Raw genomic sequence first — 57,067 nt, 5'->3', positions numbered from 1 at the left:
AGGCCTTGCCGTCGAGGCGGGCCACCGCGAGCTCCATCTGCCCGTGCTCGGTCTCGGCGTAGAAGCGGCGCACGTAGCCGTCGGGCACCTGGCCGACGCGGCAGATGCGGACGAACGCGCACTCGGTGTTCGCCGAGGCGAGCTCTTCTTCGGACGCGGGATTCACGGACACGGTCTCCTCCGGGGCTGTCATGCGCTCAGGTAGACGGTCTTGTCGACCGTGTAGAAGGCCATCATCGACTCTCCGGCCTGTTCCTTCGACGTCTGGGTGCTGCTGTCCTTGACGCCGCCGAACGGGGCGTTCATGGCCTGGCCGGTGGTGGTCTGGTTGACCTTCACCAGCCCGGAGTTCACCCGCCGGGCGAAGGTCATCGCGCGGCCGATGTCGCTGGTCACGATGCTCGCCGACAACCCGAACCGGGTCGCGTCGGCGACCTGGAGGGCCTCGTCGAACGAGTGCACCCGCAGGACGGCGAGCACCGGGCCGAACACCTCCTGGGTGGCCAGCTCCGAGGCCGGGTCGACGTCGGTGAAGACGGTCGGCCGCACGTACAGGCCGTGCGCCAGGTCGCCGGCGGTGAGGTCCTGGGTGTCGTCGTCCGGGCCGCCGGCGACGAGCGTCGCGCCGTCGTCGAGGGCACGGGCCACGTAGCCCAGCACCGACTGCTGCTGCCGTTCGGTGGCCTGCGGGCCGAGGTCCACGCCGTCGGCGAGGCCGGGACCCACGCGCAGCGCCCGCGCCTTGGCCGCGATGCGGTCGACGAGCGCGTCGTGCACCGCGTCGTGCACGATCACCCGGCTGGTGCCCGTGCAGGCCTGGCCGGAGAGCCCGAAGGCGCCCTTGGTGATGAGCGTGGCCGCCCGGTCGAGGTCGGCGTCCTCCAGGACGACGAGCGGGTTCTTGCCGCCCATCTCCAGCTGGGTGCGCTGGCTGGCCCTCGAGACGCGGTGGATCGCCTCGCCGACGTTGGTGGACCCGGTGAACGTGACGGCGTCGACCCGCTCGTCGGTGACCAGGGCGGAGGCGACCTCCGCGCCGCCGTGCAGGACGGCGATCGCGCCGGAGGGCAGACCGCCCTCGACAAGTGCGTCCACCAGCCGCTGACCGAGCAGCGGGGTGACGTCGCTGGGCTTGAAGACGACGCCGTTGCCGGCGGCCAGCGCCGGGCCGAGCTTGCGCGAGGGGATGTTCAGCGGGAAGTTCCACGGCGTGATCGCCGCGACGACGCCGACCGGCGCGCGCATCGTGAACACCAGGCTGCCGTCGCCGGTGGGGAGCGTGACCCCCGCCGTGCGCAGCGCCTCACCCGCGTAGAACCGCAGGTTCATCGGCGTGCGCGAGACCTCCATGGTGGCCTCGGCGCGGGTCTTGCCCTCCTCGCGGACCAGCTCGTCGATCAGCTGGTCCTTCTGCCGCTCGAGCACACCGGCGGCGTTCTCGAGGACCCGAGCCCGCTGCTCGGGGCCGGTGTCGGCCCACTGCTGCCAGCCGGCCGAGACGGCGGAGACCGCGGCGTCGGCGTCCTTGGCGTCGGACTCGGGGAAGGTGCTGACGACCTCCCGGACGTCGGCCGGGTTGCGCCGCTCCTGGGTACGGCCGGTGACCGACTCGACCCAGGCGCCGTCGACGAGGTTGCGAACCGTGCGAGCGGTCATCAGACCGGCACCTCTTCCTGCTCCAGGAGCTCCTCCAGCTCGACCGACTCGTCGGCCAGCTGCTCTGCGGTCACGGGGATCTCCAGGTCCATCAGCTCGCGCGCGACCGACAGGTCCTCGCCGCGCTCGATCGAGGCACCGGCGACGAGCTGGCCGTCGCGCAGCCAGAACACGGTGCCCTCGAGGTCGGCGAGGCTGCCGCGCGTGACGACGACGTCGGAGGGGCGGACGCCGGTCATGCCGAGGCCCTGCACGTTCACCTCGTACTGGTCGGTCCAGAACCAGTGCGCGTCACCGAAGGCCGTCGGGCGCCCGGCGACGGTGGCCGCGATCGCCGCGGCCTGGCGCTGGGCGACGTCGACGTGCTCGACGCGGACCCGGCCGTACAGCGGGTGGTCGTGCGCGGCGACGTCGCCGGCGGCGAACACGGTGGGCAGCGAGGTACGGCCGTGGGCGTCGACCTCCACGCCGTTGCCGACGACGAGGCCCGAGGCCAGCGCGACGTCGGTGTTCGGCTCGATGCCGATGCAGACGACGAGGTCGTCGACGGTCTCGGTGCCGGCCTCGGTCACCACGTCGACGCCGTCGGCGCCGGGCCGGATCTCGCTGATCGGCCGGCCGAGGCGCAGGTCGACCCCGCGCGAGCGGTGCAGGCCGGTGACGGCCGCGCCGATGTCGGCGCCCATCGCGCGGGCCAGCAGCACCGGGTCGCGGTCGAAGACGACGACCTCGGCGCCGAGGGTCAGCGCCGCGGCAGCCACCTCGGTGCCGAGGAACCCGCCGCCCAGGACGCCGATGCGGCGGCCGGGCCGCAGTCGCTCGCGCAGCCGGTCGCTGTCGGCCAGCGTGCGGATGTGGTGGACCCGCTCCCCCTCGACGCCGGGCAGGCGACGGGGGCGGCCACCGGTGGCCAGCACCACGAGGTCGGCGGGCAACGAGGTGCCGTCGGCGAGGAGCACCGAGCCGGTGTCGGCGGCGATCCGCTCGACCGGGCTGTCGGTGCGCAGGGTGACGTCGTTGGCCTCGCACCACGCCGGGGTGAGCAGCCAGAGGCCGTCGTCCCCGCCGGTGGAGAGGCGCTCCTTGGACAGGTGCGGCCGCTGGTAGGGGCCGACCGGCTCGTCGCCGACGAGGACGACGGGACCGGCGAAGCCGCGGCGGCGCAGGGCGCGGGCGGCGGAGGCGGCGACGTGGCCGGCGCCGACGACGACGAGGGTCTGCTCGGTCACCGGGATCACCGCCCGACCGGGTGCGTCGAGGACTCGTTGGTGGTGGCCTGCCGCGGCGTGACCGGCTCGGGGGCGACGAGGATGGCGCCCTCCTCGGTGACCTGCACCGCGTAGGTGGCCTGGCAGCCGTCCTGGTCCTCGGGCTGCCCGGTGCGCGGGTCGAACTTCCACTGGTGGCCCGGGCAGATCACCTGGCCGTTGAGCAGCGTGCCCTTGCTCAGGGACCGCTCCTGGTGGATGCAGATGTCGTCGATGGCGAAGACCTCGTCGTCGACCAGGAAGAGGGCGATGGGGCAGCCCGCGACGTCGACCTGCTTGCGCTTGCGCCGGGCGAGGTCCTTCATCTCGGCGACGTGCACCCAGGAGGCGTCGGGCTGGTCGACGCCGGGCGCCGAGGTGGTGGCAGTGGGCTCGCTCACGATGGATCTCCGGTCGTGGTCGTGCGGGGTGCCGGCCGGGGGCCGGCGGTGATCAGGAGGAGAAAGCGGCCCGGGGGCCGCCGGGAACAGATCGGGGTGCCGGGCGCATGGCGCCCGGCACCCCGGATCGGTCCGGCGCTCAGGCCTGCGCGGCCTCGAGGTCGGGCGCGACGTAGGTGTCGTAGAGCGAGCGGGTGTAGGAGTAGCGCATCTCCGCACCCCACCGGACGAACTGCAGGCAGCGCTGCTGCAGCTCCACGGTGTTCGCACCCTCGAGCACGATCTGGTAGCCGCGCTCGCCGTGCACCACGTCGGAGGTGATGTGCAGGTCGAAGAACTCGATCTCGTCCTCGGTGAAGCCGTAGGTCTCGCGCAGCGGGACGATCTGCTTCTTGTAGATCTCGGGCACCTGGGACTCCAGGCCGACGACGAGGGCGGCCGTGGCGACGACGTAGTGCTCGCGCAGCGCGGTCGCGTAGCACCAGGCCTGCAGGCCCCGGGTCACCGCGTTGGCGTTGTTCGGGTCCTCGATCCGCTCCTTGGTCGTCCCGCAGGCCTCGCCGAAGCGGATGAGCAGGTCGGTGTGGCGGATGTCGGCCAGCTCCTCCTCGTACATGTTCTGGAGGAGGAAGTCCTTGGCGTCGGTCTGGGTGTCCGGGGTGTTGGCGTAGACGATGCCCAGGTAGTCGGCGAAGGGGCCGACGTACTGGTAGTGGTTCTCGGCCCAGCGAGCGAAGTGGTGCCGCTCGAGCTTGCCCTCGGCCCACGCCTTGCTGAAGGAGGCGTTCTTGGCCTCGCGGCCCTTGATGGCGTCCTGGAGGGCGGCGCGGAAGTCGTCGTGGTTGAGCAGTTCGGTGGTGGGGTTGAGCGTGGCGGTCATGGAATGCCTTCCCTGGTCGGGGCGTCGGCTCGGGTTCGTGGCTCAAAGTTAGGTGCGCCACTCCCTCACCCCGAGGGTCATCCTGCACACGTCTGCGGAAATTCCGTGTGCACAAGGACCAACGCTGCCGGGAACCTCCGACGGGGATCCTGCAACGGTGCCCGGCCCCTCCATGCCCTCAGCCCTGACCCCTGCCACCGCCGTCCCCGCGGCCTCGGCTCCCGCCGCCGATCCCGCCGCGCAGCAGGAGCTGCACCACCGGCGCGCGCTCCGTCTGCGGCAGTCGCTGGTCGTGACCCTCGCTGTCGTCAGCGGCGCGACCGACGCCATCGGTCTGCTCGCCCTCGGCGGCGCGTTCACCAGCGTCATGACCGGGAACCTCGTCATCCTGGGCGTCTCCGCGAGCTCGGCCGACGGCGCGCTGGCGATCGCGGCGGGGGGCGCGATCCTCGCCTTCTGCGCGGGAGCCGCCGTGGGTGCCCGGCTGGCCGGCAGCCCCACCGCCGGCGACCGGATCTGGCCCCGGCCGGTGACCGTGGGGCTGACCGTCGAGCTCGCGCTCATGCTCGCCTACGCGGCCGGCTGGTGGATCACCGGCGCCCAGCCCGGTCCGGTGATGTCCCTGGCCCTGCTGTTCTCCATGGCCGCCGCGCTGGGCATCCAGAGCAGCACCGTCCAGCGGTTCGGCGTCAGCGGGATGTCGACGACCTACCTGACCGGCACCCTCACCACCGTCGTCATGCGGCTGGCCACCGGGCGCGGCGTCCGCGAGGTGTGGCACAGCATCGAGATCCTGGTGGGTCTGGTCGTCGGCGCCGCGCTGGGCGGGGGGCTGCTCCTGATCGCGCCGCTGCTCGCGCCCGCGCTCCAGCTGGTCGCCCTCGGGGGCGTCGTCGTCGTCGGGGCGCTCGCCGGCCGCCGCATGTGACCCACCGCCCGGGGGTCAGTCCCGGCGGAGGAGGAACAGGAACGGGTTGGGCAGCCCGCGCATGTCCATGGCGCCGAGCAGCACGTCGGGGCTCACCCGGCGGAAGACGTCGATGACCGGCAGCGCGTCGTAGACCATCGCCGCGGTCAGCACGCCCCGGTGCTCGATGGTCCGCAGCCGCGCCTTCGGCTGCGTCGTCCAGAGCAGCGGGCGGAGCCCGGCGAACGCGGCACGGAAGACCCAGAAGTGGGCGAAGCCGGCGTAGTCGCGCAGCAGGGGCATCGGGAGCCAGCCGGGATCGACCGGGCGGGGTGCCCCGCTCCGGTCGCGGAACAGCAGCGGGTGGACCGACTCCTCGTCGAGGAACTCCTTGCCGTACCAGCCGTAGGCCTCGAGCAGCCCGTCGAGCGGCGAGCCGGTGGGCAGCCCGCTCCCCCGCCACCGGCCGATCAGCTCCCCGACGGACACGGCGGGCAGCGAATCGAAGAAGGCGAGGGCCTCGGCGGCATCCACCCCGTCGCCGTGCTCCGCCAGCCACTCCCGGGCCGGTACCACCCCGGTCATCCCAGGACCGGCAGCGTGCGCTTGGCGGCCAGCCGGTCCATGCCGGCCTGGATGGCGCGCTGCACCTGGTCGTAGATCTTCTGCACGTACGCCTCGTCCTGGACCCGGTCGGGGTCGTCGTCGACCTCGATCGGGTCGAGCAGCTCGGTGCGGATCTTGGCCGGCAGCGGCAGGTGCGCCGGCAGGATCTCGACGGCCAGCGGGAACGGGAAGCCGGAGATGATCGGCAGGTTCGAGCCGCGCAGCGTCTTCTTGAGGCCGAGCAGCTTGTCCACCGCGTTGGCCAGCCACTTGCCCTCCGACAGGACGAACACGGTGTCGTGCCCGCCGACGGTGGCCACCGGCAGGATCGGCACGCCGGAGCGGATCGCCTGCTTCACGAAGCCGGTGCGGCCGGCCAGGGTGGCGACGTCGCGCTTGCGCCAGCTGCGCATCGCGTCGACCTCGCCGCCGGGCCACACGACGACGTCCTCACCTTTCGCGAGGGCCTTGCCGACGCTGGTCCGGTTGGCGGCGATGACCCCGACCATCCGGAAGTAGTCACCGAGGCCGGGGCTGGCCATCAGGACGTCGTGTGCCGTGCCGTGCAGCACCCGCTCGCCCTCGAAGTGCTTGTGCCAGGCGTTGACCAGCGACCAGGCGTCCATGGTGAGCGCCCCGCCGGAGTGCACGCCGATCACCAGGCAGGTCTCGTCGGGCACCCGCTCCCAGCCGTCGACCTCGACGCGGAAGTAGTACTTGTCGAGCAGGTCGACGAACGGCTGCTGGAGCTTCATCAGCGTCTCGTTCGGCGGCTGCGGGTCCATCGCGGCGCCCACGCGCCAGGCGATCAGGCGCTGGAGGATGTTCTGCTGCTCGGCGTCGTGCTTCCCGGCGTCCTGCGTCGTGACGTTCTGGTCGGGCATCGTGCCTCCTTCGTCGCAGGTCCAACGCGGAACGGGGTGCGGAGGTCACGCCGGGGTGACCCGCCCCTCAGTCGGGTGCGGCGGGCCGCGGACCCTCGGGCCGCTCGACCAGCCACCGGCGGATCTGCTCGTAGACCCGGGGATGGTTGAGCAGGTCGAGGTGGTTCAGGCCGCCGAGGCGGTGCACGTGGTCGGCCGGGAAGGCCAGCCGGTCGTCGTCGCCGGTGTCGCCCGTGGCGCTGCGCGGCGGCACGAGCAGGTCACCGAGCAGGTCGGCGGCGCGCCCCGACGGGTCGCGGGCGAGGGTCGCGAGGACGACGAAGTGCCGGGCGCCGTCGTGCAGCGGGACGTGGGTGTGCCCGGCCGTCCCCGGGGCGTCCAGGTCGCGGTCGGCCCAGTCGGCCTCGACGAGCGTGCCCCGCCGGAGGTCCTTGATGCCCACGCTGCGCAGCGCGAGCAACGTGGCCAGGCCGCGGGTCTCCGGCAGCCGGGTCAGCACACCGGCCAGGCGGTGCACCCCCCGCTCGAGCGGGGCGCCCAGGTGCGGCGAGCCCAGCGTGACGCTGTCGCGGACCAGCGACGTCCAGCCGTGCGCTCCCGGTGTCCCGCCGCCGGCCTGGTGCAGGGCGCTGCGGGCGACCAGGCCGCCCATGCTGTGGCCGATCAGGACGACGTCCTGCACCGGCACCGGCCACGCCTCGACGAGCGCGTCCAGCAGCGCGTCGAGCGCCCGCCCGTTGTCGGAGATGTGCAGGCCGGTGTTGTAGCGCAGCTGCACCGGCGTCAGCCCGAGGTCGGCGCGCAACCGGTCGCCGTACGTGACGCCGGGGCGACCGTGGTGGCGTTCGGAGCGGTAACCCCAGGCACGCTCGGTCTCGGTCAGGCCGTGCAGGAAGACGGCCAGCCGGCCGGTCACCTCCGGGTGGGCGCGCTCGAGGGCCCCGGCCTCGACCGGCACCGGCCGGCCGTCGACGCGCACGGTCATGCCGAGGGCGAGCGCGGGCGCCTCCCGCGCGACGAGGTCGCCGTGGGCCCCGTTCAGGATCGCCAGCGCCGCCCGGCCGGCCGGGTCCTCGTCGACGCTCACCCCGTCGGCGCCCAGGGCCGCCGCCTCGCCGACGACCCGCGCCCCGGCGCCGAGGGCGAGCCGCACGCTGCCGTAGGCGAGGCCGGCGATCGTGTCGTGGACGACGCGGACGGGAGCGCCGGCCGGGCCGACGGCGTCGAACGCGCGGTCGGCGATGCCCTGGTGGAACTCGTGGACGCGGGTCGTGCTGCCGCGCAGGGTCAGCCGCGCGAGCCGTCCCACCGCCCGGACCTCGTCCGCCCGCATCGCCGTCCCCCTGGTCACCGTGCCGAGAGCCGAAGCCTGCCGCCCGCGGACCGGCCGGGCAACCGCTCGGCGCCGGTCAGCTGCCGGGCACCGCGCAGGAGAGCTGCCCGGTCAGCCGCTTGTGCAGCGCCCAGACCAGGAGTCCGATCGCGGCGACCGACAGCACCGGCTGCACCGGTTCGAAGTAGGTCATGGCGCCGCTGGTCCCCAGGGCGAGCAGGACCAGCTTGTTGCACACCGGGCACCCGACGGCGAAGAACGTGAGCAGCCCGCCCGCCCCGCCCAGCCGGCCCGAGCGCCGGTCCTCCTGCTCTGGCGCGTCCCCGTCCCGGACGTAGGTGGCGAACAGCAGACCCGACAGCACCGCGCTGACCAGCAGCGCGGGCCACGACCACCACGTCGGCGGCACCTCGCGGCCGAACACCGGGGTGTCGATCAGGTCGGTCGGGACGGCGATGACGACGACCGTCAGCGCGGTGGCGGCCAGCGCGGCCCACCAGCGGCGGGAGCCCCACGTCCGCAGCGCCGTCACGGCCGCGCTCACGACGAGCTCCGGACGCGGACGGCCCGGCGGACCCGGCCGGCGACGACGACGAGCAGCACCACGACCGCACCGCCGAGCAGCCACAGGTCCCAGTGCGCACCGACCGCCCGAGCCAGCCAGCTCTGCGCCTGGAACTCCGCCTCGGTGGTGTCGCCGAGGCCGAGGGCACCGGTCAGCCCCGCCGTGCCGTCGTAGACCAGGAACAGGACCCCGACCCCGACGAACAGGGCGCCGGCCACCATCTGGGTGCTGTGCAGCCGGAGGCGGCCGAGCGTCACGGGCCGGCCACGCAACCAGGACCTGCGCCCCAGCTGCAGCCTGTCCCAGACCAGTGCCAGCACGAACATCGGCGCGGCCATGCCCAGTGCGTACACCGCGAGCAGGATGCCGCCGCGCACCACGTTCCCGTCGGCCGCGGCAACGGTCAGCACCGAGCCGAGGATGGGGCCCGAGCAGAACCCGGCCAGGCCGTAGACCGCGCCCAGGCCCAGCGTCCCGAGCCATCCCTCCCTCAGCGGTCGGGGGCGGGAGCCCGCGAACCTGCTGCGCAGCCGCTCCGCGCCCGGGAACGCGAAGCCGCCGCCGAAGAACTGCAGGACGCCCATCGCGATGATCAGCCAGCCGGCGACCAGGATCAGCGTCTCGCGCCGGCCGTAGTACAGGCTCGACACCAGCGCCGAGCCCATGCCGAGCGGCACGAGGGTCAGGCTCAGTCCGATCCAGAACACGGTGGTGCGCACGGCCAGCTCACGCGGATGGGCGAACGCGTAGGCGAAGAACGAGGGCAGCAGCAGCGCGCTGCACGGGCTGATCAGCGTCAGGGCACCGCCGAGGAAGGCCGCGACCAGCCCGAGCTCAGCCACCTTGGCCCGCCCCCGCCGCGTCCAGCGCCGCCTCGATGGTCCCCTCGAAGACCTCCGTCGGCTGGGCGCCCATGATCGGCACGCCGTTGACGAGGAACGCCGGGGTGCCGCTGATGCCCAGCCCCTGGCCCTCGGCGAAGTCGCGGGCGACGGCCTCGACGGTCGCGGCCGAGGCCATGTCGCGCGCGAACGCGTCGGTGTCCAGGCCGAGGTCGCGGGCGATCTGCGTGAGCCGCTCGGCGGTCAGCTCACCGCTGTGCGGCGGGAGTTCCAGCCCGTAGACCGCGCTCTGGAACTCCCAGAAGCGGTCCTGCGCCGCCGCGGCCCGGCCGGCCTGGGCGGCGAGCTGCGACTGCTCCCCGAGGTAGGGGAAGTCGCGCCACTCCATCCGCAGGGTGCCGTTGTCGACGTAGCGCTCGACGAGTTCCGGCTCGGTCTCCCGCGCGAAGCGCCCGCAGAACGGGCACGGGAAGTCCGACCACATGATCAGGACGACGGGCGCGTCGGCGTCGCCCAGCGCCATGGGGTCGCCGGGGACCCGGTGGGCCAGGTGGTCCAGGGCGCCGGTGCTGGGGCCGGCGGCCTCCGGCCGCTCGACGACGGCCGGCGCCCCGTCGCCGGACCCACCGGCATCGGGCTCGTCGTCGCCTGCGGCGTAGCCGGCCGCGGCGATCCCGAGCGCCAAAACGGCGACCAGCGCGAGCAGCGGACCCCGCAGCCTGGAGACGAGGCCGGGCTCCGCCTCTCGTCGGTCGGTTCCCGTCCTCGTCGTGTCGACCTTCCCCACCAGCTCCCCCTCGCGTCCGATCACTCCGGAAATGACCGTACATTAGAGCGGTGCAGAGTCCGGGAACCTCCCTGGGCCGGGGAGAGGAGGCTGCGATGGCCGCGACGCCGCGCCTGGTCCGCGCCAACGGCCTGCTGTGGCAGCAGGTCCTGGCCGACCTGCGGGAGCGACTGGCCCGCGGCGATTTCTCCGGCGACTTCCCGGGCGAGCTCGACCTGGTGGATCAGTACGGGGTCAGCCGGCACACCGTCCGCCAGGCACTGCGCGAGCTCCGGGCGGAGGGGGTCGTCACCGCGGCGCGGGGCCGCCGCCCGCAGGTGGGCCCACAGGCGCGACTCATCGCCCAGCCGGCCTGCATCCTGCACTCCCTGTTCGCCTCGGCACGCGCCCGTGGCCTGACCCCGTCGGCCCAGGTCAGGCACCTGGAGGTCCGGGCCGACGACGACGCGGCGAGCCGGCTGGGGCTGGCGGCGGCCACGCCACTGGTGCACCTGGAACTCCTGCGCTCGATCGACGGCGAGCCGGTGGCACGGGACCGGATCTGGCTGCCCGCCGCGCTGGCCGAGCCGCTGCTGACCGCAGACCTGGGGCGCGCGCGATTCCACACCGAGTTGCACGAGCACACCGGCGTCCTCGTGACCGGCGGTGAGGAGACCGTGCAGGCCGTCCTCCCCTCCCCCGACGAGCACGAGATCCTCGGCATGGCGACCCCGACGCCTGCACTGTCCGTCCACCGACTGGGCACCAGCCATGGCCGGCCGGTCGAATGGCGGCACATGCTGATCCGCGCCGACCGGATCACGCTGTCGAGCACGCTGGGGCCGCCGTGCGGGCCGAGCACCGATGGCGCCCAGCCGCTGAGGATGACGCCGAGCCTGTCCTGACCCGGGCCGGGCGGGAAACCGGGTCGCAACTGCCTCGCTCGGCGTCGCGACGTCGCTACCCTGCGCCCGTGTCGACCACCGTCGGCCCCACCGGACCGCGCCGTCGTCGCTGGCTGCGCAGCGCCGTCCCGGCGCTCCTGCTCGCACCGCTCCTGCTCCTCGGTCTCGACCCGGCCCCGGCGTCCGCCGCGCCGGGGGCGCTCGCGGTGGAGGCCGCCCCGGCCGAGGTCGCTCCCGGGGACCCCGCGGTGCTCGTGCGCGTGTCCAACACCGGCACCGGTCCCGTCACCTCGCTCACCCTCACCGCGCACGGGCGTGCCGGGGTGCAGGGCCGGCTGGAACCCGAGTCGGTGCCCCGCCTGGAGCCCGGGACCTCGGCGCTCGCGACCCTCACGCTCGACGGCGTGCCTGCCACGCGGCCGGCGTCGGTGGTGGTCGTCGTCTCCGGCACGACCGAGGGGGGCGAGACGGTCGCCATGACCGCCGTCGGCCTGGTCGCGGCCGAGTCCACCACGGCCCTCGCGCTCGTCGGCAACACCCGCCTGACCGACGCCTCCCCGGCCGACCTGGTCGCGGTGGTCACCAACTCCGGCGAGACCGCGGCCACGGTCACGGTGCGCGCGGATGCCGGCGGCCACGTCGTCCGGCTGGCCGCCGGGGACGACGACGTGAGCGCAGCCCGCGCCGGGGAACCGATCGAGCTCACCGTCGGCCCGCGCGCCACGGCCTTGGTGCAGGTGCGCGTGGAGGCGCAGCGACCGCTGCGGCGCGGCGCGGCCGGCCTGGTCGTCACGGCGACCTCGGAGACCGACGACGGCGCGGGGCCGGTCGACGCCGTCGCCACGCGGGAGATCGACGTGGCGCTCGCCGCCGACGAACTGCCGGGGGTGCTCGGGGTCGGCTCGATCGTGGTCGTCCCGGGGTTGGTGGCGGTCTGGGCGTTGCTGACCGTGCTCACCCGCGACCGGCGGCGGATCGGGCTGGCACCGCCCGCCGTCGGCAAGCGGATCTGGGACGACAAGCTCTGGATGCTGGCGGCCGTGACCGTGTCGCTCGCCGCCGCATGGCTGTACGCGCTGGTCGGGGCGGCGGACCTGCTCGACACCTACACCGTGAGCGACATCGTCGTCGTCAGCGTGACGTGCGGGCTCCTGGCCGCCGGCGGGGCGGCGCTGCGGGTGTGGTGGCACCGCCGGGCCGTACCGGCGGTGACGCCGACCAGCAGCCCGCTCGCCGTGCTCGGGGCCGCCGCGAAAGCCGATCCGGCGCTCGACCGGCCCGTCTACCGGGACACCGGTGGGGCGTGTGGGCTGCTGGTCCACACCGACGGGGAGGCCATGGTGCTCACGCCCCCCGTGGAGTACATGGAGATGGACGTGCGCGATCAGGAGCGCAGCGGGCGGCTGGCCGACGTCGCCGCGGTGATGGCGACCCAGCCCGACGCCGAGCACCGGATGCGGTTCCAGCAGAAGGAGGGCTGGCTGCCCGGCCCGACGCCGGTGCCGGGCGCGACGCCGGCGGGCAACGAGCGGCTGCCGCTCACGCGTCCGGTCGACGTGTTCGACTGACACCCAGCAGGCGAGAACCCCGTGACACCAGCGCCGCCCCTTAGGCGGCGCCGGCCCCCAGAGGCTTCCGACGCAAAGCGTCCGATGCCGAACGGAGCACCGTCGGGGATACGGCTACTGCGGTATCTGGTTCCCGACCACGGTGGCCCCTAGAGTCTAGCCGGGGGGCGCCCATGTCCGGCATCGCCGAGGTCACGCTGCTGCGCGTCTCGCACGTGAGCGCGCGCATCCACGACGGGCTGCTCGACATCGGGCAGCCCGTGGCGTTCGCCCAGCGGCTCACGAGCCCGTCACCGGTCCGCGGGCTCGCCGTGGGGCTGCCGTTCGGCGACGACGTGCCGATCGACACCGAGTTCTGGTCGCGGATCGCGGAGAAGCCGCTGCGCGCCACGGTCGACGAGTCGCTCGCCCCCAAGCTGCGGCGGGCGGGGGTCCCGCTGCGCGTGCGCGGCACGCTGACCGCACCGGCCGGGACGCCCCGTCTCGAGCTGCACCTGCACCCGTTCGGCGTGGTCGCACTGACGACGGTGGACCTCCGGTGGACCGACCCGGTGCCGCTCGACGTCGTCTCCGACCGGGTCCAGCAGCTCGAGGAGGCGCCGGCCACCGTCGGGGTCGGGCCGGTGTCGCTGGAGGCCACGCTCGGCCAGGCGGCCCGGTCGGCGGCGCAGGCGGTCGTCACCCACCTGACCGACGCGGGCACGGGCGAGAGCTGGGACCCTCCGCCGCACCGGCTGGCGACGGTGATCAGCGGCCGCATCGACCACCCGGTCGACGCGATGCCGCCGGCCAACAGCCCCCTGCACCTGGCCCTGCACCACCTGTCCGCGGGCGGGAGCGTGGTGGCCGACCCCGCCACCGCCTTCGTGGCCCAGTGGAGCGGCGCGGGCTACACCTGGCCGCCGGCGAACCTGGTCTACATGCTCGACCGGGGCACCGCCGTCCTCGCCGCGGAACTCACCGCGGCCGAGCACGCCCGGGAGTTCGGCAGCACCGCCGACCGGCACCGGCGCGTGCTGCTGCTCGTGGCCTACCTGACCGCCGCCACCGGGCTCGTGCGGGCCGCCCCCGCCAGCGCGTCGCCGCTGTTCACGGCCTGGGCGGACACCTTCGCCAAGCGCCTCGGCCTGCTCTTCGGACCCGGCAAGGGCTACCTGGACTGGGGGCTGCTCCCCCGCGCCCTGCTGCAGCGCATGGGGGCCAGTGACGACGTCGTGGCCGTACTGGGTGCCCCCTTGGCGCCCAACGCCCAGTACCCGGTGTCCGCCTACCCCTGACCCGCCACAGATCGGCAACGACGTCATCAGCGATACGCCCTGCGCGCCGGCCTGCACTCTTGCGCGGTTTCCCACGCGCTTGCGCTGGTGCACTGCCGCAAGGACGTCGGCAACCGCGCAAGAGCAGTGCCCCATGAACGGGTCGGAGGTCCCCCGGTCAGACCTCGCCGGCGCGGGCCTGTGCCCAGAGGTCGATGCCGGTGTCGACGGCGTGCTCGTCGATGGCGGCCAGCTCGTCGGTGGTGAACTCCGGGGTGTCCAGCGCCCCCACGTTCTGCTCGAGCTGCGCGACGCTGCTGGCGCCGATGAGGACGGTGGTCACGCGCGGGTCCCGCAGCGCCCAGGCCAGCGCCATCTGCGCCAGGCTCTGCCCCCGCCCGCGGGCGATCTCGTGCAGCGCACGGACGTGGTCCAGCGCCTCGTCGGTGAGCAGCTCGCCCGAGAGCGACTTGTCCTGGCTGGCCCGCGAGCCCTCGGGGATGCCGTCCAGGTACTTGTCGGTGAGCATCCCCTGGGCCAGCGGGGAGAAGGCGATGCAGCCGGCACCGACGTCCTCGAGCGTGTCGAGCAGCCCCTCGGTCTCGATCCAGCGGTTGAGCATCGAGTACGACGGCTGGTGGATCAGCAGCGGCGTGCCCAGGTCGGCGAGGATCTCCGCGGCCTTCGCGGTGTCCTCCGGCGAGTACGACGAGATGCCGGCGTAGAGGGCCCGGCCGGAGCGGACGGCGGTGTCGAGCGCGCCCATCGTCTCCTCGAGCGGCGTCGTCGGGTCGGGGCGGTGCGAGTAGAAGATGTCGACGTAGTCCAGCCCCATCCGGCGCAGCGACTGGTCGAGGCTGGCGAGCACGTACTTGCGGCCGCCACCGCCCTGCCCGTACGGGCCCGGCCACATGTCCCAGCCGGCCTTGGTGGAGATGACCAGCTCGTCGCGGTAGGGCGCGAAGTCGTCGGCGAGGTGCCGGCCGAAGTTGGTCTCCGCCGACCCGTAGGGCGGGCCGTAGTTGTTGGCCAGGTCGAAGTGCGTGATGCCGAGGTCGAAGGCGCGGCGCAGGATCGCCCGCTGGCGCTCGAACGGGACGTCGTCGCCGAAGTTGTGCCAGAGCCCGAGACTGACGGCGGGCAGATCGAGACCGCTGCGGCCGGTCCGGCGGTAGGTCATCGAGTCGTAGCGGTCATCGGCTGCGCGGTAGGCCATGGGCCCATCGTTCCCGGTCGCGCCCGCCGCCGCGCCCGCGGCGTCCCTACCGGCCGGTAACCGGAACCGGCCGGCGTCGTTGGTCCCGGGGACCGACCGCCGATCCCAGGAGCCCCGCATGCGCCGCTCTCGCGCCCTCCCCGTCGTCGCGCTGGCGCTGGCCGCCGTGGTGGTCGGCTCCTCCGGTGCCGTCGCCGCCCCCGGCGACCCGGCGCCGGGGACGCCGGAGTACCTGGCCCGGGACGCGCAGAACATCGCCGACGCCTACGGGCGGCAGACCGCGCCGGACGGCCAGCTCTCCCCCCAGTACGGGCTGGCCAGCGCCCAGTACATCAACCCGGTGTTCGCCGCCGACCTGCTCGCGCAGGCCGCGCGGCCGAACCGCCCGGCGCTCACGCCGGCGATGGCGGTGCCCGGCTGGAACAGCGGCAACCCCTACCGCGCCGACTGGAACGGAACCCGCGGGCAGATCACCCCGGTGTCGTTCACCAACCGGTACGGCGCGCTGATCCAGGGCGACCTCTTCGCGCCGCTGCCGGGCGCCACCGACCCCTACACGGGCGAGCCGCTGGAGGGGCCGTTCCCCGGCGTCGTCCTCACGACCGGCTCGGTCCAGGGCAGCGAGCGGATGTACTGGTGGCTGGCCCAGGACCTGGCCGAGCGGGGTTACGTCGTCCTGACCTACGACGTGCAGGGGCAGGGCAGGAGCGAGACGTTCCCCCACCTCGGCGACGTCGAGGACCTGCCCTACTGCTCGTTCGCGGCCGCCCCGGCCGCCGGCGAGGAGTCCCCCTGCCCCGGCGTGCCCTCCCAGCAGACGGCGAACTTCGTCTACGGCACGCAGGACGCGATCGACTTCTTCCTGTCCACGCCCGACGCGCCGTACGCCAACCCGGCCGCCGGCTCGGCGGACGTCGACGGGCACAACCCCCTGTGGGAGCAGTTCGACCGGTCCCCCGACCCCGACACGGTCACCCCGGGCCGGACCACCCGGCTGGCCGTCGTCGGCCACTCGCTCGGCGCGATCGCGGTGTCCTACCTGCAGGCGGTGGACGAGCGGATCCAGACCGTCGTCGCGCTGGACAAGCTCTCCACCCGCGCGTCGATCCGGGACGGCGAGGAGTTCGACGCGCTGGGCCCGCTGGAGCCGGTCGTGCCCGCGCTGGGTCTGCAGTCGGAGTACGGGTTCACGGTCGCGCCGTACTTCGCCAACTCGGGGCTGTTCGACCCGTCGGAGGTCGGATCGCCGGCGGAGGCACCGGACCCGCGCCGCGAACTCGCCACCGGCTACGACGGCTGGACCGCCGCCGGCGTCGACTCGATGGTGATCGTGCCGCGGGCCTCCACCCACCTCGAGTACACCGACATCGCCTACGTGCTGCCCGCGTCGCGGTACGGGCAGGCGGTGTCCAGCGTCTACACCCAGGCCTGGCTGGGGAAGTACCTGCAGCACGACCCGGCGGCCGACTCCGTGCTGCTGGGCACGACGCTGCAGTACCTGGAGCCGGACTCGACCGGCACCTGGCAGCCGGTGACGCTGGACCGCGCCGAGCACCTGTCGTTCTACTTCTGCTCCGGGTACGACATCGCGACGGCGTCCGGGCGGGCGGTCGACGACGACATCGCCGACGTGGGCTGCGCGTAGGTCAGCCCAGGGCGACGCAGATCGCGTCGGGGGCGTCGGGGCACGCGGCGCCCACCGTCAGCTCCCCCAGCCGCAGCGAGCGCACGTCCTCCGGATCGGCGAACAGGCGCAGGTCGGAGATGCGCAGCCGCAGGGTCGGGAAGACGTCCGCCCGCCCCTCCGGCGTGGCCGGGGTGACCGCCCGGTCCAGGACGACGTACCCGGTGACGTCCTCCGCGTGCATCTGGTTCCAGAACCGGTCGGAGGTCGGGAGGGGCGGGTAGTCGAAGCAGTACCGCTCCGTGCCGTCGCCGGACTCGACGACGATCCCGACGTCGCCGATGTCCGCCGGGGTCTCCGGGCCGGTGCCGACGTCGAGCCGGGCCGCCAGACCGGGCATCGCCGACTGCTGGTCCCAGCGCATGGTGAATCCGACGCTCACCGGCAGGTACTGCAGCGCCGCCGGATCCACCGGGCAGGAGTCGGAGAAGTTCGGCACCGGCGGCACGACGCCGGTCTGCACCGGCCCGGCGGTGACCGTGAGCCGGCCGGCCCGACCGCCTTCTGCCGTCAGCAGAGCGCCTTCGGCGATCACCAGCGGGCCGGCGGCCGGCGCCGCGGGCGGTCGGACCGTCTCGTCGGCCACCGGGATGCTCGGTGGCGGGTCCGGCTCGGCGAGGTCCTGGAGAAACCCGCACCCTGCCGTCGACGCCAGCGCGAGGCCGGCGAGGACGGCGCGCCGCCACCCCGTGTCCGTCCGCACCGCCACCCCCGGTCGAGTTCCGAGCCCGGAGAGTCTCATGAACCACGCGGCCGCACACCGATCCCCGGCGTGGGTCACCCGTCGGGGGCCTACAGTCGGTGCAGGCTTCCCCCCGGCCGACGAACGGAGATCGCCATGTGGCGCGTGATCGGGATCCTGCTGGTGATCTGGCTCGTCGTGACGGTGATCGGCGCGGTCGTGAAGGGTCTGTTCTGGCTGGCCGTCGTCGGGCTGCTGTTCTTCGCCGCCACCGCGGCCCTGGGGTGGAACAAGCGCCAGAACGAATTGCCCCGCGGCCGGCACTGAGGCCGCCCGACGCGGGCGGGCGGGGTCAGTCGCAGCCACCGCCGTCGCAGCCGGAGTCCCCGGCGAGGATCACGCCGCTGGACCAGTCACCGCCGTAGAAGCGCCGCTCCGGCTGCTCGACGACCTGCTCGGCCACCGGCACCCGGGCGCTGTCGACGAGCTCGTCGAGCGGGATCGAGTACGGGCTCTGCGTCATGGCTGAAGGGTCGCGCCCCCGCGTCGCGGTGTCCAGTACCGCTCAGCCCGGTCCGCCGGTGCGGTCGGTGGCGAGCGCGAAGTAGTTCTCCTCCTCCTGCACGAAGTGCAGCCGGAGCACGGCGTACAGGCCGTAGAGGGTGGCCAGCACGTCCTCGACCTGGTCGGGGTCGAGTTCCCCGGCGGCGTCGGCCAGCTCCAGGTGCGTGCCCAGGCGGGCGGCCAGGCGCTGGATCTCCGCGTGCGTCCGGCTCATCGGGGCGGTGGCCTCCGTGCTGCCGAGCGGCTCGGCCAACGCGGGGTAGAGCTGGGTCTCCTCCGCGAGCTCGTGGGGCAGCAGGCGGTCGACCAGGAACACGTGCGCCCGCCGGACCGCGTCCAGCGCCTCGGGGCCGGGCTTCTCGGCGAGCAGTCCCGCAGCGCGCCGCAGCAGCGGGAACGTGTCGGCGAGCTCGTCGTGCTCGGTGGCGAACCGGCGCACCAGCGTGTCGGTGTCCGCCGTGAGCGTCACGTCCCCGCCCGGGTCCCGGAGCGCGCGCAGCGCGTTGAGGATGACGGCCACGTCGATGCCTTCCTGCAGCAGCGCCCCGGCCGCGGGGGGCAACCAGCCGAGGGCCGCCACCCCCATCGCGACCAGGGAGAGCGCCATCCCGACCGTCGCGCTCTGGACGGCGATGCGGCGGGCCCGGCGGGCGATCTCCATGGCGTCGGCGAGCCGGTCGATGCGGTCGACGGTGAGCACGATGTCCGCGGCCTCCGAGGACGCCGTCGCGCCCCGGGCCCCCATCGCCACCCCGACGGTCGCGGCGGCCAGCGCGGGGGCGTCGTTGATCCCGTCGCCGACCATGACCGTGACCTCGCGCGCGTCCTCACCGCGCACGGCCGCCACCTTGTCGGCCGGGGTCTGCTCGGCGTAGACGTCGTCGAGCCCGAGCACCGTCGCGACCTCGCGGGCCGGCTCGACCCGGTCGCCGGTGAGCATGACCAGCCGCTGCAGGCCGGCCGAGCGCAGGCGCCGGATGGTGCGCGGTGCGTCCCGGCGCAGCGGGTCGCGCAGCAGCACCGCGCCGACGAGCTCGCCGTCGACGGTCACCCAGGAGACGGCGGCGCCGTCGAGCCGGGCCCGGTCGAGCACCACCCGCGCCCAGTCGTGGTCGCGGGGCGCCGTCCGCTTGCCGACCTCGATGCGCCGCCCTTCGACCGTCGCCGACACCCCGCGGCCGGGCTCCTCGACGACATCGGTCGGCAGGGTCAGCGGCAGCCGTCGGGCCCGGGCCTCGGTCACGATGGCCTCGGCGAGCACGTGCGGAGACAGCTGCTCGGTGGACGCGGCCAGCCGCAGCACCTCGCCCGCGTCGCCGGCCGGGGCGGTGGCGACCTCGACGACGGTCGGCCGTCCGACGGTGAGCGTGCCGGTCTTGTCCATGACGAGCGTGCGGGCGCGGCCGAGGTTCTCCAGCGCGCCCCCGCTGCGGATGACCACCCCGATCCGGGAGGCCCGGGACAGCCCCGACACGATGGCCACCGGCGCCGCCAGCAGCAGCGGGCAGGGCGTCGCGACGACCAGGACGGCCACGGCCCGCACCGCCGACCCGCTGACCGCCCACGCCGCCCCGGCGACGGCGAGGGAGAGCGGCAGGAACCACGCCGCGTACCGGTCGGCCAGCCGGACCACCGGGGCGTTCTCCGCGCCGGCCTCCTGGGCGAGCTTCACGAGGCCGGCGTAGGTGCTCTCCTCGGCGGTGGCGGTGGCCCGCAGCTCGAACGCCGGACCGCCATTGACCACGCCGCTGCGCACCGGGTCGCCGTCGGACCGCTCGACCAGGAGCGGCTCACCGGTCAGCACCGACTCGTCCAGCGCCGCGCTGCCGCCTTCCACGCGACCGTCGACGGCGACCACCTCGCCGGGGCCGACGACCAGCAGGTCCCCGGCCGCCACCGCCTCGAGCGGCACCGTCTCGACCACGTCGCCGAGACGGCGGCGCGCGCTGCGCGGGGCGTGCTCCAGCAGGGCCCGGAGGTCGCGGGAGGCCCGCCGCTCCGCGGCGGCGTCCAGCGCCCGACCGGTCGCCACCATGACCGCGACCAGGGAGCCGGCCAGGTACTCCCCCACCGCCAGCGTGCCGACGAGGGCGACGACGGCGAGCAGGTCCACACCGGCCCGACCCCGGCGCAGGGCGGCGACCACCCAGGCCAGCGCGGGCAGCACCGCGAGCACCGTGCCGGCGATCCAGCCCCCGTCGGCAACCGCCTCGGCGCCGAGGGCCCGGGCGAGCAGGCCGGTCAGGAAGGCCCCGAGCGTCAGCACCAGCAGGCCCGGCTCCAGCCACGGGCGCCACCCCTGGCCGCGCAGCCGCCAGACGGGCCGGGCACCGGCAGGCGCGCCTCGGTCGTCGGCCATGTCGTCGGTGCCCCCTCGAGCGGTCGGCGCCCCCTGCGTCGAGGGGATCATCCCCCGACGACCGGCCCGCGCGGGGCCCACGCGGGTGCCGGCGGCGTCACCTCCGGGCCGCACGCTCGTTTCCTGAGCAACCGACGCGCCCCCCGCCCAGACCGGAGACGCACATGTTGCTTCGTTCCATCCGCAGACGGATCGCCCTGTGCGGCGTGACCACGGCCGTGCTCGTGGGCCTCACCACGGCCGGGGTGGCCGCGCCGGCCGCGGCCGCGCCCGACGCGTTCCGACCCCAGCTGGTCACCGTCGACACCCCCACCCGCGCCGACAAGCAGCTGCTGCAGACCCTCGGCCTCGACCTCACCGAGCACGCCGGCCACGACTACGTCGAGGTCGTGCTGCACACCGCCGAGGACGCCGCCGCGCTGGTCGCGGCCGGGCTGGGCTACGACGTCCGCATCCCCGACCTGCTCGCGCGGGAGGCGGAGAACAACCAGCTCAACGCCGCCTACGCGGCGGCCACGGAGCGCTCGCCGCTGCCGTCGGGCCGCGATGCCTACCGCACGCTCGACGACTACAACGCCGACATGGCGGCGCTGGCCGAGGAGCACCCCGACCTGGTGAAGCTCTTCACGCTGCCGCACGCCTCGCTGGACGGCCGGCCGATCTACGGCGTCGAGATCGGTCGCGGCGTGCAGGGGCCGGAGCGCGGGCTGCCGGTGTTCCTCATGCTCGGGGTGCACCACGCCCGCGAGTGGCCCTCCGGTGAGCACGCGATGGAGTTCGCGGTCGACCTGGTCAGCAACTACGGCACCGACCGCCGGATCACCGACCTGGTGAACCGTTCCCGCGTCGTCGTCGTCCCGGTGGTCAACGTCGACGGGTTCCACATGTCCCGCACCGACGGGGAACTGGTCGACCTGCGGACGGTCGACGAGGGCGGCACGGCGAGCATCCTCGGCACGCCCGGCAACGCCTACAAGCGGAAGAACTGCCGCCTCGTCGACGGTCAGGACACCCCCGACGGCACGTGCGCGATCGCCGCCACCAGCCCCGGCGGCTACGGCGCCGGCGTGGACCTCAACCGCAACTACGGCGGCTACTGGGGCGGCCCCGGCGCCTCGGACCTGTTCGCCGACCCCACCTACCGTGGCGCGGCGCCCTTCTCCGAGCCGGAGACGCAGAACATCCGCGAGCTGATCAGCGGCCGGCAGGTGACCACCCTGATCACCAACCACACGTTCTCGAACCTGGTGCTCCGGCCGAACGGCGCCGCCCCCGACCTGGTGCCCGGGAGCGAGGGCATCCCGCTCGGCGACCCGTACGACGAGGACGCGCTGCGCGAGCTCGGCGACGAGATGGCAGCGCAGAACGGCTACACGAGCCAGCACGCGTGGGAGCTCTACGACACCACCGGCTCGACGGAGGACTGGTCGTACAACACCACCGGTGGCTTCGGCTACACCTTCGAGATCGGCCCGGACGAGTTCCACCCGCCGTTCCCGGAGGTGGTCGACGAGTACCTCGGCGCCGGGGAGTACGCCGGCCGGGGCAACCGGGAGGCGTACCTGATCGCGCTGGAGAACGCCGTCGACCCGGAGATGCACTCGGTGCTCACCGGCCGGGCGCCGGCCGGCGCGATCCTGCGGCTGAAGAAGACCGTCGCCACGTCGACCTGGGACGCCTCGATCCAGGACACCCTGGACACGACGATGACCGTGGGGCCGGACGGCCGCTACACCTGGCACGTCAACCCCTCCACCCGCCCGGTGGTCATGGACCGGCAGGTCGAGACGGTGTCCGGGGACCCGGTCGCCGAGGAGTCCTGGACCGGGACGACGGCTCCGCTGCAGTCCACCGACCAGGAGTTCGCCGTCACCCAGGACGTCGACCTGCTCGAGATCACCCTCGACTGGCCGACCCCGGACGACCTGGACCTGGAGGTCTACCGGAAGAACGCCGACGGCTCGCTGACCCAGGTCGGCAGCTCGGGCAACTTCGTCGGGGACAAGGAGCGGGTGCTGCTGCAGGACCCGGCGCAGGGCACCTACGTGCTGCGGGTCATCAACTTCGCCTCGGCGACGCCGAGCTGGACGTTGACCGCCGCGCTGTTCGAGGCGGAGACCTCGACGGTGCCGGGCCTGGTGGAGAACTGGACGCTGACCTGTGAGCGCGACGGCCGGGTGGTCCAGCGGGTGCCGGTCGTGATCGACCGCGGCCAGCAGCTGCGGGTGAACCTCACCGCCTGCGGACGGCGCTGAACGCCGCCGCCCCGGCCCCGCACGGGGCCGGGGCGGCGGCGGCTCGGTCAGGGACGGCGAATGCCGCGATCCCTGCCGAGCGCGGCGAGCAAACCCTCGACCACGTCGTCCGGCGCTCCGGCACCGGAGACCGCCGCCCCCGGCTCGTCGTCCTGCAACGGCTCCAGGGTGGCGAGCTGGCTGTCGAGCAGCGAGGCGGGCATGTAGTGACCGCTCCGGTGCGCCAGGCGCTCCCGGAGCAGCGCCGCGTCGGCGGTGACATGCGCGAACCAGACCGAGGGGTGCCCGTCGCGGAGCAGGTCGCGGTAGCTGCGCTTGAGCGCCGAGCAGGTGATGACGGCGGAGCGACCGGCCTGCTCGCGCTCCCCGATCCAGCCGGCGAGCCGGCGCAGCCAGGGCCACCGGTCCTCGTCGTCCAGCGGGGAACCGGACCGCATCTTCGCCACGTTCGCCGGCGGGTGGAGGTCGTCGCCCTCCACGAACTCCCACCCGAGCCGGTCCACCAGGCCGTCGGCGACCGTCGACTTCCCCGTACCGGACACGCCCATCACGACGATCGTCGTACTGCCCGAGGGGACGTCCTGCCCGGTCATCTGCGCGCACCCATCCGGAACCTCGGAGATCCTGCCGACGACGCGGACGCTACGCGGCCCGCGAGCGGCCCTGGACCGACGGGTCCACCGACTCGCCCTGCGCACCGTTCGACGTGTTGGATCAGCCTCCCGAGCAGAAGTAGGCGGTCATGATCGGATTTCCGGGGGACAACGACGTCCCCCTCGTCGTGCTGGTCGATGCGACGAGCGCGACCGAGCGCGCGCTGATCAAGGACGCGCTCGACGAGCAGGGCCGCCCCTCGGCGACCGTCCTGCCGCTGCACGGTGCCGGCCTGGCCGACGCCCTCGCCGCCGCGGACCCGGACACGGTGGTCACCGCCGTGCGGGTGGCCTGGACCCCGGCCCGGGCGACCGACCTCGAACCGGGACGGCGCCGGGGCCTGCGCTGGTCGTCGGCCGCGCCGTCCTTCCCCTGGCGCCCGCCCGGCCCGCTGCAGGCGGCGATGCTGCGTCGCGACCCCGAGCGTGCCCGCGTGGTCGTCGCCGAGCCGGCCACCGTGGCCGAGCTGTCGGGGCGCTGGGACGGTTCGGGCTCCCTCGCCGACTTCGTGGCGCGCCAGGCCGGGCTGGCACTGGACCGGGCCGAGCGCCGCGTCGTCGGCGACCGGGTGAAGGTGCCCCGGCAGGTGGCCGAGGCGATCGAGGCCGACCCGGGGTTCCGCCGCGAGATCTCGGCGCTGGCCGAACGGCTCGACTGCCCCGAGGACGAGGTCCACGACCGCGTCATGGCCGACCTGCACGGCCTGGTCGCCGCGATGGACCCGGTCGCGGTCGAGCTGTTCACCGGCGCCTTCCGGCCCCTGCACGCCCGCGCCTGGGAGGTCCAGACCGACACCGAGGGCCTGGCCCGGCTGCGCGAGCTCAACCGTCGCCACCCGCTGGTCTTCCTGCCCAGCCATCGCTCCTACGTCGACCCGCTCGTGCTCGCCGACGTGCTCGCCCGGCACGACTTCCCCCGCAACCATGTGCTGGGCGGCGACAACCTGCGGATCTGGCCGATCGCGCCGCTGGCCAAGCGCGCCGGCCTGGTGTTCATCCGGCGCAGCTTCGGCGACGACGCGGTCTACAAGCTCGCCGTCCGGGAGTACTTCGCGTTCCTGCTGGCCAAGCGCTTCAACCTCGAGTGGTACATGGAGGGCGGCCGGTCGCGGACGGGCAAGCTGCGGCCGCCCCGGCACGGACTGCTGCGGTACGTGGCCGACGCCGTGGAGCGCGGGCGGGTCGACGACGTGTTCATCGTCCCGGTGTCGATCACCTACGACCAGCTGCGCGAGGTGTCGGGGATGGCCGCGGAGCAGCGCGGCGCCGCGAAGCGGGGAGAGGGCCTGTCGTGGCTGGCCTCCTACGCCCGCGGCCAGCTGCGGACGCCGCTGGGCCGGGTGCACGTCGGCTTCGCCGAGCCGCTGTCCCTCGCCTCGGCGCTGCGCGCCGGCGCGGACCCGGAGGCGCCCGACGCGCGCCGGCTCACCCTCCAGAAGGTCGCCTTCCAGGTCGCCGTCGGGATCAACTCGGTGACGCCGGTGACGGCGACGGCGCTGGTCACCCTGGCCCTCCTCGGCGTCCGCGACCGCGCGCTGACGCTGGGCCAGGTGCGGCACGTCCTGGAGCCGCTGCTCGGCTACCTGACCCAGCGCGACCTGCCGCACTCGGGCGCCGCGTTGCGCACCGTGCGCGGCGTGCGGCGGGTGCTCGCGGCGCTGGCCGAGCAGGGCGTGGTCACCGTGTACGACGGCGGCGAGGAGCCGGTCTACGCGATCGAGCGCGGCAAGCACCTGGTCGCGGCCTTCTACCGCAACAGCGCCATCCACCACGTCGTGGACCGGGCGATCGCCGAACTGGTGCTGCTGTGCGACCCGGCGGACCGCTGGGACGAGGCGATGCGCCTGCGCGACCTGCTGAAGTTCGAGTTCTTCTTCCCCGAGCGCGACGCCTACCGGGAGCGGATCGGCGCGGAGCTCGGGCAGCTGGACCCCGACTGGGAGACCGCCGACGGCCGGGACGTCCTCTGCCGGGCGCCGTTGCTCGTCGCGCACCGGGTGCTGCGCTCGTTCGTCGACGCGCAGATGGTGGTCGCCGAGCGGCTGGCCGCCCGCGACCCGCGCACGCCGGTCGTCGACGAGGAGTTCATGGACGAGTGCGGCGGCGTCGGGCAGCAGATGCTGCTGCAGGGGCGGCTGCACGGCCCGGAGTCGTTGTCCCGCGAGCTGTTCGCCAGCGCGCTGCGCCTGGCGGCGAACCTCGACCTGGTCGACCCGGGGCGCGAGGAGCTGGCCGGCCGCCGGCAGGAGTGGGCGGCGCAGGTGCGCGACGTCGTCACCCGTGTGGCCGTCATCGACGAACTGGACGCCGCGGCGCGGCGCGAGACCGTGGGGGTGGAACCGTGAGCGGCGACGAGCCGGTGCAGGAGTCGCTGGTGACCAGCGGACCGATCGTGCCGCCCGGGGCGCGGGCCGGCGTCTGGACCGAGGACCAGTTGCTCGCCGACGTCGACGCCGGTCCTCGTGGGCCCCGCATCGGGGCCTTCTTCGACTTCGACGGCACGGTCATCGACGGGTACTCCCTCGCCGCCTTCGCCCGCCACCACCTGCGCTCGCTGCACGTGACCCCGACGGCCCTGGGCGAGCTGCTGCTCACCGGGCTGCGCGGCGTGACCACCGAGCACGACTTCGAGAAGTTCACGACGGCCGGGATGCGGGCCTGGGCGGGCCGCAGCGAGGACGAGCTCGTGGAGCTCGGGGAGCGGCTGTTCGTCCAGGGCATCGCCGGGTCGCTCTACCCGGAGGCATGGCGGCTGATCGCCGCGCACGTGCGGGCCGGGCACACTGTCGTCCTCGCCTCGTCGGCGACGCGCTTCCAGGTGGAGCCGGCCGCCCGCGCGCTCGGCGTGGAGCACGTCCTGGTCTCGCCGGTGGAGATCGTCGACGGCGTCTGCACCGGCCGCCCCGGCGGGGGCCTGCTCTGGCGGGCCGGCAAGGCGGCGGCCGTGCGGTCCTTCGCCGAGGAGCACGACATCGACCTGGCGCAGAGCTTCGCCTACTCCAACGGCGACGAGGACGTGCCGTTCCTGCGCACCGTCGGCCGGGCGCGGGCCCTCAACCCGGGCCGCGGTCTGGTCGCCGCCGCCCGGCACTACTCGTGGCCGATCGCCCGCTTCCGGCCGCGCGGCCGCGGTGGCCCGGTGGAGCTGGCCCGCACGGCGGCCGGGGTCGGCGGGCTGCTCGGCGGCTTCGCGGCCGGGGTGGCCCTCGGCGCGCTCAACGGCTCCCGGCGCGAGGCGATCGACCTCGGCATCACGCTGGGCGGGGAGCTGGGCAGCGTGCTGTCCGGCGTGCGGGTCGACGTCGAGGGCGCCGAGCACCTCTCCGCCCGCCCGGCGGTCTTCCTGTTCAACCACCAGAGCCAGCTCGACGTGCTGGTGATCGCGAAGGTGCTGCGCGGGGGCTTCACCGGCGTGGCCAAGAAGGAGCTCGCGAACGCCCCCGGCTTCGGGCTGGCGTTCCGCCTCGCCGACGTCGCGTTCGTCGACCGCGGTGACCCGGCCAAGGCGCGTGCAGCGCTGGAACCGGCGGTGCAGCGCCTGCGCGAGGGACTCTCCCTCGTCATCGCCCCGGAGGGGACCCGCTCGGCGACGCCGACCCTGGGCCCGTTCAAGAAGGGCGCCTTCCACGTCGCGATGCAGGCCGGGGTGCCCCTGGTCCCGATCGTGATCCGCAACGCCGGCGAGCTGATGTGGCGCGGGGCGGCCACGATCCAGTCGGGCACCGTGCAGGTGCGGGTGCTGCCGCCGGTCCCGACCGACGGCTGGACGGTCGACGAGCTCGACGCGCGCGTGGCCGAGGTCCACGAGCAGTACGTGGACACGCTGGCCAACTGGTCCGGGCGCAGCCAGGTCACCGTGACGGCGTCGGAGCCGACCGCCGACGACGGCGGGCACGCGGCCCCGCCCGCCGCGCCGCTGGACTGGGGCGTCTCGGCGGAGATGAACCCGCTCGAGACGGCGATGTGGCGGGCGGAGACCGTCGACCCCCGGCTGCGGGCCAACGTCACGCTCCTGGAGCTGCTGGAGCCCGCCCCCGACTGGGAGCGACTGCTGGCCGCGCACGAGTGGGCGTCGCGCATGGTGCCGCGCATGCGGCAGCGCGTCGTCGACCCGGCGCTGGGCGTCGGCACCCCCCGGTGGGTCACGGTCGACGACCTCGACCTCTCCCGGCACGTCCACCGCGTGCGCCTCGACCCGCCCGGGACGATGCGCAAGCTGCTGGACGTGGTCGGCGAGTTCGCGGCCGCACCGCTGGACCGCGATCGTCCCCTCTGGGAGGTGCTGCTCGTCGAGGGCCTCGAGGACGGGCGGGCCGGCTACGTGGTCAAGACACACCACAGCACGACCGACGGGCTGGGCGCGGTGCAGCTGATGAGCCTGCTGCACCGCCGCTCCCCCGACCCCGACCCGGCCCGCCCCGAGCCGCCGGTGCCCCTCGGCGACGACGACGTCTCGCCCGTGGACGTGCTCACCGAGCAGCTCTCCGGTGCGCTCCGGTCGGCGCCGCTCGAGCTGCTGCGCCGAGGCGTCGAGGCGCTGGCGCACCCGATGGACGCCGCGGCGCAGGCCGTCGGGGTCGCCCGGTCGGCGGCGCACACGCTGGCTCCCCCACGGGGTGGTGGCTCGGCACTGCTCGCCACCCGGGGCGGCGGGTGGCACGTCGAGGTGCTCGAGGTGCCGCTGGCCGACCTCAAGGCCGGGGCCAAGGCGGCCGGGGGGTCGGTCAACGACGGGCTGCTGGCCGCGGTGCTCGGCGGGTTCCGGCGGTACCACGAGCGGATGGGCGCACCGCTCGGGACGCTCACGCTGGGCATCCCGATCAGCCTGCGCGCGAAGGACGACCCGCAGGGCGGGAACCGGTTCACCGGTGCGCGCTTCACGGCCCCGCTGGCCGAGAGCGACCCCGCCGCGCGGATCGCCGCGGTGCGCGAGTTCGTCCTGTCGGCGCGGACCGAGGGCGGTGGGGATTCCGTCGGGGAGCTGCTCACGCCCGCGCTGGCGTGGCTCCCGGCGCCGGTGATCGGGGCGCTGTCCGGGTCGCTGACCAGCGCGAACGACGTCCAGGTGTCCAACATGCCGGGAGTGGCCGAGCCGGTCTACATCGCCGGGTCGCGCATCGTGCGGATGTACCCGTTCGGCCCGCTGCCCGGCTGCGCGGCGATGATCACGCTCATCTCGCACGAGGACCAGTGCTGCATCGGCATCAACGTCGACTCCGCCGCCGTCACCGACCCGTCAGGGCTGGTGGCCGACCTGCAGGCCGGTCTCGACGAAGTCGTCGCCCTCGCGGGGTAGCGGCGGCCGCTGGAGCTCCGGCGGCGGGTCGTACGCCCGCAGGACGGTCAGGTCGCCGGAGCTCCCGTAGAGCTTGCCCTCGTAGGCCTTGACCGCGGCGACCAGCACGATGCTGACCACCACGAGCAGCGACCACGACCCGAGCTTGGCCGCGTGGACGACCGTCCAGACGGACTCCTGCGACGGGTACTGCCAGGCCTGCAGGAACGTCGCGCCGTTCTCGGCGGCCCAGAGGAAGAACCCGATGAGGACGAAGGACAGCGCGAGCGGCATCGCGTAGCGGCGCCAGGCGACGGTGAAGTGCACCCAGGTGCGCCGGGTGACGAACAGCAGCGCCAGCGCCAGCACCACTCGGGCGTCCCACGTCACGTGGGAGGTGAAGAAGTTGAGGTAGACCAGCGCGGCGACGGCTGCCGTGGCCCAGGGCCGGTATCCGGTGATGCGCAGGTCGAGCCGGCGCCATGCCTGGCAGACGTAGCTGCCGACGGCGGCGTACATGAACCCGCTGTAGAGCGGGACGCCGCCGATCGTCGCCAGCCCGGTGTCGGGATAGGACCACGACCCCTGGGCGACCTTGTACAGCTCCAGGGCCAGGCCGACGAGGTGGAAGCCGAAGATCACGGCGACCTCGCGGCCGGTCTCCCAGCGGAGCAGCCACAGCACGAGGGTGACCCCGAGGCACCAGAGCAGCAGCGCGTCGGCGGGGTCGATCGGCAGCGGCACGACGCGGACGAGGGCCAGCCCGAGGAAGAACAGGACGGCGAACAGGCAGCACTGCGCCTCGACCCAGGCGAAGCGCAGCAGCTGTTTCATCCGGGGAAGGCTAGGTGACCCGGCGCCGGTCCCCGTGGCGCCGCCGGCCACGCGTGTCGTCGCGGCTATGCCGCGGCGGGCAACGCGCCTCCGCCGTCCAGCCGGGCGTACGCCTCGTCGATGGACACCTGACTGGGGACGAACTCGAGGACCCGTTCGCCGCGCACCAGGTACATGCGGGTTGCGCCGTCGGTCGCGTCGGGCGCGAAGACCGTCGCGTCGCGGAACCGGAAGGCATTCCACAGCGGGACCACGCCGTCCAGGTCGGGGACGACGTCCCGACCCAACCACCGGCTCAGGACAGTGACCTCGTCGTCGAATTCGCCCACGTCGTACTCCTCTCCCGCAACTCCCCGTCTGCTGCAGGAATGCTCCCGCCCCCGACGGCTCGCCGGAAGGACGCCATGGCCGAGGTCATGAACCCGTCATGCACCCGTCACGCAGCCGAATGGCGTCGGTGCGCCACGCGGCCTCACGACGCTCATCGAGGAGCCTGGGACCGCCATCGCCCTGCTCGTCATCCAGCCCTCGGCGACGACCGCGTTCTCCTGGCCGGCGCTGGGAGGCGTGTCGCCGCCACACGCCTCCCGGGCTCTCGGACGACGTCTCGATGGTCACCAGCGACTGCCACTCGACCCACCTCCCGGGTGGTGAGGCGGCAGCCGTCGTGCATCCGTCGTCGGCCGGCCGTCGATCGACCGGTGCGGGCGATCTGCAGGGACCCTGACCGCCCGCGGCGGCCGGCCACCTGGGCCTGCCCCAACGGCAAGGTCAACCGCCGGACGGTCGCCCCGACGCGCCGGCGCCCCGGCCCCGCGTGATGCGGGACCGGGGCGCCGGTCGGTCTGGCTCGCCGAGGATCAGCTGCAGCCGCTGGTGGAGCCGCAGCCCTCGCAGACGTAGCAGCTACCGGCCGGGCGCATCTTCGTGCCGCAGGTCATGCACAGCGGCGCGTCGGTGGCCGTCCCGGTGACCAGCTCGAGCAGCTCGGCCGAGGAGTGGGCCTCCTTGACCGACTTCGGGCCCTCGGGGGTGACCTTCTCCTTGACGGCGGCGGTCTCGATCGGCGCGGAGCCGCGCAGCTGCTCCAGGTCGACGTCGTCCTCCTCGGCGACCGCGGGGGTCGAGGCCGACGTGCCGTAGGACCCGGCGACCTGGGCGGCCCGCTCCTCGGCGGTGAAGATGCCGAGGTTGGCCCGCTTCTCGACCGGCAGGTGGTCCAGCGCCAGCCGACGGAAGATGTAGTCCATCACCGACTGGGCGATCCGGATGTCCGGGTCGTCGGTCATGCCGGCCGGCTCGAAGCGCATGTTGGTGAACTTCTGGATGTAGGTCTCCAGCGGCACACCGTGCTGCAGCGCCAGGGAGATGCCGATCGAGAAGGCGTCCATGACACCGGCCAGGGTCGAGCCCTGCTTGCCGAGCTTCAGGAACACCTCACCGAGGCTGCCGTCCTCGTACATGCCGGCGGTCATGTAGCCCTCGGCGCCGGCGACGCTGAACGACGTGGTGACGCTCGTCCGCTTCTTCGGCAGCCGCTTGCGGACCGGGTGCGACAGCGCGGACGGAGTCTCGACGACCTTGGCCTCGGCCTTGGTGCCGTCGTTCTTGCCCTTGCCACCGGACAGCGGCTGGCCGACCTTGCAGTTGTCGCGGTAGATGGCCAGCGCCTTGAGGCCGAGCTTCCAGCCCTGGAAGTAGATGTTCTCGACGTCCTCGATGGTCGCCGTCTCGGGCATGTTGACCGTCTTGCTGATCGCGCCGGAGATGAACGGCTGCACCGCGGCCATCATGCGCACGTGGCCCATCGGGGAGATGGCCCGCTCGCCCATCGCGCAGTCGAACACCTCGTAGTGCTCTGGGCGCAGGGTCGGGGCGTTGACGACGTGCCCGTGCTCGGCGATGAACTCGACGATCGCCTCGATCTGCTCCTCCTGGTAACCGAGGCTCTTGAGCGCCCGCGGCACCGTCTGGTTGACGATCTGCATGGAGCCGCCGCCGACCAGCTTCTTGAACTTGACCAGCGAGAAGTCCGGCTCGATGCCGGTCGTGTCGCAGTCCATCATGAAGCCGATGGTGCCGGTGGGCGCCAGCACCGAGGCCTGCGCGTTGCGCCAGCCGTTGTCGGCACCGACCTCGAGGCACTCCTGCCACTGCTGCGTGGCGGCCTTGAGCACGTCGGCGTCGTCGGCACCGACCGGGCGGATCGCGTCGTTGGCCGCGGCGTGCTTGCGCATGACGCGGGCGTGCGCGTCGGCGTTGCGGGCGAAGCCGTCGTAGGCGCCGACGATGCCGGCCAGCTCGGCCGAGCGGCGGTAGGCGGTGCCGGTCATCAGCGAGGTGATCGCCGCGGCCAGGGTCTGGCCGCCGCGGGAGTCGTACGCGTGGCCGGTGGCCATGAGCAGCGCGCCGAGGTTGGCGTAGCCGATGCCCAGCTGGCGGTAGGCGCGGGTGGTCTCACCGATCGGCTCGGTCGGGAAGTCGGCGAAGCAGATGGAGATGTCCATCGCGGTGATGACCAGCTCGACGGCCTTCACGAAGTTCTTCGAGTCGAACGTGCCGTCGCTCTTGAGGAACTTCATGAGGTTCAGCGACGCGAGGTTGCACGAGCTGTTGTCGAGGCTCATGTACTCCGAGCACGGGTTGGACGCGTTGATGCGCCCGGTCTCGGGGTTGGTGTGCCAGTCGTTGATCGTGTCGTCGTACTGGATGCCCGGGTCGGCGCACTCCCAGGCGGCCTGGGTGACCTTGCGGAACAGGGTCTTGGCGTCGACGGTCTCGATGACCGACCCGTCCTGCCGGGCGCGCAGCCCGAACTCGGCGCTGTCCTCGACGGCGCGCATGAACTCGTCGGAGACGCGGACGGAGTTGTTGGCGTTCTGGTACTGGACGCTGGTGATGTCCTTGCCGCCGAGGTCCATGTCGTAGCCGGCGTCGCGCAGCGCGCGGATCTTGTCCTCCTCGCGCGCCTTGGTCTCGATGAACTCCTCGATGTCGGGGTGGTCGATGTCGAGGACGACCATCTTGGCCGCGCGGCGGGTGGCGCCACCGGACTTGATGGTGCCGGCCGACGCGTCGGCGCCGCGCATGAAGCTGACCGGGCCCGACGCGGTGCCACCGGAGGACAGCAGCTCCTTGGAGGAGCGGATGCGGGAGAGGTTCAGGCCGGCACCGGAGCCGCCCTTGAAGATCAGGCCCTCCTCGCGGTACCAGTTCAGGATCGAGTCCATCGTGTCGTCGACGGCGAGGATGAAGCACGCGCTGACCTGCTGCGGGGCGCTCGTGCCGACGTTGAACCAGACGGGCGAGTTGAAGCTGAAGTACTGGTGCATGAGCATCCAGGTCAGCTCGTGCTCGAAGATCTCGGCGTCGCCCTCGGTGGCGAAGTAGCCGTGCTCGCGGCCGGCCGCGCCGTAGGTGAGGACGACGCGGTCGATGAGCTGGCGGAGGCTGTTCTCCCGCTGCGGGCTGCCGACGGCGCCACGGAAGTACTTCGTGGTGACGATGTTGGTGGCGTTGATGCTCCACTCGGCCGGGAACTCGACCCCGCGCTGCTCGAAGTTGATCGAGCCGTCGCGCCAGTTGGTCATCACGACGTCGCGGCGCTCCCACGCGACCTCGTCGTAGGGGTGCACACCGGCGGTGGTGAAGACGCGCTTGATCTTCAGGCCCTTGCCCCGGCTCGGCGCCTTGGCGGTGCGGCGGGTGCGGGGGCCGGCCAAGCGGTCGTCGGTCTCGGTCATGGTGTGGAGCTCTCCCTGGTCGTCATTCGCGTGGTGGTGCGCTCGCTCGGATACGCGGTGAGTGGATCGGACGGCGGCTGGGGAAGAGCCGCGATCTGTACTTGTCTGGTGTCTATCGGGTGGTACTGACAGTTCTCAGCTGCCGGCAGCCTCAGGAATCGGGGCTGCCGGGCGGGGTGGTCGCGGACTGGAGGGCGGCGCTCTGCCGGTCCCGCAGCTCGGAGATCTCCTTCTCGAAGTCCGCCAGCGACGAGAAGGACCGGTAGACGCTCGCGAAGCGCAGGTAGGCGACCTCGTCGAGCTCGCGCAGCGGCTTGAGGATGGCCAGGCCGACCTCGTGACTGGGGACCTCGGCCGCCCCGCTGGCGCGGATGGCGTCCTCGACCTGCTGGGCCAGCAGAGCGAGCTGGTCCTCGTCGACCGGACGGCCCTGGCAGGCACGCCGCACGCCGGCGACCACCTTGGTCCGGTTGAAGGGCTCGCTCACCCCGCTGCGCTTGACGACGGCGAGCACCGCCTCCTCGACGGTGGTGAACCGGCGGCCGCACTTCGGGCAGGACCGGCGGCGGCGCGTGGTGGCGCCCTCGTCGGCCTCCCGCGAGTCGATGACCCGGCTGTCGGCGTTGTGGCAGAACGGGCAACGCACCTGGGGTCACCTCCTCTCGATCCGGCGTCGCCCGGTGGTGACCGGGGCGCCTGCTGCAGGCCCTCGACGAGCCGCCCTGTGGACCCTCCTGGGGACATCCGGTGGACGCCCGGGGGAGAACCTGAGGAACAGCCTGTGGACAGGCTTACAACTCTGCAACTACTAGATGTAGGGGAACCCTAGGCCGACGAACACAAGATGTGCAAGCGATTCGAAGCCCGGCGTGTTCCGTTGCGGCACTGCCGTCACCAGCAGGAACAGCGCTTCCCACGAGTCACACGACACGCCGACACGACGCGCCGAAGGGTCCCCCGACCGCCCGCGGAACCGTCGGGTCGCGGCCCTCGGCGAGCACCGCTCCTCCGGCCGTCACGACGGCCCCCGGACGCGCCACGAGGGCGCCGGCCCCCACGCCGAGCGCGCGGACCCGAGCGGGGGGCACGGGAAGGGCCGCCAGGCGACCGGACCCGTCAGACGCCGGCGAGCGAACCGTCGAGCCGGGGCCGACGCGCGTGCGGGACGTGGTCGCTCAGGCGCATAGGACGGGTCAGGAGCTCCGGCTCGGCCTCGCCGACCGCCGCCCACGCACTGCGCGAGCGACCGGCGATCGTGTCGTCCTGGGGAGCGCGAGCGGCCGGGCCCGCATCGGTCACGACCGGGAGCAGCCCGGTGTCCGCGGCACGATGACGCCCGGCGGCGGGCGGGAGCGACGCCCGCACGGCGGCCATCTCGCCGGTCTCGGGGGCTCGCCGACGACCGCCGGGCCTCACCGCAGGCGTCTCGGCCGTCTCGGGCGCCCGACGACGGCCACCGGGACGGGTGACCGCCACGGACCCCACCGCCGGGACCTCGCCCGTCTCGGGCGCGCGGCGCCGGCCTCCCGGCCGCGCAGGCGCACCGCCCTGGACGACGGAGAGGTCGCGCACCATCGGCAGGCTCGCCGTCGCGTCGGACACGCTCGGGCGCTGGGACCGGGACGCGGTGGCCCGGGGCAGCTTCTGGGTGACCGGGTCGGCCGCGACGGAGGGCTCCGGGGCCACGGCGAGGTGCCGCTCGGGCAGCCGCAGACCGGCGAGGTCGGTCCAGGCGGTCTCCTCGACCCCACCCAGGACCACACGGACCCACACCTGGCAGGACCCGTCGGGGGCGTGCCGCCAGCCGAGCAGCTCACCGGCCCACCACGCCCCGGCCTGATAGACCTCGACCGCCTGGGGCTGACTGGTGAACACCGCTGCACGACTTTCCATGGCGCCTGACACGTGACGACCGTAAGCGTCCGAGCCACCACAGAGGGTGAAGACGCCCACACAGAGGGTTGACGAAGTCGGCCGCTCAGGTTGTAGAGGTGTTGCCGTGGCGACACCGCCCGGGACTGCCGATGCCGAGCCGGGCAGCCCGTCGCGCCGCGCCTCACCCCCGCTCACGGGAGCTGGAGAACCTGGCCGGGCACGAGGTCGGCGCCCTCGAGCCCGTTCATCCGCTGGATCTCGTCGATCACCGCGCGCACGTCGCCCTCGCCGTCGAGGGACGTGGCGATCGACCACAGCGTGTCGCCCTCCTGGACCACGACGCTGGACACCCCGGCCAGCCGGAGGCCGCCCTCGTCGCCCGAGAGGAGCGGGCCGAGCCACGACCCGAGGGCCACCGCCCCCGCCAGCGCCAGCACCACCGCGAGCCGGCGGGCCCGGCGGGTGAGCCGCACGCGCCGGGCGATCGACGGACCCGCCGGTGCCCGACGCGCGGCGCGGGGACGGCCCGGCCCGTCGCGATCAGGTCGTGCGGCCAGGTCGGGCGCGCCCCGCCGGACGGGGCCGCGGCGGACCGGAGCGGTCGGCCGCGCGGGCGCCGCCGGCGGCCGGCACACGCCCACCCGGGACGGGCTGCGGCGCGACGGGTGGGGGCGGACCGTGCGCAGGGTCGGAGCCGCCGGCTCGACGGGATCGGACACCAACCGGGGACGCCACGGCGCCTGCACCGCTTCGTCGAACTCCAGCACGGCTTCCTGCACGCATCCCATGACCGTCTCCTCCCGACCCGCCGAACACCCGTCGTCGCCGCCACCCTCGAACGCGTGTTCGATTCGAACGACTGTTCGATGTCTACCGCACGGGTCCGACGAAAGCGACAGGACACGGCACGACTTCGAACATGTGTTTGATCCGAGCGGGTCGCCGCGCTACGGTTCCTGCGAGAGATCACCGGCGCTGCGCGAGCAGCCGACGAGGAGGCGACGTGGCGGAGAAGAACGGGACGTCGGGCGGCCGGAAGCCGCCCGGGGACGCCACGGCGGCATCCGGGACGGCGACCGTCCGTTCGTTCCCCGACCGGGGCGCCGACGGCGACGGCCTGACCCAGCGGCAGCGCCGGGTCCTGGAGGTCATCCGCGACTCGATCGAGCGGCGCGGCTATCCCCCGTCGGTCCGGGAGATCGGCGAGGCGGTCGGTCTCTCCTCGGCGTCGTCGGTCGCCCACCAGCTCTCCGTCCTGCAGAAGAAGGGCTGGCTGCGGCGCGACCCCAACCGCCCGCGCGCGCTCGACGTCCGGCTCCCCGACGACTCGCCGCACGCCAGCGCCACGGTCACCGAGCTGCCGGGCGTCCCCGAGGGCGTCGACGTCTCCGCGCCGACCTACGTTCCGCTCGTCGGCCGGATCGCGGCCGGCGGTCCGGTGCTCGCCGAGCAGGCGGTCGAGGACGTCTTCCCGCTCCCCCGCGAGCTGGTCGGCGAGGGCACGCTGTTCATGCTGAAGGTCACCGGCGACTCGATGATCGAGGCGGCGATCTGCGACGGCGACTGGGTGGTCGTGCGCCAGCAGCCGACGGCGGAGAACGGCGAGATCGTCGCCGCGATGATCGACGGCGAGGCCACCGTCAAGACGTACAAGCGCCGCGACGGGCACGTCTGGCTGCTCCCGCACAACCCGGCGTACGAGCCCATCCCGGGCGACGACGCGACCGTGCTGGGGCGCGTGGTCAGCGTCCTCCGCCGGGTCTGACACCCGGCCGCCGGCCCGGTGCTGTCCGGCCCGGCGCTGTCCGGCCCGGCGCCGTCCGGCTCGCTGCCGTCAGACTCAGGGCCGGCGGCGCCGGAACAGTCCGCCCAGCCACACCAGCACGGTGGCCGTCAGCGCGGCGATCACCGCCGAGGTGATCGGTGAGAGCCCCGAGCTCGTGAAGTCGGTCAGGCTCGGCGTGGGCCCGGTGGCCGTGGTGCCGGGGGCGGGCAGGCCGCTCACGACCGGGACGACGGTCAGGTCGCTCGGGGTGCCCTCACTGGCCACCACCAGCGCGGAACCGTCCTCGGTGAAGCTGATCGCCTCCCCCTGCGGGGAGTCCGGCAACGGGACGCGGACCGGTTCGGCCGCCAGCGCCGCGACCACGTCGGATCCGGTCAGCGGCCAGACGTAGGCGTCGGTGTAGGTCCGCAGGGCCAGGTGATGCCCGTTGCCCGCGACCGCTCCCCCCGTGACCAGCAGCTGCCCGGCGCGGCCGACCGGACCACCGGGCGTGCCGGTCAGGGTCATGGCCACCGAGGCGACCCTGGCGAGTGGCATCGTCCCGCCGTCGACCAGCGGCGCCGCCGGCCGGTACACCGAGCTGGCCCCCAGCACCTCCTTGGTGACGACGTACGGCGTCCCGTCCGGGGCGAGCAGCAGGGCCTCGGCGTCGTGCGGGCCGTCCGGGTAGGTCAGCCGGTAGAGGTTCGTGGTCCCGTCGGGCCGCAGGGCGACGAGCGCGATCGTCGGCCGGCTCGCGCCGTTGTCCCCGGTGTCGGCCACCCAGACGGTCCCGTCGGCGCCGATCGCGAGGTCCTCCGGGTCGAACGGGTCCACGGCGGTCGTGTGGACGTCGATCACGGCGCAACTGGCGTCGAGCACGTACAGATCGATCTGGTCGCCGCCGTCGTTGATGGCCAGGAGCCGGCCGGGGACGGCGACCAGCCCGGAGAGCTCGGCGAGCCGCGGGTCGGTGATCTGGCAGCGGACCTGCGCGCCGGCGGCCGCCTGAGCGGTGGCGTCCTCGGCGGCCGCGGGCATGCCGGAGGCGAGGACGAGTGCGGCGCCGAGGAGACCTCCGGTCGCCAGCAGTCGCCCCCGGACGCCGCTACGCGGTCTGCCGGCCTGCTCGGGCACGAACCCAGCGTGACAGAACGGTTGCGTCCAGTGCGTGAACCACGCCCAACAGCACGATGCCCACGCACGCGCCGACGACTGCGTCGGTGACCCAGTGGAAGTCCAGGGAGACCATCGCGACGCCGGTCGCCACCGGACCGACGAGGCTGAGCCACCAGAACACCCGCTGCACGCGCATCGGCAGGCCGTACTCCACGGCCTGCCACCGCGCCACACCCCACATGAGGACGGCGTTGGCGACGTGGCCGGACGGGAACGAAGCGCCGTCCTCGTGGAAGAAGAAGGAACCCGGGAAGCCGGGCGCGGTGCGGCCGGTCCCCCACTTCACCGCGTAGACGACCGCGGTGAGCAGCGCGAGGGCGACGAGCACGCGGACCAGCGGCAGCAGGGTCCGCCGCCGCCAGGCCAGGTACCCGACCAGCACGGCCAGCACGACGAGGATCGTGGCGCGGCCACCCAGCTGGGTGACCACCCAGACCAGCGGGTAGGCCATCGACTCCTGCAGTCCCCAGTCGCTGACGACCTCGGAGACCTCGAGGTCCATCCGCTCCAGCCAGCCGCGGGTGAACAGATCGGCCGTGACGAGCCCGCCGACGACCAGCGCGGCGACGATGAGCCACCACGCAGGTCGGCCGGCGGTGATCCCGCGGGTGCGCGCGGGCACGTCGGCGTCGCTGACCACCCCGCTCGTCACGAGGTCACCGTACCGGCCTGTGATCTGCCTGTGACCTGGACGAGCCGGAGCCTGACCCGGACCTCACCCGACCGGGACGGCGAACTCCTCGAGCGCCGCGGCGAGCGCGCCGTCCACCCGGGCGGTCATCCGGGTGCCGGTGCCCTCGTGGGTCTCGGTGAGCACCTCGCCGTCGCGGTGCACGCGGGCCACGAGGTCGCCGCGGTCGTAGGGCACCAGCACGTCGACGTCCACCTCCGGGTGGGGCAGCCGCGTGGCGATGAGCTCGCGCAGCGCGTCCATCCCCGCCCCCGTGCGCGCCGACACCCAGGCCGCGCCGGGCAGGGCGCGGCGCAGCGTGAGGATGTCGTCCTCGCTCATCGCGTCGACCTTGTTGACGACGATGACCTCGGGCACGGCCGCGGCGTCGATCTCGCCGAGCACGACGCGGACGGCGTCGATCTGGCCGAGCGGGTCGGGGTCGGACCCGTCGACGACGTGCAGCAGCAGGTCGGCGGCGGCGACCTCCTCCAGCGTGGACCGGAAGGCGTCCACCAGCTGGTGGGGCAGGTGCCGGACGAAGCCGACGGTGTCGGTGAGGGTGTACTCGCGGCCGTCGGGCGACTGCGCCCGCCGGACGGTCGGGTCGAGGGTCGCGAACAGCGCGTTCTCGACGAGCACGCCGGCCCCGGTCAGCGCGTTGAGCAGGCTGGACTTGCCGGCGTTGGTGTAGCCGGCGATCGCCACGCTGGGCGTGGCATTGCGGTCGCGGCTCGAACGCTGGGTGGCGCGGGCGGTCGCCATGCCGGCGATCTCCCGGCGCAGCTTGCTCACCCGCGACCGGATCCGCCGCCGGTCGGTCTCGATCTTGGTCTCACCCGGACCGCGCGTACCGATGCCGCCACCGCCGGCGACGCGACCACCCGCCTGGCGGGACATCGACTCACCCCACCCGCGCAGGCGCGGGAGCATGTACTGCATCTGGGCGAGCTCGACCTGGGCCTTGCCCTCCCGGCTGGTGGCGTGCTGGGCGAAGATGTCGAGGATCAGCGCGGTGCGGTCGACGACCTTGACCTTGAGCACCTTCTCCAGCTGGTTGAGCTGGCCGGGGGTGAGCTCGCCGTCGCAGATGACGGTGTCGGCCCCGGTCGCGGCGACGATGTCGCGGATCTCGGCTGCCTTGCCCGAACCGACATAGGTGGCGGCGTCGGGCTTGTCGCGGCGCTGGCTGACCGCCTCGAGCACCTGCGAGCCGGCGGTCTCGGCGAGGGCCGCGAGCTCGGCCAGGGAACGGTCGGCGTCGGCCTGCGTGCCCTCTGTCCAGACACCGACCAGCACGACGCGCTCGAGGCGCAGCTGCCGGTACTCGACCTCGGTGACGTCGGCGAGCTCGGTGGACAGGCCGGCGACCCGGCGCAGGGCCCCGCGCGCCTCGAGGGCGTAGGAGCCGGTGGTGTCGTCGGACTCCTCCCACCGGTCGGTGGAGGGTGTCGGGTCGGGGCTCCGGTCGAACGGGAGGCTCTCGGGGGCGGTCGTCATCGGCTCCAGCGTGGCACGTGCCCCGGAAAGAGGCATCTGAGTTGTCATCACCGGCTACAACACATCCGAGGCCCGAGTGCATCCCGCCGTCGACCGGGTAGGGCAGGAACGACCGATTCCTCGACGCAGGAGGACGCCATGAGCGAGAGCGGAGCGAGCAGGCCGGGCGAGAACGAGGAGCTCGACGACCCGGGCCGCGACCCCAAGGGCCTCAACCCGCCGCGCAACCTGTTCGGCGGCGGACCCGACCAGGACAGCGGGCGCGGGGAGCCGAAGGGCAGCCCCGGGACGGAGGGCGAATCGATGATGCCCGAGGCGCCCACCGACGACGACGACCGGGCCTGATCCTCAGGCGTCCAGCCACTCCGCGCACAGCTCGCCGGCCGCGACGACGACGGCCGGGCCGGTGAGCACCGTCGTCCCGGGGGTCACCTGCACCGACAGCCGGCCCCCGGGCACGTCGACGACGACGGTCCCCTCGGACCGGTCCTCGGCGGCCAGGGCCGCGTAGGCCGCCGCGCAGGCACCCGTGCCGCAGGACCGCGTCTCCCCCACGCCTCGCTCGAACACCCGCAGCCGGATGTGCGCGCCCGGCTCGACCACGTTGATCAGCTCCACGTTCACGCCGTCGGGGAACAGGTCGGTGTCGAACGACGGCGCACGGGTGAGGTCGAGCGTGTCGACGTCGACGTCGGTGAGCGCGGCCAGGTGCGGGTTGCCCATCGACACCGCACGGCCGCGGAAGTCGCGCCCGCCCACCCGGGCCTCGCCGGCGCCGAACTCGCGCGCCGGGCCCATGTCGACCCAGTAGCCCCCGCCCGAGGCGACGCCCACCCGGCGCGGGCCGCCGCGCGTACCGACCAGGACGCCGGCCTCGCAGGTCGAGCGGTCGAGCAGTCCCTCGGTGACGAGCACGTGCAGGAAGAGCCGGATGCCGTTGCCGCACATCTCGGCGTGCGACCCGTCGGCGTTGCGGTGGTCCATGAACCACTCGCAGGCGTCGAGGTCGCCGCCGAGCACGTCGGCCGCATCGGGCACGTGCACGCTCCGGACGACACGCAGGACGCCGTCGGCGCCGAGGCCGGCGCGGCGGTCGCAGAGCCGGCGGACCATCGCCTCGTCCAGCCGCCGCTCGGGCCACGTGGTGCCGTCGGGGTCGGGCAGGACGACGAAGTCGTTCTCCGTGCCGTGCCCGATCAGCACCCGGGGAGTCGTCACCGGTCGATCGTACGGTCGGTGATCTGCCTGGTGACGGCGTCGAGCAGGTCGGGCCGGGCGGCGTCGAACCAGGTGAGCGCCGCGTCCCGGCGGAACCAGGAGCGTTGCCGGCGCACGAACCGGCGGGTGGTGCTCACCGTGCGCTCGCGCGCCTCCTCGGCGGTCATTCTCCCGTCGAACTGCGCCAGCACCTGCGCGTAGCCCAGGGCGCGCGAGGCCGTCGGCCCCTCGCGCAGGCCGTCCTCGGCCAGCGCCGCCACCTCCTCGACGAAGCCGGCCGCCCACATGCGGTCCACGCGCAGGGCCACCCGCTCGTCGAGCGCGGCGGGGTCCCGGTCCAGGCCGACGGCGACCACCGGGTAGTGCGGCCGGGGCTCGGGCAGCGAGGCGGCGAAGGGCCCGCCGGTCAGCTCGATCACCTCGAGCGCGCGCACGATGCGCCGTCCGTTGCTGGGCAGCACCGCGGCCGCGGCCGCCGGGTCCAGCCCGGCCAGCCGGGCGTGCAGCGCGGTCGGGCCGACGGCGGCGAGCTCCGCCTCCCAGCGCGCCCGGACGGAGGGATCGGTGCCGGGGAAGTCCAGCTCGTCGACGACGGCGCGCACGTACAGCCCCGAGCCCCCGACCAGCAGCGGCACCGTGCCGGCCGCCCGCAGCCGGTCGATCTCGGCGCGGGCGCGCTGCCGGTACTCGGCCACGGACGCCGCCTCGCGGACGTGCCACAGGTCGAGCAGGTGGTGCGGGATGCCGCCCCGCTCGTCGGGCGAGGGCTTCGCGGTGCCGATGTCCATGCCGCGGTAGAGCTGCATCGAGTCGGCGTTGACCACCTCCCCGCCCAGGCGCTGGGCGAGGGCGACCGCCAGCGCCGTCTTGCCGGTGGCGGTCGGGCCGACCACCGCGACCACCGGCGGGAGCACGCTCATCTGCTCCACCAGTCGGCGACGAGGTAGCCCACGCCGAAGGGCGCCTCGTCCAGGCGCAGCCGGGCGCTGACCGCGCGGTCGGCCAGGGCGGCGCCCACGGCGCGCCACGTCGGGACGCCGGACGCGAGCAGCCGCTCCCCCTCGGCCGGGTCGAGGGCGGCGAGCGCCGCGGCGTCGCCGGCCGCCAGCGCGGCGGCGACGGCGGCGTCGAACGGGCCGGCCGCCGGATCGAGGTAGCCGGGCGCCTTGACGGTCCGCCGGGCCGATCCGTCGCCCATGGCGAGGACACCCACGGGGCCCGGGAGGGACGCCAGGAGTGCGCCGAGGTCGGCCGGGCCGACGCCGGTGCGGGTCGCGGTGCACCCGGCCTCGTCGAGCAGCCAGGCCGCGAGCAGGTGTGGGAGCGGCGGCCGACGACCGTCGGACCGCGGGCGCCCGTCGAAGGGCACCTCGACGTCGACGCCGAAACCGCGCAGATCCCCGGCGTCGCCGGGTCCGAATCGCTCGCCGGCGGCCGCTCCGCCGCCGACCACCACCACCACGTCCGGCCGGACCGAGAGGACGGCGGCCACCGCGTCGTGGCAGGCACCCCGGAGCCGCGTCGTCTCCGCGGCCGCCCGCCCCTCCACCGCCGGGTGCAGCAGCGGTGGCGCCGGGCAGAAGGCCACCGCCACGGAAGAGGCCGGGCGCGTGGCCGGGGTGGCGGCGTCGGTGGTCACGACACGAGTGTCCCGGACCGTCCGTGGGAGACTGCCCAGCGTGTCGAGCACGGACGTCCCCGGCAACGGGGTGCAGCAGGCCGCTCCGCCGAATGCGGAGACCACCGAACCTGTCGTGGCGGAGGCGGTGAACACCGAACCAGCGGCCCCCGACGCGGGGGCCGAGGCCCCCGCACCCGAGGCTGTCGCCCCCGACGCCGTGAACCCAGAGCCGGCCCCAGCGCCGACCCCCGAGCCGGCGCCCGACGCGGTCGCACCCGAGGCCGGCACGCCGGCCGCGCCCGCCCCCAGGGACGCGGCACTGGCCGACCCCACGGCGGACGGCGGCACCGAGGTGGCCGCCCCCGCGGCCCCGGCCCCCGTTCCCACGCCCGTTCCCACCCCGGGACCCGCTCCCACCCCCGGACCGGTTCCCACCCCGGGCCCGGGTCCGGCGCCGAGCCCGGCTGCCACCCCGCCGCACCCGCCCGCCGCCGACGCGCCGGCCGCGCCGGCGAGCGATCCCGCCGAATGGGGCCGGGTCGACGAGGACGGGACCGTCTACGTGCGGACCGCCGACGGCGAGCGCGCCGTCGGCTCCTGGCAGGCCGGTGAGCCGGCGGCCGGGCTGGCCCACTACGGCCGCCGCTACGACGACCTCGCCACCGAGGTGTCGCTGCTCGAGGCGCGGCTGAAGGCCCACACCGGGAACCCGGCCGAGATCAAGAACAAGGCACAGGCGCTGGCCGAGTCCATCCCGACCGCCACGGCCGTCGGTGACCTCGAGGGGCTCGCGGCACGGGCCCGCGCCATGGTCGGCACCGCCGACTCGGCCGCCGCCGAGTCGCGCGCCGAGAAGGCCGCGGCCCGCGCCGCGCAGGTGGCGCGCAAGGAGGCGCTGGCCGCCGAGGCCGAGCAGATCGCGGCCGAGTCCACCGCGTGGAAGGCCGCTGGCGATCGGCTGAAGGCGATCGTCGAGGAGTGGAAGACCATCCGCGGGATCGACCGCAAGACCGACGAGGCGTTGTGGTCGCGGTTCGCGGCCGCCCGGGACGCCTTCGGTCGCCGGCGCGGCGCCCACTTCGCCGGCCTCGACGCCCAGCGCGGCGAGGCGCGGGCGGCCAAGCAGGAGCTGATCAAGGAGGCCGAGAAGCTCGCGACCTCGACCGACTGGGGCCCGACCAGCGCGGCGATGCGGTCGCTGATGGACCGCTGGAAGGCGGTCCCCCGCACCGGCCGCGACGGCGACGACGACCTCTGGAAGCAGTTCCGCGCCGCCCAGGACGTCTTCTTCACCGCCCGCGCCGAGTCCGACAAGGTCCGCAACAGCGAGCAGCTGGCCAACCAGCAGCTGAAGGAGGAACTGCTCGCCGAGGCGGAGCGGCTGGACCCGTCCACCGACCTGCGGGGCGCGCAGAACGCCCTGCGCAAGATCCAGGACCGCTACGACGCGATCGGCCACGTGCCCCGCGGCGCCATGCGCTCCCTGGAGGACCGCATGCAGGCCGTGGAGCAGAAGGTGCGCGGCGCGGCCGACTCGAGCCGCGCCCGGACCTTGCCCGAGAACCCCATGGTGACCTCGATGCGGTCCGCCGTCACCAAGGCCGAGGAGCAGCTCGCCAAGGCCGAGGCGGCCGGCGACCAGGGCCGGATCGCGGAGGCCAGGGCCAACCTGGCGACCCGCCAGGAATGGCTGGCCGAGGCCGAGAAGTCCGCCGGACGACGCTGAGCGGGCGGGGCGGGACCTCGGCATGGCCACGTTCGTGCTGGTCCACGGCGCGTGGGGTGGAGCGCACGGGTTCCGCCACGTCCGGGCGGGGCTGCGCACTGCGGGCCACGAGGTGTTCACGCCGAGCCTGACCGGCATCGGTGAGCGCGTGCACCTGGTCAGCCCGCAGGTCGGCCTGACCACGCACGTCACCGACGTCGTGAACCACGTCCTCTACGAGGACCTGCACGACGTCGTGCTGCTCGGGTTCTCCTACGGCGGGATGGTCGTGTCCGGGGCGCTGGAGCACATCGGCGACCGGGTCGCCTCCCTGGTGTTCCTCGACGCGTTCGTCCCCGACGACGGCGACAGCGCGTTCAGCCTGCTGGGGCACCCCGGCGCCGAGTCCCCGGCCCCCGGACGGCCGTGGCTGCTCGACGGCCCGCAGCGGGCCTACGACGACCCGGCTGAGGAGGCGTTCGCCGTGCCGCGCCGCACTCCCCAGCCGATCCGGACGTTCACCGAACCGGTGCGGCTGGCTCGGCCGCTGGAGGACTATCCGTTCCCGCGCACCTACGTCCGGGCGACCGTCCCCGACCCGGGGACGCCGGTCAACCCGGCGTTCGAGGCGGCGGCCGCCCGGGCCCGGGCCTCGGCGGCGTGGGACTACCGGGAGATCGCCACGACCCACCTGGTGGCGCAGAACCGCCCGGGTGAGCTCGTCGAGCTGCTGCTGTCCCTGGTCTGAGCCCGGGTCAGGCCGGTGCGCCGATCCGCGGCATGCCGAGCAGGACGCCCGGCGTCGTCGGCCGGGTGCCGGCCTCGGCGGCGTCGCCGGCCCTCGTGCGGCGGTGCGAGAGCAGCTGGCCGTCGGCCACGAGGTGGTGCGGTGCGGCCTGGGTCACGACCGTCTCGACGACGTCGCCGGGCCGGACACCCGGGGCAGCCGTGAAGTGCACCAGCCGGCCGTCGCGCGCGCGACCCGAGAGCCGCCCGGTGCGGGCGTCCTTGCTGCCCTCCCCCGCGGCGACGAGCAGCTCGACCGTCGTGCCGACCAGCTCCCGGTTCGCCGCCCAGCTGATCTCGTCCTGCAGCGCGGTGAGCCGCTCGTAGCGCTCCTGGACGACGGCCTTCGAGATCTGCCCGTCCATCTCGGCCGCAGGGGTGCCGGGGCGCTTGGAGTACTGGAAGGTGAAGGCGCTGGAGAACCGGGCCGCGCGGACGACGTCGAGGGTCTGCTCGAAGTCGGCGTCGGTCTCCCCCGGGAAGCCGACGATGATGTCGGTCGTGATGGCCGCGTCGGGCATCGCCGCCCGCACCCGGTCGATGATCCCGAGGTAGCGCTCCTGGCGGTAGGCGCGACGCATCCGGCGCAGGACGTCGTCGGAGCCCGACTGCAGCGGCATGTGCAACTGGTGGCAGACCGCCGGGGTCTCGGCCATCGCGGCGATGACGTCGTCGGTGAAGCTCGCGGGGTGCGGGCTGGTGAACCGGACCCGCTCCAGGCCCTCGATGCGCCCGGTCGCCCGCAGCAGGTCGGCGAAGGCACCGCGGTCGCCGAACTCGCTGCCGTAGCTGTTCACGTTCTGGCCGAGCAGCGTCACCTCGAGCACGCCCTGGTCGACCAGCGCCTGGACCTCGGCGAGGATCTCGCCCGGCCTCCGGTCCTTCTCCGTGCCCCGCAGCGACGGGACGATGCAGAACGTGCAGGTGTTGTTGCAGCCGACGCTGATCGACACCCACCCGGAGTAGGCGGAGTCCCGCTTGGCCGGGAGCGTCGAGGGGAACACCTCGAGGGATTCCACGATCTCGACCTGCGCCTCGGCGTTGTGCCGGGCGCGCTCCAGCAGCGCGGGCAGGGAGCCGACGTTGTGGGTGCCGAAGACCACGTCCACCCAGGGGGCGCGGCGCACGATCTCACCGCGGTCCTTCTGCGCCAGGCAGCCGCCGACGGCGATCTGCATGCCGGGGTTGGCGTCCTTGGTCGGCCGGAGGTGGCCGAGGTTGCCGTAGAGCCGGTTGTCGGCGTTCTCCCGGACGGCGCAGGTGTTGAGGACGACGACGTCGGCGTCGCCACCCTCGGGGGCGGCGGTGTACCCGGCGGCCTCCAGCAGGCCGGACAGGCGCTCGGAGTCGTGCACGTTCATCTGGCACCCGTACGTGCGCACGCGATAGGTGCGCGCCGGTGCCGGCATCTCGGATCCCATGACGGATCGAGCGTACGGCGGCCGCCGCGCCCCGCCGGTCCCGGCGTCGGCCACGACCCTCGACGACGAAGAACCCCGCGGTCGGGGCGGAGGACCCTGCGGTCGGGGCGGAGGACTCTGCCCCACGCAGCCGTCGATCGATGAGCATGCGATCAGTCACGGAGGAGGACCACATGCCCGCTCGCTTCCCCCGGCGGTTCGCTCGCTGGTCGACCGCCCTGCTCGCCACCGTCGCCCTGCTGGCGCCGCTGGACGTCGTCGTCGCCCCTCCCGCCTCCGCCGCGGTGGCCGATTCCGCCGTCGTCATCCGGGGCGCGCAGTGGTTCGTCCGCGGCGGCCCCGGCTTCGTCTTCGGCCGGAGCACCGACGTGCAGGTCATGGGCGACTGGGACGGGGACGGGGACCGGACGCCTGGGGTGTTCCGGGACGGGATCTGGCACCTGAAGAACAGCCTCACCGGCGGGGTCGCCGACGTCTCCGTGGCCTACGGGCGGGCCGGGGACACCCCCGTCGTCGGCAACTGGGACGGCATCGGCGGCACGGGCCTCGGGGTCGTGCGCGGCTCGGTGTGGCACCTGCGGAACTCGCCCACGACCGGGGTCGGGGAGATCTCCGTCGCCTACGGGCGGGCGGGGGACATGAAGATCACCGGCGACTGGGACGGGGACGGCCGGACCGGCATCGGCGTCGTCCGTGACCGCGTGTGGCACCTCCAGAACACCCCGGCCGGCGGCGTCGCCGCCATCTCCTTCGCCTACGGCGTGCCCAGCGACATCCCGGTCACCGGCGACTGGGACGGCAACGGCAGCACGGACATCGGCGTCGTCCGGGGGCGCACGTGGCACCTGCGCACGTCGCCGAGCGGCGGGCCCGCGACGACGTCGTTCGCCTACGGCGTGTGCGGCGACGCCTTCATCAGCACGGCCTCCGCCCGCGTCGTGGCCGGCGTCCCGACGTCCCTGCGCGGGACGGAGTGGACGCGCCTGCCCACCACGCAGCCGGTGGTCGCGCTCACCTTCGACGCCGGCGGGGACGCCGCCGGGGTCGCGTCGATCCTCGGCACCCTGCAGCGGACCGGCACGCCCGCCACCTTCTTCCTGACCGGCGCGTGGACCGAGGACAACCCGGACGCGGCCCGGCAGATCGCCGCGTCGTACCCGGTGGGCAACCACACCGCCACCCATCCGGACCTGACGACGCTGACCTCGGCCGCGATCGACGCGCAGGTCACCGGCGCGGACCAGACGGTGCGCGCGATCACCGGCGAGGACACCCGCCCGTGGTTCCGGTTCCCGTTCGGCGCACGGGACGCCCGCACCATCGACGTCGTGAACTGCCTGGGCTACGGGGGCGTGCGCTGGACCGTCGACACCCTGGGATGGCAGGGCACCTCCGGTGGGCGCTCGGTCGCCAGCGTCGTGGACCGGGTCCTCGCCGGCCTGACCCCCGGGGAGATCGTGCTCATGCACGTCGGGTCCAACCCGGACGACGGCAGCACCCTCGACGCCGCGGCCCTGCCCCGGATCATCGACGAGCTCAGGAACCGCGGCTACGGGTTCGTCACCCTCGATCAGTTCCGCTGAGGCGGGCGGCGCGGTCCGGCCGGTCGTCCCGGCCGGCGGGCCCCGTCCCCGCTTCGTTACGCCTTCGTGATCGCATCGACTACTGCGCGTGGCTGCCGGACCATAGGTTCGACAAGGTGACCACGAGCAGCCGAACGACCGGGGAGCCTCTCCTCCAGCTCTCCGGCGTCAACAAGTGGTTCGGCGACCTGCACGTCCTCCAGGACATCGACCTGGAGATCGGCCGCGGCGAGGTCGTCGTCGTCATCGGCCCGTCCGGGTCGGGCAAGTCCACCCTGTGCCGGGCGATCAACCGGCTCGAGTCGATCCAGCAGGGCGAGATCCGCATCGACGGCGAAGCACTGCCGGCCGAGGGCAAGGCCCTGGCGAAGCTGCGCGCCGACGTCGGCATGGTGTTCCAGAGCTTCAACCTCTTCGCCCACAAGACCGTCCTGGAGAACGTGACGCTGGGCCCGGTCAAGGTCCGCAGGAAATCGGCGGCCGACGCCGAGAAGCGGGCGCGGGAACTCCTCGACCGGGTCGGCGTCGGCAACCAGGCGGACAAGTACCCGGCACAGCTCTCCGGCGGCCAGCAGCAGCGGGTGGCCATCGCCCGGGCGCTGGCCATGGACCCCAAGGTCATGCTCTTCGACGAGCCGACGTCCGCCCTGGACCCGGAGATGATCAACGAGGTCCTCGACGTGATGGTCGGGCTCGCCCGCGACGGCATGACCATGGTCGTCGTCACCCACGAGATGGGTTTCGCCCGCAAGGCGGCCAACCGCGTCGTGTTCATGGACGGCGGCCGGATCGTCGAGTCCGCCGACCCGGAGACGTTCTTCACCCGCCCGACCTCCGATCGGGCCAAGGACTTCCTGTCCAAGATCCTCAGCCACTGACCCCCAGCCAGACGACCGGAAACCGACGAGAGGACCCACCCATGAGTCTCCGACGCCACACCCTGGCCGCCATGATGACCGCCTCCGCCCTCGCCCTCGCCGCCTGCGGCGACAGCGGGAGCGACACCCCCGAACCCGACGTCGCCGAGGCCCCCGAGTTCGAGGCGGGCACCACCATGGCCGAACTCTCCGAGGCGGGGACGATGCGGGTCGGCACGAAGTACGACCAGCCCGGGTTCGGCCTGGAGAACCTCGAGGGCGAGCTCGAGGGCTTCGACGTCGAGATCGCCAAGATCATCGCCGGTGCCCTGGGCATCGCGCCCGAGGACATCGAGTGGGTCGAGACGCCGTCGGCGGTCCGCGAGGAGGTGCTCGAGGGCGACGAGGTGGACATGGTCGTGGCGACGTACACGATCAACGACGAGCGCAAGGAGCGGATCTCCTTCGCCGGGCCGTACTACCAGGCCGGGCAGCAGATCATGGTCGCGGCGGACGACGACACGATCACCGGGCCGGAGTCGTTCACCGAGAACCCCGACGCCACGGTCTGCTCCGTGACCGGCTCGACCCCGTCGGAGAACATCCGCGAGTACCTCGTCAGCGAGCAGGACCAGCTGGTGCTCTTCGACGAGTACTCGCAGTGCGCCGACGCGCTCGGCAACGGCCAGGTCGACGCCGTCACCACCGACAACGTGATCCTCCTCGGCTTCGTGGCCGAGTCCGACGGCGAGTTCAAGCTCGTCGGCGAGCAGTTCACCGAGGAGCCCTACGGCATCGGCATCCCGAAGGGCGACGTCGAGTTCTGCCAGTTCATCCTCGACACGCTCCAGGAGAACGAGGACGCCTACATCGAGGCGTGGGAAGCCACGGCCGGTCAGGTCGAGGGCACCGAGACCCCGGAGCTGCCGGAGTTCGACGAGTGCGAGTGATCTGACGACGACCCCGCGACCGGCCGGCTCCCGGCCGGTCGCGGGGTGAAGGCCCGGCAGTACCGGCACTGGCGAGGAGGGAGGGGCGGGTGTCCGCGGTCACCGACAATCTCGGACTGTTCTTCGGCGGCTACCTCCGCTCCCTGAGCATCTGCCTGTGGGCCCTGGTGGGGTCCCTGGTGCTCGGCGTGCTCGTCGCCGCCTGCCGGGTCAGCCCCGTCCCGCCCCTGCGCGCCTTCGGCGCCTTCTGGGTGACCACGTTCCGCAACACCCCCCTGTCGGTGGTGCTGTTCTTCTGCGCCTTCGGGCTGCCCGAGCTCGGCATCAACCGGAGCTTCTTCTTCTTCGGGGTCCTCGGGCTGGTCCTGTACACGTCGGCCTTCGTCTGCGAGGCGGTGCGCTCGGGCATCAACTCGGTGTCGGCCGGCCAGGCCGAGGCCGCGCGCTCGATCGGGCTGAACTTCAGCCAGGGGCTGCGCTACGTCGTCCTCCCCCAGGCGCTGCGCACCGTCGTCCCGCCCCTGGGCAGCGTGATCATCGCGATGTTCAAGAACTCCGCCGTCGTGGGCGCCTTCGGCGTCGGCGGCGACCTGTGGAGCACCGGTCAGACGCTGACCAGCGCCCGCGGCCTGGAGACGCTGCCGGTGTTCGTCGGCATCGCCTTCTTCTACCTCATGATCACCCTGCCGGCCGGAGCGATCCTGCAGATCGTCGAGCGGAAGGTGGCGATCGCGCGATGAGCCAGGAGACGGTGCTCTACGACGCGCAGGGGCCGAAGGCGCGACGACGGACGCGGATCGGCACGGCGATCGCGGTGGTCGCCCTGCTGGGCCTGGGCTATCTCGTCGTCCAGCGGCTGATCGAGCGGGACCAGTTCTCGATGGAGAAGTGGGGCCCGCTCATCGACCCCTCGAACGAGGCGTTCGACTCGGTCTGGCGGGTCTTCGGCGAGGGCATCGTCAACACCATCCGCGCCGCCGCCATCGCCATGGTCCTGTCGATCGGGCTGGGCACGCTCATCGCGGTCGCCCGGCTGTCGCTCGGGAGGACCGGGCGCATCCCGCTGATCGGCCTCATCGAGCTCCTCCGCGGCCTGCCGGTCGTCGTGCTCATCTACTTCGGCGTGCGCGTGCTGCCCGACGTCGGCGTCGATCTGCGTGATCTTCCCGGCGGTCAGGCGCTGTGGGGCCTGGTCATCGGCCTCACCGCCTACAACATGGTCATCTTCGCCGAGGTGGTCCGGGCCGGCGTCGAATCGCTGCCCCGCGGTCAGCGCGAGGCCGCGCTCGCGACGGGGCTGACCAACGGCCAGACGATGCGCATCGTGCTGCTGCCCCAGGCCTTCCGCGTCATGCTGCCGGCGATCATCAGCCAGCTCGTCGTCGTCCTGAAGGACACCTCGCTGGTCACCTTCATCGCCAACTACGACGAGCTGCTCAGCCAGGGCGAGAGCATCCGGCGCAACCTCGACAACCCCATCCAGACCTTCATCGTGGTCGCGCTGCTCTACATCGCGATCAACTACTCGCTCGGCCGGCTCGCGCAGTACATCCAGCGCCGTCAGGCCAGGGCGTCGCGCGCGGTGGTGGCGACCACGGACACGGGCGCGACCGTGCCCGTCGGCGGCGGCGCCTGAGGCCCGCGCACCACCTGACACACCCGTCCCCGTCCTCGGCGCGTCGCCGTCGCTTCCGTCCTGAACGGACCGGTCCGCCCAGGACACTGGCGGCCATCATGGAGACGATGCACGCCGCCGGACGGCGCCGCCTGCCCCCGGTCCCCCGGCCCGCCGGGGATCGACCGTCCACCGGGCAGCTCACGGTGGAGCGGCCGACGCCGGAGACCGCCGAGCCTGCTGTCGCCGAGCCGACGACCGGGAACGTGGCCGTGGCGACCGCCCCGCCGGAGGCGGACTCCGACCAGACCGACACCGAACTGATCGACACCCGCCAGATCGCCGCGGAGCTGATCGAGGCCGAACTCGCCGCCGCCGGCGGTGCCTCGCGCGCCGGAGTGGAAGTCGACGCGGACGACGACCAGCCGGAGGCGCCCGCCGAGGACGCGGCGTCCGACGCCGACACCGCCCAGCTCGACCTGCCCGCTCCCGCCGCCGGGGACACCACCGGCGAAGACCCCGCCGAGGAGCCCGCCGAAGAGCCCGCCGGCGAAGCTCCCGTTCTCGACAGCGCAGCGCTCGACAGCGCCGTCCTCGAGAACCTGCTGCTGCCCGGCCCCGCGGACGAGCAGGACCCCGCTCAGCAGTTCGTGGCCCGCCTGCGGTCGTCGGCGGCCGACTTCGCGGGGGCGGCCGGCGCGGACAGCGCGGTCGTCCGCGAGGCCGTGCCGCCCGCCCGGCACCGCCGCGCTCGCTGCCGGCTGGTGCTGCGCTACGCCGACGGCACCGAGATCGACGTGACGCTCCTGGGCCCGGCCGGACGACCGGGTCGCCCCTCGCGGCACGGCTTCGACCGGCAGATCCTGCGCTGGCTGGGCGCCGGCCTGGTGCGCGACGAGTCCTGGCTGACCGACGACCCCGACGCACCCGACGGCGTCGCGGTGGACCTCACCGCCTGGGTCACGGCCGGCTGAGCCGACCCCTGCGAGTCCGACCCCGGCGGCCCGCAGGTCCGGGTTTCCCTCGGCGCCCCGATGCGCGACGATGGCCTCGCCGCTCGCGTCGGCGGGCGGGGTGCCGACCGCGCACGTCCTGGACGTGCGAGACCACTGGGGAGCCAGGATGACCCGCAGGTTCGGAGCAGCCCCGCGACGGACCCCGGGACGGGGGGTGCGGGCATGACCGCCATCGCCCCGCAGCCGATCATCAGCCGGCCGAGCCCGGCGGCGGTCAAGGCCAAGGGTTCGCGCCTGGGCAGCCTCCTGCGCACGACCGATCACAAGGTGATCGGCCTGATGTACCTGACCGCCTCGTTCACGTTCTTCATCATCGGCGGCCTCATGGCGATGCTGATCCGTGCCGAGCTGGCCCAGCCGGAGATGCAGTTCCTGTCGCCGGAGCAGTACAACCAGCTGTTCACGATGCACGGCACGCTGATGCTGCTGATGTTCGCGACGCCGCTGTTCTTCGCGTTCGGCAACCTGATCATGCCGCTGCAGATCGGCTCCCCCGACGTCGCGTTCCCGCGGCTGAACGCCTTCTCGTTCTGGCTGTTCCTCATCGGCAGCACGATCGTGTTCTCGAGCATGCTCACGCCCGGCGGCGGGCCCGACTTCGGCTGGACTGCCTACACGCCCTTGTCGACCGGCGTGCACTCGCCGGGCGTCGGCGGCAACCTCTGGATCGCCGGCCTGGCCGTCAGCGGTCTGGGCACGATCCTCGGCGGCGTCAACTTCATCACCACGATCGTCTGCCTGCGCGCGCCGGGCATGACCATGTTCCGGATGCCGATCTTCGTCTGGAACACCCTGGTCACCAGCCTGCTGGTGCTGCTGGTCTTCCCCATCCTGACCGCCGCGCTGTTCGCGCTGCTGGCCGACCGCAACCTCGGCGCCGTCGTGTACTCGCCCGAGATGGGCGGCCCGATGCTGTGGCAGCACCTGTTCTGGTTCTTCGGGCATCCCGAGGTCTACATCATCGCGCTGCCGTTCTTCGGCATCATCACCGAGATCATCCCGGTGTTCAGCCGCAAGCCGCTGTTCGGCTACAAGGGCATGGTCGGCGCGACCCTCGCCATCGGCTTCCTGTCGCTGGCCGTCTGGGCGCACCACATGTTCGCCACCGGCGCGGTGCTGCTGCCCTTCTTCGCGTTCCTGACCTACCTGATCGCCGTGCCGACCGGGCTGAAGTTCTTCAACTGGATCGGCACCATGTGGCGGGGTCAGCTGAGCTTCGAGACGCCGATGCTGTGGTCGGTCGGCTTCCTGGTCACCTTCCTCTTGGGTGGCCTGACCGGCGTGCTGCTGGCCAGCCCGCCGCTGGACTGGCACGTGCACGACTCGTACTTCGTCGTCGCGCACTTCCACTACGTCGTGTTCGGCACCGTGGTCTTCGCGGCCAACGCCGGCATCGCGTTCTGGTTCCCGAAGATGTGCGGCCGGATGCTCGACGAGCGACTGGGCAAGCTGCAGTTCTGGATGACGTTCATCGGCTTCCACGGCACGTTCCTCATCCAGCACTGGCTGGGCAACGAGGGCATGGCCCGCCGCTACGCCGACTACCTGCCGACCGACGGCTTCACCACGCTCAACGTCATCTCGACGATCTTCTCGTTCGTGCTCGGTGCCTCGATCGTCCCGTTCCTGTTCAACGTGACCCGCTCCTGGAAGTACGGGCGGCTCGCGCTGCGCGACGACCCGTGGGGCCACGGCAACTCGCTGGAGTGGGCGACCTCGTCACCCCCGCCGCGGCACAACTTCGTCGAGATCCCCAAGATCCGCTCCGAGCGTCCGGCGTTCGAGGCGCACTACCCGCACCTGCTCGAGCGGCTGCAGGTCGAGGCGCACGCGGGCAGGTCGCACACGCCGTACACCAACAACGTGGTCACCGCCGAGACCGGCCCGCGGCAGGGCCCTCGGGACCCCGACGCCACGTAGTTTCGGCCCCCTGCAGGGTCCCGCCGCGAGCTCGCGAGCGGTGGGGGGCAGGGGATCCCCTTTCAGGGCAGGAGGCTGTCCTGGTCCTCGTGCGCGGAGAGGAACTCGTCGTCGTCACCGGGCACGGAGTCGAGGGCGTCGCGCACCACGGCGGAGGCGAGACCGCCGCCATAGCCCTTGCGGGCCAGCATGGCGACCAGCCGCCGGCTCGCCGTCGCCCGGTCGAGGCGGCGCATACCGGGCAGCTTGCGGTCGACCAGCCGGCGGGCGGCGGCGCGCTCGTCGTCGTCATCGACCGCCTCGACGGCCTCGGCGGCGACCTCCGGGTCGACGCCCTTGGCGCGCAGCTCGGCGCTGAGCGCCCGCCTGGCCAGGCCGCGGCCCGCCTGCCGGGAACTGACCCAGGCCCGCGCGAACGCGGCGTCGTCGATGAGGCCGACCTCGGTGAATCGGTCGAGGACCGTCTCGGCCGCGTCGTCGGGGACTCCTCGGCCGGCCAGCAGATCGGCGAGCTGCTGCCTCGTCTTCGGTGCACCCGTCAGGGCGCGCAGGCAGAGGTTGCGCGCCACGGCTTCGGGGTCGCCCGGCGCGTCCTCCGGCGGGCCGGCCGCGGGCTCACCGGCGAGGTCCGGGTTCAGGGGACCGTCGCCGGCGGAGCCCGTCGCCCGGCGCGAACCCCGGCGCATGCCGGGGCCGCGGCGGTGGGACGGGAAGCTGCTCACCCGGCAGGTCAGAAGTCGACGGGCGCAGGAGCGACCGGCGCGTCGAGCGTGGCGCCGATACCCAGCTTCTCCTTGATCTTCTTCTCGATCTCGTCGGCGAGGTCGGGGTTGTCCTTCAGGAAGTTGCGGGCGTTCTCCTTGCCCTGACCGAGCTGGTCGCCCTCGTACGTGTACCAAGCACCCGACTTCTTCACCATGCCCTGCTCGACACCGACGTCGATGAGCCCGCCCTCGCGACTGAAGCCCTGACCCCAGAGGATGTCGAGCTCGGCCTGCTTGAACGGCGCGGCCACCTTGTTCTTGACGACCTTGACGCGCGTGCGGCTGCCGACGGCGTCGGTGCCCTGCTTGAGGGTCTCGATGCGACGGACGTCGAGGCGGACCGACGAGTAGAACTTCAGCGCGCGGCCACCGGTGGTGACCTCCGGCGAGCCGTAGACCACGCCGACCTTCTCGCGCAGCTGGTTGATGAAGATCGCCGTCGTGCCCGAGTTGCTGAGGGCGCCGGTGATCTTGCGCAGCGCCTGGCTCATGAGGCGGGCCTGCAGACCGACGTGGCTGTCACCCATCTCGCCCTCGATCTCGGCACGCGGTACGAGCGCGGCGACCGAGTCGATGACGATGACGTCGAGCGCGCCGGACCGGATCAGCATGTCGGCGATCTCGAGCGCCTGCTCACCGGTGTCGGGCTGGCTGACCAGCAGCGCGTCGGTGTCGACGCCGATGGCGCGGGCGTACTCCGGGTCGAGCGCGTGCTCGGCGTCGATGAACGCGGCGATGCCGCCGGCGGCCTGGGCGTTGGCCACCGCGTGCAGGGCGACGGTCGTCTTACCGGAGGACTCCGGGCCGTAGACCTCGATGACCCGGCCCCGCGGGAGCCCGCCGATGCCGAGCGCGATGTCGAGGGCGATCGACCCGGTGGGGATGACCTTCATGGCCACCTCGGGGCTGTCGCCCAGGCGCATGACCGAGCCCTTGCCGAACTGCTTGTCGATCTGGGCGAGGGCCATGTCGAGGGCCTTGTCGCGGTCGAGCGTTGCCATGGGAGTCACCTTCGGTTCGCGGGAAGCGGGTCGGGTCCGACGCTAGGGAAGGGCTCCGACAGTTTTCCGGTTCCGGGTGGATCTGTGGAGAGCCGCCCGGCCTGTGGACGACACTCTAGGCCGAACAGGTGTTCGACTGCCAGGGCGACACGCCGCGACCTGCGCGACCAGCCGTCACCGCTCTTTCGGCGGCACCTCGTACTCCTCGCAGATCGCCAGCCACACCCTGCGCACCGACAATCCCGCGTCGATCGCGTCCACGGCGGTACGGCCACCCAGGACGGCGAAGACGTGGTCGCGGGCCACGCTCTGGGCACGCACGGACCCGAAATGCCGGTCGAGCCGGGACCAGAACTCCTGCAGGCGCACGACGACGACGCTAACCCGCGGCGGCAGCCGGTGGGGCGGCGGGAGCCTAGACATCCCACGGCGCTAAGTGGTCAAGCGGCGGCCGAGAGCGGGCTGTGTTCGTGGGCGGGCCAGGCGGTGCGCTCGTCGTAGACGGTGTGGTGGCGCAGGCAGCCATGGAGGATGCCCACG

The 57,067-nt window shown here is 73.5% G+C and carries 52 protein-coding genes (1 of these 52 cut by a window edge); 20 read left to right on the top strand and 32 right to left on the bottom strand.

Annotated elements, in window-relative coordinates; genetic code table 11:
* The 5 genes from ABD644_RS04005 to ABD644_RS03985 all read right to left on the bottom strand — a co-directional run.
* Positions 1–166 carry the 5' portion of a Rieske (2Fe-2S) protein gene (locus ABD644_RS04005; RefSeq protein WP_344687260.1) on the bottom strand. 251 nt of this gene lie to the left of the window's left edge, so the window shows 166 of its 417 coding nt (coding positions 1–166); it begins with the start codon at positions 164–166; the stop codon falls past the left edge of the window.
* A gap of 23 nt (positions 167–189) precedes the next feature.
* Positions 190–1,656 (bottom strand): aldehyde dehydrogenase family protein, encoded by a 1,467-nt coding sequence (locus tag ABD644_RS04000; protein ID WP_344687258.1) that lies wholly within the window; start codon positions 1,654–1,656, stop codon positions 190–192.
* Positions 1,656–2,885, bottom strand: a complete 1,230-nt coding sequence (locus ABD644_RS03995) for an NAD(P)/FAD-dependent oxidoreductase (protein WP_344687257.1) — start codon at positions 2,883–2,885, stop codon at positions 1,656–1,658. Before ABD644_RS03995 ends, ABD644_RS04000 begins: the two co-directional genes overlap by 1 nt.
* A 5-nt stretch (positions 2,886–2,890) precedes the next feature.
* Positions 2,891–3,304: a Rieske (2Fe-2S) protein gene (locus ABD644_RS03990; RefSeq protein WP_344687256.1), complete on the bottom strand. Its 414-nt coding sequence runs from the start codon at positions 3,302–3,304 to the stop codon at positions 2,891–2,893.
* Between the two features lie 139 nt (positions 3,305–3,443).
* On the bottom strand, positions 3,444–4,184 hold the full coding sequence (locus ABD644_RS03985) for an iron-containing redox enzyme family protein (RefSeq protein ID WP_344687255.1): 741 nt from the start codon (positions 4,182–4,184) through the stop codon (positions 3,444–3,446).
* Positions 4,185–4,341: 157 nt separating this feature from the next.
* On the opposite strand from ABD644_RS03985, the gene ABD644_RS03980 reads away from it, so the two are divergent.
* Positions 4,342–5,112, top strand: a complete 771-nt coding sequence (locus ABD644_RS03980; RefSeq protein ID WP_344687254.1) for a DUF1275 family protein — start codon at positions 4,342–4,344, stop codon at positions 5,110–5,112.
* Between the two features lie 15 nt (positions 5,113–5,127).
* Here the strand turns inward: ABD644_RS03980 and ABD644_RS03975 are convergent, their stop codons facing one another.
* The 6 genes from ABD644_RS03975 to ABD644_RS03950 form a co-directional block, all read right to left on the bottom strand.
* The gene (locus tag ABD644_RS03975; RefSeq protein ID WP_344687253.1) at positions 5,128–5,676 is read right to left on the bottom strand and encodes a DUF4334 domain-containing protein; all 549 of its coding nucleotides are present in this window, start codon (positions 5,674–5,676) and stop codon (positions 5,128–5,130) included.
* Entirely contained in the window at positions 5,673–6,581 is a 909-nt protein-coding gene (locus tag ABD644_RS03970; protein WP_344687252.1) for a lysophospholipid acyltransferase family protein, read from the bottom strand. The genes ABD644_RS03975 and ABD644_RS03970 overlap by 4 nt, the downstream gene beginning before the upstream one ends.
* 67 nt (positions 6,582–6,648) lie before the next feature.
* Positions 6,649–7,890: a lipase family alpha/beta hydrolase gene (locus tag ABD644_RS03965; RefSeq protein WP_344687251.1), complete on the bottom strand. Its 1,242-nt coding sequence runs from the start codon at positions 7,888–7,890 to the stop codon at positions 6,649–6,651.
* Between the two features lie 100 nt (positions 7,891–7,990).
* On the bottom strand, positions 7,991–8,458 hold the full coding sequence (locus ABD644_RS03960) for a hypothetical protein (RefSeq protein WP_344687249.1): 468 nt from the start codon (positions 8,456–8,458) through the stop codon (positions 7,991–7,993).
* Positions 8,455–9,321, bottom strand: coding sequence for a cytochrome c biogenesis CcdA family protein (locus ABD644_RS03955; RefSeq protein ID WP_344687248.1), 867 nt, complete (start codon positions 9,319–9,321; stop codon positions 8,455–8,457). The genes ABD644_RS03960 and ABD644_RS03955 overlap by 4 nt, the downstream gene beginning before the upstream one ends.
* Positions 9,314–10,132 carry a DsbA family protein gene (locus ABD644_RS03950; protein ID WP_344687247.1) on the bottom strand — a complete coding sequence of 273 codons (819 nt, stop codon included), beginning with the start codon at positions 10,130–10,132 and terminating at the stop codon, positions 9,314–9,316. Before ABD644_RS03950 ends, ABD644_RS03955 begins: the two co-directional genes overlap by 8 nt.
* A 71-nt stretch (positions 10,133–10,203) precedes the next feature.
* Between ABD644_RS03950 and ABD644_RS03945 the strand changes: the two genes are divergently transcribed.
* The 3 genes from ABD644_RS03945 (at position 10,204) to ABD644_RS03935 (ending at position 13,837) form a co-directional block, all read left to right on the top strand.
* Positions 10,204–10,992 (top strand): GntR family transcriptional regulator, encoded by a 789-nt coding sequence (locus tag ABD644_RS03945; RefSeq protein WP_344687246.1) that lies wholly within the window; start codon positions 10,204–10,206, stop codon positions 10,990–10,992.
* A 68-nt stretch (positions 10,993–11,060) separates the two neighbouring features.
* Positions 11,061–12,560 carry a hypothetical protein gene (locus ABD644_RS03940; protein ID WP_344687245.1) on the top strand — a complete coding sequence of 500 codons (1,500 nt, stop codon included), beginning with the start codon at positions 11,061–11,063 and terminating at the stop codon, positions 12,558–12,560.
* Between the two features lie 173 nt (positions 12,561–12,733).
* Positions 12,734–13,837 carry a hypothetical protein gene (locus ABD644_RS03935; protein WP_344687244.1) on the top strand — a complete coding sequence of 368 codons (1,104 nt, stop codon included), beginning with the start codon at positions 12,734–12,736 and terminating at the stop codon, positions 13,835–13,837.
* Between the two features lie 157 nt (positions 13,838–13,994).
* Here ABD644_RS03935 and mgrA read toward each other — a convergent pair whose 3' ends face one another.
* A complete protein-coding gene (gene mgrA, locus ABD644_RS03930; RefSeq protein WP_344687243.1) occupies positions 13,995–15,032 on the bottom strand; it encodes an L-glyceraldehyde 3-phosphate reductase in 1,038 nt (345 codons plus the stop codon).
* A 118-nt stretch (positions 15,033–15,150) separates the two neighbouring features.
* Between mgrA and ABD644_RS03925 the strand changes: the two genes are divergently transcribed.
* A complete protein-coding gene (locus ABD644_RS03925; RefSeq protein WP_344687242.1) occupies positions 15,151–16,677 on the top strand; it encodes an alpha/beta hydrolase family protein in 1,527 nt (508 codons plus the stop codon).
* 1 nt (position 16,678) lies between these two features.
* Here ABD644_RS03925 and ABD644_RS03920 read toward each other — a convergent pair whose 3' ends face one another.
* On the bottom strand, positions 16,679–17,419 hold the full coding sequence (locus tag ABD644_RS03920; protein WP_344687241.1) for a hypothetical protein: 741 nt from the start codon (positions 17,417–17,419) through the stop codon (positions 16,679–16,681).
* A gap of 135 nt (positions 17,420–17,554) precedes the next feature.
* Here ABD644_RS03920 and ABD644_RS03915 point away from each other — a divergent pair, with 135 nt between their 5' ends.
* Complete coding sequence (locus ABD644_RS03915) at positions 17,555–17,725, top strand: hypothetical protein (protein WP_344687240.1); 171 nt, start codon at positions 17,555–17,557, stop codon at positions 17,723–17,725.
* A gap of 25 nt (positions 17,726–17,750) precedes the next feature.
* Here the strand turns inward: ABD644_RS03915 and ABD644_RS03910 are convergent, their stop codons facing one another.
* Entirely contained in the window at positions 17,751–17,921 is a 171-nt protein-coding gene (locus ABD644_RS03910; RefSeq protein ID WP_344687239.1) for a hypothetical protein, read from the bottom strand.
* A gap of 42 nt (positions 17,922–17,963) precedes the next feature.
* Complete coding sequence (locus tag ABD644_RS03905) at positions 17,964–20,321, bottom strand: heavy metal translocating P-type ATPase (protein ID WP_344687238.1); 2,358 nt, start codon at positions 20,319–20,321, stop codon at positions 17,964–17,966.
* 206 nt (positions 20,322–20,527) lie between these two features.
* Between ABD644_RS03905 and ABD644_RS03900 the strand changes: the two genes are divergently transcribed.
* Complete coding sequence (locus ABD644_RS03900) at positions 20,528–22,576, top strand: M14 family zinc carboxypeptidase (protein WP_344687236.1); 2,049 nt, start codon at positions 20,528–20,530, stop codon at positions 22,574–22,576.
* A 47-nt stretch (positions 22,577–22,623) separates the two neighbouring features.
* On the opposite strand, the gene ABD644_RS03895 is transcribed toward ABD644_RS03900, so the two are convergent.
* Positions 22,624–23,169 carry a gluconokinase gene (locus ABD644_RS03895; RefSeq protein ID WP_344687235.1) on the bottom strand — a complete coding sequence of 182 codons (546 nt, stop codon included), beginning with the start codon at positions 23,167–23,169 and terminating at the stop codon, positions 22,624–22,626.
* Between the two features lie 149 nt (positions 23,170–23,318).
* Here ABD644_RS03895 and ABD644_RS03890 point away from each other — a divergent pair, with 149 nt between their 5' ends.
* Both ABD644_RS03890 and ABD644_RS03885 read left to right on the top strand, forming a co-directional pair.
* Positions 23,319–25,574, top strand: coding sequence for a glycerol-3-phosphate 1-O-acyltransferase (locus tag ABD644_RS03890; protein ID WP_344687233.1), 2,256 nt, complete (start codon positions 23,319–23,321; stop codon positions 25,572–25,574).
* Entirely contained in the window at positions 25,571–28,525 is a 2,955-nt protein-coding gene (locus ABD644_RS03885; RefSeq protein ID WP_344687232.1) for a wax ester/triacylglycerol synthase family O-acyltransferase, read from the top strand. The genes ABD644_RS03890 and ABD644_RS03885 overlap by 4 nt, the downstream gene beginning before the upstream one ends.
* Here ABD644_RS03885 and ABD644_RS03880 read toward each other — a convergent pair.
* The 6 genes from ABD644_RS03880 to ABD644_RS03855 all read right to left on the bottom strand — a co-directional run bounded on the left by ABD644_RS03880 (position 28,466) and on the right by ABD644_RS03855 (position 35,744).
* Positions 28,466–29,338: a DUF817 domain-containing protein gene (locus ABD644_RS03880; RefSeq protein ID WP_344687231.1), complete on the bottom strand. Its 873-nt coding sequence runs from the start codon at positions 29,336–29,338 to the stop codon at positions 28,466–28,468. The genes ABD644_RS03885 and ABD644_RS03880 overlap by 60 nt on opposite strands.
* Before the next feature lie 65 nt (positions 29,339–29,403).
* Positions 29,404–29,667: a hypothetical protein gene (locus ABD644_RS03875; RefSeq protein ID WP_344687230.1), complete on the bottom strand. Its 264-nt coding sequence runs from the start codon at positions 29,665–29,667 to the stop codon at positions 29,404–29,406.
* Between the two features lie 531 nt (positions 29,668–30,198).
* Complete coding sequence (locus ABD644_RS03870) at positions 30,199–33,081, bottom strand: vitamin B12-dependent ribonucleotide reductase (protein WP_344687229.1); 2,883 nt, start codon at positions 33,079–33,081, stop codon at positions 30,199–30,201.
* A 151-nt stretch (positions 33,082–33,232) separates the two neighbouring features.
* Positions 33,233–33,727 (bottom strand): transcriptional regulator NrdR, encoded by a 495-nt coding sequence (nrdR, locus tag ABD644_RS03865; RefSeq protein WP_344687228.1) that lies wholly within the window; start codon positions 33,725–33,727, stop codon positions 33,233–33,235.
* A gap of 470 nt (positions 33,728–34,197) precedes the next feature.
* Positions 34,198–34,986, bottom strand: a complete 789-nt coding sequence (locus ABD644_RS03860) for a hypothetical protein (protein WP_344687227.1) — start codon at positions 34,984–34,986, stop codon at positions 34,198–34,200.
* A gap of 161 nt (positions 34,987–35,147) precedes the next feature.
* Positions 35,148–35,744, bottom strand: a complete 597-nt coding sequence (locus tag ABD644_RS03855) for a LysM peptidoglycan-binding domain-containing protein (protein WP_344687226.1) — start codon at positions 35,742–35,744, stop codon at positions 35,148–35,150.
* 215 nt (positions 35,745–35,959) lie between these two features.
* On the opposite strand from ABD644_RS03855, the gene lexA reads away from it, so the two are divergent.
* Positions 35,960–36,721: a transcriptional repressor LexA gene (gene lexA, locus ABD644_RS03850; RefSeq protein WP_425547381.1), complete on the top strand. Its 762-nt coding sequence runs from the start codon at positions 35,960–35,962 to the stop codon at positions 36,719–36,721.
* A 75-nt stretch (positions 36,722–36,796) separates the two neighbouring features.
* On the opposite strand, the gene ABD644_RS03845 is transcribed toward lexA, so the two are convergent.
* From ABD644_RS03845 to hflX, 3 genes are all read right to left on the bottom strand, one after another.
* Entirely contained in the window at positions 36,797–37,858 is a 1,062-nt protein-coding gene (locus ABD644_RS03845; RefSeq protein ID WP_344687225.1) for a hypothetical protein, read from the bottom strand.
* The gene (locus ABD644_RS03840; RefSeq protein WP_344687224.1) at positions 37,830–38,552 is read right to left on the bottom strand and encodes a phosphatase PAP2 family protein; all 723 of its coding nucleotides are present in this window, start codon (positions 38,550–38,552) and stop codon (positions 37,830–37,832) included. Before ABD644_RS03840 ends, ABD644_RS03845 begins: the two co-directional genes overlap by 29 nt.
* A gap of 63 nt (positions 38,553–38,615) precedes the next feature.
* Positions 38,616–40,070 (bottom strand): GTPase HflX, encoded by a 1,455-nt coding sequence (hflX, locus tag ABD644_RS03835; RefSeq protein ID WP_425547379.1) that lies wholly within the window; start codon positions 40,068–40,070, stop codon positions 38,616–38,618.
* A 138-nt stretch (positions 40,071–40,208) separates the two neighbouring features.
* Here hflX and ABD644_RS03830 point away from each other — a divergent pair, with 138 nt between their 5' ends.
* Positions 40,209–40,415, top strand: a complete 207-nt coding sequence (locus ABD644_RS03830; protein ID WP_344687223.1) for a hypothetical protein — start codon at positions 40,209–40,211, stop codon at positions 40,413–40,415.
* A 3-nt stretch (positions 40,416–40,418) separates the two neighbouring features.
* Here ABD644_RS03830 and dapF read toward each other — a convergent pair whose 3' ends face one another.
* The 3 genes from dapF to ABD644_RS03815 are packed head-to-tail and all read right to left on the bottom strand — an operon-like array spanning position 40,419 to position 42,927.
* Positions 40,419–41,288, bottom strand: coding sequence for a diaminopimelate epimerase (gene dapF / locus ABD644_RS03825; protein ID WP_344687222.1), 870 nt, complete (start codon positions 41,286–41,288; stop codon positions 40,419–40,421).
* Positions 41,285–42,208 (bottom strand): tRNA (adenosine(37)-N6)-dimethylallyltransferase MiaA, encoded by a 924-nt coding sequence (gene miaA, locus ABD644_RS03820; protein ID WP_344687221.1) that lies wholly within the window; start codon positions 42,206–42,208, stop codon positions 41,285–41,287. The genes dapF and miaA overlap by 4 nt, the downstream gene beginning before the upstream one ends.
* The gene (locus ABD644_RS03815; protein ID WP_344687220.1) at positions 42,205–42,927 is read right to left on the bottom strand and encodes a class III extradiol ring-cleavage dioxygenase family protein; all 723 of its coding nucleotides are present in this window, start codon (positions 42,925–42,927) and stop codon (positions 42,205–42,207) included. Before ABD644_RS03815 ends, miaA begins: the two co-directional genes overlap by 4 nt.
* 40 nt (positions 42,928–42,967) lie before the next feature.
* Between ABD644_RS03815 and ABD644_RS03810 the strand changes: the two genes are divergently transcribed.
* A complete protein-coding gene (locus tag ABD644_RS03810) occupies positions 42,968–44,635 on the top strand; it encodes a DUF349 domain-containing protein (protein WP_344687219.1) in 1,668 nt (555 codons plus the stop codon).
* Between the two features lie 22 nt (positions 44,636–44,657).
* A complete protein-coding gene (locus tag ABD644_RS03805; RefSeq protein ID WP_344687218.1) occupies positions 44,658–45,362 on the top strand; it encodes an alpha/beta fold hydrolase in 705 nt (234 codons plus the stop codon).
* A 7-nt stretch (positions 45,363–45,369) separates the two neighbouring features.
* Here ABD644_RS03805 and miaB read toward each other — a convergent pair whose 3' ends face one another.
* Complete coding sequence (gene miaB, locus ABD644_RS03800; protein ID WP_344687217.1) at positions 45,370–46,821, bottom strand: tRNA (N6-isopentenyl adenosine(37)-C2)-methylthiotransferase MiaB; 1,452 nt, start codon at positions 46,819–46,821, stop codon at positions 45,370–45,372.
* Positions 46,822–46,994: 173 nt separating this feature from the next.
* Here miaB and ABD644_RS03795 point away from each other — a divergent pair, with 173 nt between their 5' ends.
* The 7 genes from ABD644_RS03795 to ctaD all read left to right on the top strand — a co-directional run bounded on the left by ABD644_RS03795 (position 46,995) and on the right by ctaD (position 54,762).
* Positions 46,995–48,404, top strand: coding sequence for a polysaccharide deacetylase family protein (locus tag ABD644_RS03795; protein WP_344687215.1), 1,410 nt, complete (start codon positions 46,995–46,997; stop codon positions 48,402–48,404).
* Between the two features lie 116 nt (positions 48,405–48,520).
* Positions 48,521–49,282 carry an amino acid ABC transporter ATP-binding protein gene (locus ABD644_RS03790; RefSeq protein WP_344687213.1) on the top strand — a complete coding sequence of 254 codons (762 nt, stop codon included), beginning with the start codon at positions 48,521–48,523 and terminating at the stop codon, positions 49,280–49,282.
* Between the two features lie 41 nt (positions 49,283–49,323).
* A complete protein-coding gene (locus ABD644_RS03785; protein ID WP_344687212.1) occupies positions 49,324–50,211 on the top strand; it encodes a glutamate ABC transporter substrate-binding protein in 888 nt (295 codons plus the stop codon).
* A gap of 89 nt (positions 50,212–50,300) precedes the next feature.
* Positions 50,301–50,951, top strand: a complete 651-nt coding sequence (locus tag ABD644_RS03780) for an amino acid ABC transporter permease (protein ID WP_344687211.1) — start codon at positions 50,301–50,303, stop codon at positions 50,949–50,951.
* Positions 50,948–51,847, top strand: a complete 900-nt coding sequence (locus ABD644_RS03775) for an amino acid ABC transporter permease (protein ID WP_344687210.1) — start codon at positions 50,948–50,950, stop codon at positions 51,845–51,847. The genes ABD644_RS03780 and ABD644_RS03775 overlap by 4 nt, the downstream gene beginning before the upstream one ends.
* Before the next feature lie 98 nt (positions 51,848–51,945).
* Positions 51,946–52,800: a hypothetical protein gene (locus tag ABD644_RS03770; protein ID WP_344687209.1), complete on the top strand. Its 855-nt coding sequence runs from the start codon at positions 51,946–51,948 to the stop codon at positions 52,798–52,800.
* Positions 52,801–53,004: 204 nt separating this feature from the next.
* On the top strand, positions 53,005–54,762 hold the full coding sequence (gene ctaD, locus ABD644_RS03765) for an aa3-type cytochrome oxidase subunit I (RefSeq protein ID WP_344687208.1): 1,758 nt from the start codon (positions 53,005–53,007) through the stop codon (positions 54,760–54,762).
* A 62-nt stretch (positions 54,763–54,824) separates the two neighbouring features.
* Here ctaD and ABD644_RS03760 read toward each other — a convergent pair whose 3' ends face one another.
* The 3 genes from ABD644_RS03760 to ABD644_RS03750 all read right to left on the bottom strand — a co-directional run bounded on the left by ABD644_RS03760 (position 54,825) and on the right by ABD644_RS03750 (position 56,896).
* Positions 54,825–55,484: a regulatory protein RecX gene (locus tag ABD644_RS03760; protein WP_344687207.1), complete on the bottom strand. Its 660-nt coding sequence runs from the start codon at positions 55,482–55,484 to the stop codon at positions 54,825–54,827.
* 8 nt (positions 55,485–55,492) lie between these two features.
* Entirely contained in the window at positions 55,493–56,527 is a 1,035-nt protein-coding gene (gene recA / locus ABD644_RS03755; RefSeq protein WP_344687206.1) for a recombinase RecA, read from the bottom strand.
* A gap of 174 nt (positions 56,528–56,701) precedes the next feature.
* A complete protein-coding gene (locus ABD644_RS03750; RefSeq protein ID WP_344687205.1) occupies positions 56,702–56,896 on the bottom strand; it encodes a DUF3046 domain-containing protein in 195 nt (64 codons plus the stop codon).
* Between the last annotated feature and the right edge of the window lie 171 nt (positions 56,897–57,067).

This window comes from Blastococcus jejuensis, assembly GCF_039534705.1.
Lineage (GTDB): Bacteria > Actinomycetota > Actinomycetes > Mycobacteriales > Geodermatophilaceae > Blastococcus_B > Blastococcus_B jejuensis.
The sequence above is the reverse complement of the archived record's forward strand: the minus strand, read 5'-3'. Positions and strand labels throughout refer to the sequence as shown.

Coding starts and splice junctions, on each gene's coding strand:
- ABD644_RS03945 (WP_344687246.1), top strand. CDS start 10,204: ATGGCCGCGACGCCGCGCCTGGTCCGCGCCAACGGCCTGCTGTGGCAG.
- ABD644_RS03870 (WP_344687229.1), bottom strand. CDS start 33,081: ATGACCGAGACCGACGACCGCTTGGCCGGCCCCCGCACCCGCCGCACC.
- ABD644_RS03970 (WP_344687252.1), bottom strand. CDS start 6,581: ATGCCCGACCAGAACGTCACGACGCAGGACGCCGGGAAGCACGACGCC.
- ABD644_RS03895 (WP_344687235.1), bottom strand. CDS start 23,169: ATGACCGGGCAGGACGTCCCCTCGGGCAGTACGACGATCGTCGTGATG.
- miaB (WP_344687217.1), bottom strand. CDS start 46,821: ATGGGATCCGAGATGCCGGCACCGGCGCGCACCTATCGCGTGCGCACG.
- miaA (WP_344687221.1), bottom strand. CDS start 42,208: ATGAGCGTGCTCCCGCCGGTGGTCGCGGTGGTCGGCCCGACCGCCACC.
- ABD644_RS03880 (WP_344687231.1), bottom strand. CDS start 29,338: ATGAAACAGCTGCTGCGCTTCGCCTGGGTCGAGGCGCAGTGCTGCCTG.
- ABD644_RS03830 (WP_344687223.1), top strand. CDS start 40,209: ATGAGCGAGAGCGGAGCGAGCAGGCCGGGCGAGAACGAGGAGCTCGAC.
- ABD644_RS03805 (WP_344687218.1), top strand. CDS start 44,658: ATGGCCACGTTCGTGCTGGTCCACGGCGCGTGGGGTGGAGCGCACGGG.
- ctaD (WP_344687208.1), top strand. CDS start 53,005: ATGACCGCCATCGCCCCGCAGCCGATCATCAGCCGGCCGAGCCCGGCG.
- ABD644_RS03915 (WP_344687240.1), top strand. CDS start 17,555: ATGTGGCGCGTGATCGGGATCCTGCTGGTGATCTGGCTCGTCGTGACG.
- hflX (WP_425547379.1), bottom strand. CDS start 40,070: ATGACGACCGCCCCCGAGAGCCTCCCGTTCGACCGGAGCCCCGACCCG.
- ABD644_RS04000 (WP_344687258.1), bottom strand. CDS start 1,656: ATGACCGCTCGCACGGTTCGCAACCTCGTCGACGGCGCCTGGGTCGAG.
- ABD644_RS03905 (WP_344687238.1), bottom strand. CDS start 20,321: ATGGCCGACGACCGAGGCGCGCCTGCCGGTGCCCGGCCCGTCTGGCGG.
- ABD644_RS03785 (WP_344687212.1), top strand. CDS start 49,324: ATGAGTCTCCGACGCCACACCCTGGCCGCCATGATGACCGCCTCCGCC.
- ABD644_RS03975 (WP_344687253.1), bottom strand. CDS start 5,676: ATGACCGGGGTGGTACCGGCCCGGGAGTGGCTGGCGGAGCACGGCGAC.
- ABD644_RS03910 (WP_344687239.1), bottom strand. CDS start 17,921: ATGACGCAGAGCCCGTACTCGATCCCGCTCGACGAGCTCGTCGACAGC.
- ABD644_RS03795 (WP_344687215.1), top strand. CDS start 46,995: ATGCCCGCTCGCTTCCCCCGGCGGTTCGCTCGCTGGTCGACCGCCCTG.
- ABD644_RS03985 (WP_344687255.1), bottom strand. CDS start 4,184: ATGACCGCCACGCTCAACCCCACCACCGAACTGCTCAACCACGACGAC.
- recA (WP_344687206.1), bottom strand. CDS start 56,527: ATGGCAACGCTCGACCGCGACAAGGCCCTCGACATGGCCCTCGCCCAG.
- ABD644_RS03775 (WP_344687210.1), top strand. CDS start 50,948: ATGAGCCAGGAGACGGTGCTCTACGACGCGCAGGGGCCGAAGGCGCGA.
- ABD644_RS03855 (WP_344687226.1), bottom strand. CDS start 35,744: ATGGGATGCGTGCAGGAAGCCGTGCTGGAGTTCGACGAAGCGGTGCAG.
- ABD644_RS03890 (WP_344687233.1), top strand. CDS start 23,319: ATGATCGGATTTCCGGGGGACAACGACGTCCCCCTCGTCGTGCTGGTC.
- ABD644_RS03935 (WP_344687244.1), top strand. CDS start 12,734: ATGTCCGGCATCGCCGAGGTCACGCTGCTGCGCGTCTCGCACGTGAGC.
- ABD644_RS03770 (WP_344687209.1), top strand. CDS start 51,946: ATGGAGACGATGCACGCCGCCGGACGGCGCCGCCTGCCCCCGGTCCCC.
- ABD644_RS03925 (WP_344687242.1), top strand. CDS start 15,151: ATGCGCCGCTCTCGCGCCCTCCCCGTCGTCGCGCTGGCGCTGGCCGCC.
- mgrA (WP_344687243.1), bottom strand. CDS start 15,032: ATGGCCTACCGCGCAGCCGATGACCGCTACGACTCGATGACCTACCGC.